This is a genomic window from Natrinema pallidum (genome assembly GCF_005890195.1).
Classification (GTDB): Archaea; Halobacteriota; Halobacteria; order Halobacteriales; family Natrialbaceae; genus Natrinema; species Natrinema pallidum.
The window spans coordinates 2017122-2070229 of sequence record NZ_CP040637.1; the positions used below are offsets into that span (position 1 = coordinate 2017122).

The window sequence follows — 53108 nt, forward strand, 5'->3', positions numbered from 1 at the left end:
ATCGATCACGTACAACGAGGCCCACGCGGGACTCCTCGGAGCCGCACACGGACTGGCGCTGGTCTGGTCACCGATCGCACGCCGGACGATCCGTCGCGAGCCCTGGTGGTTCGCCGGCCTCGTCCTGGCCGCGGTTGCCCTCGAGAAGCTCCGATGAGAAATGCCATGTCTGTCGAATCACCACGAGACGACCTGCTGTATCGCGCGAAGATCGAACTCATTTGCCTGGGGAGAACGCTGATGCCCGACGACGAAACCCTTGAACGGACGATCGGAACGCTCGCCCTGTTCGTTGTCTGGGCGGCGATCGTCCTCGGGCCGATGTTCACTAACGCGGATCCGCCGCGCTACGAGATCAGCATCGGGACGACCGCGATCGCGTTTACCATCCTCGGGAAGATGTGGGACTTCGAAGTGAAGCGGGCACTCGAGGCCGCCGTTCCGATCTCGACCGACGGTGGCCAGGCCCAGTCTCGAGACGACGATCGCGAAGACTAACCCATGACCGACGATGACCGCTGCGGCTCGACTGACACAGGCTCCGGACAGCCGTGCCAGCGCCCAGCGGGTTGGGGTACCGACCGTGACTCCGGTCCGTGCGTCGACCACGTCGACGACGATCGTGCCCTTCGGAAGTTCGACGAGGGCCGGCGCGAGAAGCTCATCGGCGCTGCAGAGACTGGCGCGTTCAAAGAGCACTGCGCCCAGTACGCCGGCATCACGGAACAAACACTCCGGAACTGGCTCAACTGGGGCGAGGAAGACCTCGAGGACGGTAAGGAGACCGACCTTGCGGAGTTCTATTTGGACTGGCAACGCGCGCGAGGTCGGGGTGTCGTCGAGCGCCTCGAGAACGTCGACGACGACTGGATCCTCGAGCGCGGGTTCGGCTACTCGAAGACCGAGAAGCGCGAGGTCGACATGGACGCCGACGTCGACGCCGATGTCGACGGGTCCCACGATGTCACCGCCGAGTTCGTGACCTACGCACCAGAGGACACGGAGGGCGACGATGGCGACGAGTAGCGAATCCCCGCAGACGGAGATCCTCACGCCGGCACCGCAGTACTCCGTCCACGAGAAGCAGCGGGAGGTCCTCGAGTCGGACGCCCGCTTCCGGATCTGCCGCTGGGGACGGCGGGCCGGGAAGAACGTCACCGGCGCGATCGACGTCATCGAGTACGGTCGCCAGCCGTGGGAATCGCAGTGGGGCCCCGACGATCCCCGGAAGGTCCTCGTCTGGTGGGTCGGCCCGACGTACGACCAGGCCAACAAGCATGGCTACGACAAGATCAAGAGCGGGATCCCGGACGCGTGGATCGCCGACTACGGTGAGTCGAAGCCGTACTTCATCGAGCTCATCAACGGCGTTCGAATCGAGTTCCGGACCTTCGACCGACCGAAGAGTCTGCAGGGTGAGGGCGTCGACCGGATCGTCCTCGACGAGGCGGACCAGATGCGCGAGGGGATCTGGTACGGTGACCTCGAGCCGATGCTGCTCGACTCGAGGGGCTGTGCGCTGTTCATCTCGAAGCCGTACCGACCGCGGTCCTGGTTCCACCGCTTCTACGACTACGGCCAGTCAGCCGACTTCCCCGAGTACGCCTCGTGGCACGCGACGTCCGCCGACAACCCGTTCCTCGCCGAGATCCCCGAGGACAAGCGCGGTACCGTCCCGCCGCACCTCTTCGAGCGCGAGTACCTCGCTGAGCTCCCGGACGACGGCGGGCAGGTGTTCCGCGAGCTCGACGACCAGCTGTTCACCGGCGACTACGACGTCGACGTCGCCCAGGAGTATGACCCGAGTGGCGAGTTCGTCGGCGAGGTCCGGCGTGATCCCGGCGCCGTGACCCGTCCGGTCGCGATCGGCGCTGACTTCGCCCGCTCTCGAGACTACCGGGTGACGATCGCTGTCGACGCTGCCGGCGAGCTGGCGTACTACCATCGTGGGCAGAACGAGTCGTGGGACGGCATCGAGGATCACATCCGCGGCGTGTACAGCGACTACGGCGGGGTTGTCCTCCCGGACGCTTCCCGGGACAACAAGATCGTCTCCGATCTCGCCGGCGCCGGCGTTCGGCTCGAGCCGGTCTCGTTCTCCCCGAAGACGAAGAAGCAACTCATCGAGACGTTGGCCACGCTCGTCGAGACGGGCGACCTCACCGTTCCCGACATCGAGGCGCTCGACCAGCTCCATCTCGAGCTTCGGCAGCTCCAGGAGGACGTCACCGACACCGGATACACCCGGTATCATGCACCCGAGAACGGGTACGACGACAGCGTCGACTCGTTCGCGCTGGCGGCGTCGAAGCTGGACGAGATCGCGGCGGCGGCGAGCCAGCGAGAGGCGCACGATCGGCGAGAAGAGGACGACACTGACCGCGGAGCCTACAGCATCTAACCATGTCAGACGATACACCCGACGACTCGATGACCAGCGACCTCGGCGGCGCCTATACCGAGATGATGAACAAGGCGACCGCGGCGAAAGCCGAGGAGAGCCAACAGCAGCAGTCCGAGAAGTTCGGGCAGGCTCGCGGCGGCGCGATCAAACCGCCGTACCCACCGAAGCAACTGGCGAAGCTCATCGAGCTGAACACGACCCACGCCAAGTGTGGGTTCTCGAAGGCTCGCAACGTCGCCGGCTTCGGCCTCGAGATCGTGCCGCACCCGGAGGTCGAGGACCCCGATGAGTCCCAGAAGGAGGACGCCAAGGAGTTCTGGTTTGAGGGCGATTCGACGTGGCAGGTCGGGCCGATGGAGTCCGAGCTCGCGACGCCAGCGGACGTCCTCGAGATGGCGTGGGCCGACTACGAGTTCATCGGCTGGCTCTCGATCGAGACGTTGACGAACATGGCCGGCGAGCCGACTGGCCTCGCGTACATCCCGGCGCCGACGATCCGGAAGCGCAAGGACGCACCCGGCTTCGTTCAGGAGGTCGACGGCGACCTGCAGTACTTCGGTTCGTTCGGTGACCGGTACGGCGACGACCGCACTTTCGTCGACGCGAACTCGGGCAACTACGGCTCGGGCGTCGACGGCGACGTCGCGAACGAGATCATCTGGAAGCGCAACCACACGCCGTTCGTCGAACACTACGGGACGCCCGACATCGTCCCGGCGATTCCGAACATCGAGGGTGACCAGGAGGCGCGGGCGTTCAACATCGAGTACTTTGACAACAGCGCCGTCCCGAAGCTGGCGATCATCGTCGAGGGCGGCACGCTCTCGGAGGAGTCGCGGAAGGACATCCGCAAGCTGTTCCACGACAAGCTCCAGGAGGAGAACCATCGGACGGCGATCCTCGAGGTGAACGAACTCCTCGAGGAGAAGGCGGGCCAGTTCGCCGATCCGAACAGTGACAGCGACCAAGTCCGGATCCGAGTCGAGCCGCTGACCGTCGGGATGGAGGAAGACGCCTCGTTCCTGGACTACCACAGCCACAACGAACACGAGATCCTCAAGGCCCACGAGGTCCCGCCGATCGAGGCGGGGACCATCGAGTCTGGCGCCTTCTCGACGGACGCCGAAGCCCAGCGGAAGTCCTACCTCGAAACGACGATCCAGCCGAAGCAGGAGGCGCTCGCCGAACTGCTCTACGAGACGATCCACGACGCCCTCGGCGTCACGGACTACACGGTCCAGTTCAGGGCCAAGGGCGTGGACACCCGGCTGACCGATGCCGAGGTCGTCCGGACGCGAGCGCAGGCGTCACAGGGGACGATGCTCGTCGACGAGGTCCGCGAGGAACTCGGCCTCGAGCCACTCGGGGGCGCGGCCGGGAACATGATGCTCGCCGAACTCGGCGGCATGGGTGGTCCGATGGGCGGCGGCGGTGTCGGGCAGGCGATCGAGGACCTCGTCGACGATCGCGTGGACGAAGTCCGCGACGATCTTCTCGAAGACGTCCGCACCGAGTCGCGGATCCAGACCACACCGGGTGACGACTGACCATGTGCCAGGCGCACCACACGGCCGGCCGCCGACTTCTGACGAAGGACCTGCCGCCGGAAGCCGAGCGGGCTGTCCGCGAGTTCTTCGGCGACTACACGGATGCGATCGATCCGATCCGCCAGGACCTCGTCGACGCGATCGAAGCCGGCGATGTCGATCCGTCGTCGATCAGCTCGATCCGAACGGAGGTGCGCCGCATCGCGGGCAACTACACCGACGATGTCCAAGTCGTCATGCAGGCCGGTACCGAACGCGGCCTCGAGGTCGGCCGACAGATCGCTGCCCGTCGTCACCAGCTGGACATCGCGTTCGACCTCGTCCCAGAGCGGACGCTCGAGGAGTTCTCGGACTGGGCCGAGACGGCGACGTCCGAAACGCTCGACACGCTGACCGAGGACACGGCCCGCTACATCCGTGCGGCGCACGAAGAGGGTCTCTCGATCGACGAGCTCACCGAGCGCGTTAACGACGAACTGTTCGACGGTCGCCTTCAAGACTGGCAGGCCCGGCGAACGGCACGGACGGCGACGGTCTCCTCGAGCAACGCCGGATCGCACACGGCCCACGAGGATGCGGACGGCGTCGTCGCCGAGGAGTGGGTTGCGTCGCTCGATGGCCGGCAACGTGACTCCCACGCCGACGCCGACGGCCAGATCGTCGCGGTCGGCAACACGTTCCTGGTCGGCGGCGCGGAGGCCCGCCACCCCGGCGACCCGAGTCTCCCACTCGAGGAACTCGTCAACTGCCGGTGCGTCGCGGTGCCAGTATTCCGCGACGAGCTCACCGATGACGAGTTCGCACAGCTCGAGTCCGGCGGCCGGCTGAACGTCTGACGCTACTTTTCATCGATGACCCAGGGAGCTCCCGACTACCCTGTGCGAGGATGACCGGGCGAGACGGACTATGACAGACTCAAACAGCGACAAAGAGCGCGGCGAGAAGCGCGGTATCCTGTCGACCAATCGAGCCCGGAAGCAGCAGGATGCCGACGCGGACGCCGCCAACGACACTGCGGAGGACTGACGCATGACGGTCCAGAAAGGCGAAACGTTCGACAAGCGCGTCGAGTTCAAGGCGCTCGACGACGACCGCCGCGTCGCCATCGGCGGCGTGATGGTCCCCGAGAAGGTCGACCTCCAGGGCGACTGGCTCGAGCCGGACCTCATCGAGCAGTTCAGCGACGGGTTCATGCAGCGGCTTCAGTCGACCGACGGCGAGGCCTCCCCCGGCGTGATGCACGCCGTATTCCCCGAGGACCACGTCTCGTTGGCCGAGAACCGAGTTCTCGAGGAGAGCCAGAAGATCGGCGGCAAGGAGTTCCCCGCCGGCTCGTGGGTCCAGGGCTGGAAGTTCGAAGACGACGAACTCTGGGGCCTTGTCCAGGACGACGTCCTCTCGGGCTATTCGATCGGCGCGACCGAAGTCGAGTGGTCCGAGTCGATGCCGCAGGACGACCTCCCCGAGAAGGTCGACGTCGCCGATAACTACCCCCAGGACGAGCCGGTCTGGCAGATCCTCGACGGCAAGGTCGGCGAGGTTTCCTCGGTCGACATCCCCGCAGTGCCGGACGCCGTCATGGTGGCGGCGAAGGCGGGCGGGACGAAGTCGATCCTCGACCAGGTCGGCGGCAAGAACGAGTTTGTTGCCGTGATGGAAGACCGCGGCGCCGGCGAGGACGAAGCCGAGCGCCTCTGGCACTACCTGCAGCGCGCCCTCGAGGAGACCGACGGGAAGGCCGCCCCACAGCCCAGCGACTCCACGCTGACGCGCTGGGGTCGTTCGATGTGGAATTCCATCACCGGCAGCGGTGACGACTCGAAGACGGCGGCCACCGACGGTGGCGCCGAGAAGGAGTCGCGAACGCTCTCGAAGGACAACCGCGATCGCCTGATGGCGGCCCACGACGCGATCGAGGACGCGCTGGAGTCGGACGTCGACTTCATGCCGAATCGGTTCTCCGACGATCCGACGGTCGACTTCGATGTCGCCGACTACAGCGGCAAGGCAGCACCGACTGACAAGGACGCCCCCGGCGGCGAGACGCCGGACGACGACACGAAAACCATGAGCGACGACACCAAGACCGAACTCGAAGAGAAGATCGACGCGCTCGAGAAGCGCATCGACGCGCTCGCAGAGGAGAAGGACGACGACCCTGACAAGGACGACACCAGCGACCTCGAGGACAAGATCGAGGATCTCGAGGACAAGATCGACACCCTCGCGGAGGCCAGCGGCAAGAGCCAGCAGCTCGAGGGCGGCGAGGAAAAGGACGACGAACCGAGCAAGGCCGACATCCTCGGCCTGTAATCTGAGGTGACACAAGAATGAGCGCAACTCCCGACGACGCACTGAAGCAGATCACGACCGGCGACCTCGGCGACGGCGGCACCCTGCCGCGCGAGATGTTCGACGAGTTCTTCACCGAGGTCCAGGACGAAGCCATGGCGCTCGACCGGGTCCGAGCGGTCCCGGTCGGACGCTCGAAGACGCGGATCCCGAAGATCGGCGTCGGCGAGCGCCTGCGGTCCGGCCAGGACGAAAACACCGACCAGACCGAGTCGGGCGTCAACACCGACTACGTCGACATCGACTGCGAGAAGGGCTCGATCTACTGGTCGCTCACCCGGGAGACCGTCGAGGAGAACCCCGAGCGCGAGAACCTCGCGGACACTATCCTCTCGATGATGGCCCAGCAGTGGGGCGTCGACACGGAGGACCTCGGCTTCAACGGCGACGAGTCCGACACCGGCTTCGTCGCCCAGAACGACGGCTGGATCCAGATCGCGACGGACCGGGGGTCACCGGTCTATCACCACGACGACGCCGGCGACGGTACCGGCACTGCCCAGCCGATCAACAACTCGCTGTTCCACGGCGCTATCCAGACGATCGACTCGAAGTACCTGCGCGCGGATCCGGTGTTCATGGTGAACACCAAGCAGCTACAGGAGTACGCGAACAACCTCATCGGGCGGGAAGACGGCCTCGGCGCGCAGGTCCTGCTCGGCGACGCGGACGTCAACCCGTTCGGCTACGACATCGTCGGAACGGCAACGGTCCCCGAAGGGCAGGCGCTGCTCACGCCGCCGTCGAACCTCATCTACGCGCTGCGCTACGATGTCCGCGTTGAGGTCCTGCAGGAGTCCGACGAGGTCTTCGACAACGACCTCTACGCGAAGTACAAGATCGTCGGCAAGGACGACTTCGAGATCGAGGACGAGAACGCGGTCGTCCGCATCGAGGGCATCGAAGAGGTCAGCGCGTAAGCGCGTGATCTCTGATGTCTGAGAACGTCACCGTGCGGCTGACCGAGGACGGTCCGGCGCGGATGCGCGGCAACGGCGAGACTTGGGAGCGTGGCGACACGCGCGAGGTCACGCCGGAACGCGCCGAGGCACTCCTCGAGACCCACGACTACATCGAGATCGTCGACGAGAACGAGACGGACAGAGAGAGTAGCGATCTCGCTGACAAGACCCACGACGAGCTGAAGGAGATCGCCGAAGGGCGAGGCATCGCCGACGAGATCGATCTCCGAAGCAAGGAGTCGATCATCGACGCCCTCGAGGGGTAACCCATGCCCAGTGATCCGGAACGCTACCTGTCGGTCGGCGACCTCGAGGACGAACTACCGTTCTCGCCGTCTGCCTTCGATGTCGACAACACCGAGACAAATGCCGACGGCAACACGGACTGGGATAACCTTCTCCAGCGGCTTCTCGACGAGGAGTCGGACCGCATCGAGCAGATGGCCAGCACGCTGTTCGTTCAGACTGAAACGAGCGCAACGCTCTATGGCGACGAGGACACCGTCGGGGACGACCTCCCGCTCCCGGATCGCCCCGTAGTCGACGTCGCGTCGATCGGCGTTGACGGCGATCCCCTCGAGGTCGGGACCGACGTTCGCGTTCGCGAGACGCACGTCGAACTCCTCGACGATGCGGCGATCTACAGCTGGCCCGACGGCCCGATCGAGGTCACGTGGACCTACGGCTACGACGCAGTTCCGGGCGACGTCCGCGACGGCCTCGTCCGACTGGTCCGGTCGCGCCTTGAGCGGATCCAGTCCGACGGCCTCGAGAGCGAGGGGCTCCCGACGGGGCAGTCGGCGAGTTACCGGCCGCCCGAGGAGATCGTCGCCGCAGTTGCAGACGATGTCGGGGGGTACAGCCCGCCGAGCTACTTCGGCGGCACAATGGTGATCTGAGATGCGCCACCGCCTCGAGACTGGTCTGACCGACCGCGTCGACATCTACCGGCGCGAGAAGGTTGACGAGAACGAGATCGGAGAGCGGATCTACGGCTGGGCTCCTGTCGCCAGCGATGTTCCTTGCCAGTTCGACGATGAGTCGACTGAGTACGTCCGCGGGGATACCGGCGAGGAGGTTCGAACACCGGCTACGGCAACGTTCGACGGCGCTATCTCCCTCGAGGAGGGTGATCGACTGGAGTTCAGCGCCGGATGGCACGAAGTGACCGGCATCGACGAGACGGTTGACCACCGGCGCGGCACCGCCGTCTCGGTAGACGCCGAACTGCAGGAGAGCGACCCGCTGGCCGACGCGGATATCGTCGGGGGATCTTAGCATGGACGTCACTTTCGAGTGGGACGGCCTCGCCCCCGACGAGTTGGTCGGAGTGTTCGACGCCCTCAACGATGAACTCCAGTCCGAACTCAAGTCGGCGGCTACCGATATCGGCGTCCGCATCCGCGGAACGGCCCAGCGCCTCGCGCCGGTTGATGAAGGGCGGCTGGAATCGTCGCTCGAGCACGTCGTCGAACAACTCGCCCAGCACCGACTTCGCGTCGTCGTCGGCACGAACGTCGAGTACGCACCCTACCAGGAGTTCGGGACCGCAGTTATGGACGCCCAACCGTATCTGCGCCCGGCCCTCGAGGAGGAGAAAGACTGGATCGTCGACCGCGTCGAGACAGCGGTTGAAACAGCAGCACAGAACGCGGGGTTTAGCGTATGACACGAAAGCGTGCGGACGACCTCCTCGTCGACATCGTTGGCTGGCTCGAGAACGACTCCACGATCCAGAACCGCCTCGGCACCGATGGCGAAGTCGTCACGTACGGGCAGGCCGAGGAGCTGCCGGCGTTGGCGATCGCCGTCACGGTGATCCCCGGTGCGTCAGACCGCGACAACCTCCGCGAGGACAAGACGATGATCGTCGAGGTCGAGATCTCGGCCTCAAACAGCTGGGTCGAGTCCAACACCACACTCGAACTCGAGCAGCTGGCCGGCGACGTCGACGACGCCCTCACGCAGCACCGCGACGGCTGGACCGCTAACGGCCAGTCCGGCGGTACAGGTAGCATCTCTCCCGACACGAACAGACCTCGCTACTCCGGAGTTCGGCGCTACGACTTCGGACGCAACGATCCTGGATCAGCACACGACTGACACATCATGAGCATAACAGAAACAAATAACACCAAAGTTACTGGGTCCATCGTCGCCGTCATCCACGTCGACGAAAGCGGGACGGACCCTGAACGCACCGTTCTGGCACTCGCCACGAAAGACGATCTCTCGACACCAATCAGCGAGGACAACGACGACTTCAACCCCGGGAGCAAGCGCACGACCCAGCGCATCCGGACGAACCACACGATCGACCTCGAGGTAACGTCCGCACTCGCGCCGGATCTCGAGACCCTCGAACTCGTCGGTATCGTCGACACCGACGGCAAGGTCACGTTCGACAAGAGCGCCCGGGAGATCAACGAGGCCGACGACCAGTATGTCGAACTGGCGTACTTCGACTACGAGCCGGACTTCTCAACGGTCGACGTCGTCGCCGACTCCGAACTGCTCAGTCGCTTCGCCGATCTCGAGCTCACCAGCCCGGAGGTCGACCCGTCGTCAACGCCGCCGCAGGTCTCGTGGACGTGGTGGGTCGAAGGTGGCTACTGGATCGACTACACTCCGGAGGCCTAATCCATGGCAGCAACAGTCTCGAACCCCACGGCATCGAACGCGGCGCTTGACGCGCTACAGTCTGAGCAGGAACAGGCCAGCGCCGAACTGCAGGCACTCGACGAAACCCGTCGGCAGCTCGAGACTGCGTCGGAGCCGGATCAAATGCTCGACACCGACGCCAAGCACGAGCCCGAGGGAAGCCTCGGCTACGAGATGACACAGACTCGTCGGATCGGCTCGATCGTGCTCACCGTCGACGGCAATTCGATCCGCGTCGGGAAGCCCTCTGGTCGCGCTGGCATGGAGATGCTGGATACGTTCGACGAGATGGAGCAGTCTGGGAAGAGTCTGCGCGACCAGGTCGAGTACGCGTGGGCGACCCTCGAGGAATGGTCACTCGACGAGGAGTACGACGTCGACCACTGGTCGAACACTGTCGGGACGATGGACGCGATCCAACTCTGTCGAAACATCGCGCTGGGGGGAAACGATCCTCGGAGGTAGCGGAGTTCGCTACCTCTGACTACGGCCAGAATCGCGGCGATCTCTACGGGCACATCGGCGTAACTGGCCCGACGGAGTTCGCGCAACTTCCCGCAGAGGACCAGGTCTTCTGGAATAACTGGTTTGCCGAGGCGTGTAAGCGCGCGAACGAACGTAACGAGTCCGTTCAGGACGTGATGGAAGGATTTTGATGCACAATGGCTGAAGCTTTCGACCTCGGAGGTATCCTTGAACTCGACAGTAGTGAGTTCGTCGCTCCAGCGGAGGATGCGGCCTCGAGTAGCGAAGACGTCGGCGACTCGGCCGACACCATGTCCGAGTCGCTGTGGGACGTCGAACCCGCTGGCGTCGCTGCTGGCGGAGCTCTCGCCGGCGTCGGGACGGCTGCCCAAGGCGTCCTCGACGACACGCAAGCAACACGCGAGAGTCTCGGACGGACGGCGACCACGATGGGGCTCACGCGCGACGAAGCCGAAGACCTCGCGACGAGCATGTCGAACGCGACGTTCCCACTCGAGGATGTCCAGGGGACGATGGACTCGCTCGCCCAGCAGGGCATCGAGAGCGAGGAGAAAATGCGCGAGGTCGCCGGCGCTGCAGACATGGTCGCTGACGCGACCGGGACGACCGCCGAAGCCGTCGCGCAAAACGCTGGCCCGGCGCTGGAAGCGATGGGCGAGGACACCGCGGACCTCGAGGAGCACATGGACACGTTCACTCATGTGGCTCGGAACACGACGATGGACGTCGAGGACTTCTCGAAGATGGTCCGGAAGACTGGCCCCGAAATCGAGGAGATGGGGCTGTCCGTCGACGACACGGCGGCGATCATGGCTGCACTCGAGGACAAAGGCATGGACAGCCGGACAGCGATGCGAGAGTTCCGGCAGGCCTCGAACGACGCCGAGGGCGACCAAGACGAACTCATGGACTCGCTCGGGCTGACGAGCGAGGAACTCGAGGCCCAACAGGAGGCGCTCGAAGACGCCGAAGGGACGACTGAAGACCACGCCGAGGCGGCCAACGAGTCGCTCAGTGCTCAGGATGACTTCCGTGCGGCACTCGAGGACGCGAAGCTCGCCGCGAGCGACTACCTCGAGCCGCTCTCGGCACTCGCGCCCGTTACACAGGCAGCCGGAATCGGTCTCATGGGCCTCTCGGCGATCAACGTCTCTGCGGTCGCGCCGTCGTTCGCAGCTGTCTCCGCTGCGGCCGCGCCGATCACTGCCGTCGTCCTCGGCCTTGCCGCCGCTGCGACGGCTGCATATGTGATCTGGGAACGCGATATCGGTGGCATTCAGGGGAAGACCGCGGCCGCGAAGGAGTTCATCGTCGACGCATTCGGGACAGTCTCCGATTTCGTCGCCTCCGCAATGGACACGGTCGACAAAATCCTAACCGAGTGGTCCCCGAAGAAGATCGTCAGCGAGGCTGTGGACGCTGCCACGGATGTCTTCTTCAATTGGCATCCGGCCGGGATCGTCTGGAGCAAGCGCGAGCAGATCATGGAGGCGCTCCCGACCGCCGAAGACATCGGCGAACGGATGGGCGATATCGGCGGCGAGATCGGCGACATGTCTGCCGACTATCTGTCCGACTCGTGGAATGCGATCATCCCGGCCGAAGTCGGCGTCGAGCCCGTCAAACTGCCAGAAAAGGAGATCGATGCGGGGCCGCTCGGCTCTACGACCGTCGGCGGCCAGACCGTCTTCGAGGGCGTGACGTTCGACCTGCCGCAGCTTGCGACTGGCGGGAAGATCACTGGAGACGGGATCTTTCGTGGCGGTGAGGAGGGTGACGAGCTCGTCCTCAACGCTGACCAAACTGCGGAGGTCGAGAAAGGAGAGCTCGATCTCGGTGGGGCGTCGTCCGATCGCGTCGAATCACTGCTCGAGCAGATCCTTACCGAACTCTCGGCCCTCGGCGGGCCACTGGAAGTCCGCAACGCCAAGATCGACGCCTCGTCCCTGACCGACGGCACGGTTGAACTGGTCGACATGGTCCTCGAGCAGCGTGGCGACGAGCTCGATCGACTTGGAGAACGGAGGACTGACGCATGACCTTCCGGCTTGAGATCGGATCGGCGTCTGATCCGCATGTCATCCCAGGTGAGCGCCTGACTGCAGTCGGGCAAGCCAGCCTCGAGCACACGGCCGTCTCGGACATCAAGGTCAGCGTCGCGCCGAAATCGGACGTCTACAAGCGGCTGTGTCTCTCACCGGTCAGACTGTACTACGAGGACCAGATTTTCTTCCGCGGCAGGCTCCGAAAAGCGCAGGACCGTGGCGGCGTCACAACCCTGCGCATCCGCGGCAAACTCGAGGAGTTGGAAGAGGACACTGCGATCGCCACGTACCAAAACCAGCCCGCGTGGGAGGCAGTCGTGGACTATCTCAACCGGACCCCCGCGAACGCGACCGTCCACGAGCCATACATCCGGACTATCAGCGATGAGAGTCTGATATACGATACTACGGAGTTTAGCTACATCGAAGATATCGTTGTCAACGACGAGACCGACCCGGTCGTCATCGGCTCCGACGATGTCCAGTTGGCCCAGACTTGTTGGTTCCGCGAAGCGGAGAACGCGGATGACCTTGTTGGAGATATCGTCGATGTCCCCGACTACAGCGAGGACTACAGTAACTTCGAGGCGGTTGAGATGACATCCGCAGACGATATCCTCGGGATCGATTTCGTCCCGGAGTACACCGTCCCTGGCGACGATCTCGATATCCGACTCCGGTTTGCATTGGACCAATTCAGCGGGACGATTGAGGCCAAAATCAACGGCACAACAGTCTATGAACTCTCCTATCCAGATGGCCAGAACGCCGACCGCGAAATCTCCTGGGGTGGGCGTCGGAACTTCACGCTCGAGGTCGACGATCTGGAGGCCGGATCGACGGCCACGTTCACTCTCGATCCCGTCGACTGGTACAATGGCTCGGTGCGGGTAGACTGCATGGCCCTATTCGACACCGGAGACCGGTACGATCATCCTGCTGCAGTCTTCGACTACACATTCTCCGATGATGTTGACACGATGTACTATACACTCCCTGGGCCGGAGCTCTACCCCTCCTCGTTCCCGGTAAAAGTCGGCCCTGACGAACGGATTTGGCACGTCTCGGACTCGACACTCGAGACCTCGATCGATGACACGTCAAACGGGCAGGCGCTCCGACTGAGCCCCAACGGGAGTGAATTTGTCAATGAGGCTAATTCGGAGGTCATTAACGCAGACTTCGACGCAGCGGAGATCTATGGAGTGAGCATCCACCCCGAGATCGTCCTCTCAAGATATTCCTCCGACCCGACGTCGACGCCGACAAATGGCGACACCGGTCAAATCTGCTCGTCCATCCGTCTCACGGTCGCGACCGATGATCTCGCACTGATCGACGGCGAGGAGGCCTTCAAGAAGAACACCTGGCTCGCAAACCTGCAGGACCTCTGCGATCGGGCGGGCTACCGTCTCGTCGTCGACCACCGGGTCGAGGACCTCACCGTCGAAGCGTTCCGGCGTGGGGATCCCGACCTCGTCCAGCCCGCAGACTGGACGACTGACGGCCAAGACTCGGTCCAGACGAGTCGGCAGACGCGAGACTACTACAACATCGCTCGAGTCCAAGGCGATGGGATCAGCACTGAACTCTACGATATCGATGATATCCAGCGGGTGGCAAACGAAGCAGGTATCAGCGAAGAAGAAGCCGAGATCCCGCGCGGATTCTCCGAACCGACTGTCTCTGACATAGACGAGTTGAGGCGACTAACGAGAGAGTATCTCCGCGACGGGGTCGCAGGTGACCAGTTCTCGGGCTCAATCGATATCGTCCCGCAATACATTCGCCCGGGATACCCCTACCAGCCCGAGGAATTCGGCGGGAGGTTGGTCAACGCCGAGACCGTCACGTTCTCTTTCGGCGCGGACGGTTCAGGATCGATCGATTTCGGCGTCCGTGACGGCCTGACACGCTATGTGCAGGACCTCCGGAGTGGTGACAACTGACCATGCAACAATCAACAGCTTGGACGATCGCCGGCGCGGTCGTCGACGGCGGCGTCGAAACGACCACGATCGAAGCGCAGCCCACGGGGTCCGTCGAGTTACGCTGTCTGTTCGAAACCGAGACCGACGAGATGCCCGCCTCAGGGCGGCAGTACTACCGCCACCTCCGTCAGTACCTCGAGTACGTCCACACCGTCCAGACTGGCGAGACCCACACTGGCGAGGTCTGGGTGCAAGAAGAGGCGAATCCGAACGACCCTGTCAGCTCACATATCGTCGACGTCGTCCCAGGGCAGGGGGTCCGCGATATCGACCCGTTCTGGGGCGTGATCGTGGGGGGATCCGACGACTCTCGAGGGTTGCCTGACTACCGCGACCTCACCCTCGAACTCGTCTGGATCGCGCCGCGATCGGCCTACGCCGATCGGGCGGCCGTGGAGGCTGCGGTCGCGACCGCCCCGATCGACATCGAATAGCTCGCTAACTAATCCGCTGTTCAGTTCACGCACTTATGACAAACAACATCGATCACACAGTCGAACCAGTCCTCGAGATCAAAGCCGGCGACGACCGCCCGTCGCTCGAGTGGCAAGCAACGCGCGGCCGACTCAACCCCGAACCCGTCGACCTCACCGATGCCTCGAGCGTCCGCATCTATCTCCAAAACCAGGAAACGGGCGACCTTCTCGTCAACGCCGAAGCGGAGATCGTCGATGCCACGAACGGAGAGTTGCGGTATGAGTTCGCCGAAGGAGATACCGTTCAAACCGGCGAAAATCATGCGGAGTTCGTCGTCAACTACACTGACGGTGATGGAGAGACGTTCCCGTCGAACGACTTCTTGGTCGTCTGGGTCGACGAGACGCTCGATCGCGAGATCGGCCCCGCGGACCTCGACGAGGCGGACGCGACGGTCGGCGTGTTGACCGCCGACGAAGTCCGCACCGATCTGCTGTCGGTGCGATCGGAGGAGGCTATCGGATTGGGAGCTCCCGTAGACGCGGCCGGTAATGACATCACTGGTACCGGAGCAATCGAGGGGCAGTCGGCAAGTATCAGTGGTCAGGTAGATGCGACATCAGCAAGTGTAGAGCAAGCAGAGATCAATCCAAACGGCCCGATGCCCGGCGTAGGCGAGGTGCAGTCGGCCATTGACGACGTGGCAGCATCGGGCAACCCCGGCATCGTTAAACTTCGCCCCGGCGTCGATTACGGCGGGGGCGGAGACTTCCCGTGGTCTGTCAAGTCCGGGGTAACGCTCGACTATAACGGTGCGTTTGTCGATAAGCAGACGGACACTGATATTGTCCACGTTGAGGGGGGTGCCACAGTTAGAGATCCAAGACATACCCTCTCGAACATCACGTTTACATCGACCGTATTCCGCTATTCAGGCAACTTCGGTAGCTACGAAATGGAGCGCCGGACCCGCGTTGAGGGTGGTTTAACCGTCGGCACAGTCGGCCAAGGGACATTGCATTATCTCACTGACGACGGTTCTGGGGTCGTGTTCGTGAGCACATCCCACCAGACGAACGGGATCGGAACCGTCTACGATCTACATCACAACGGATCGGGGTTCATCAACGGCAACCGCTTCGAGGGGAAGCACCGCCACTATGAGACAGGAATCCATCATCATGGCTCTGGTACAGGAGAGATTAATGCGAACGTCTACGGCGGAACGTTCCAACCAACACCAGACTCAAACAAATTAATGCACCAAGAGATTGGCGCGAACACCGTCATACGAGCACTAACATGGGACCCGGGAACGTATGGAACCTCAACCCCGTGGGAGATTACTGGCGGAGGCCGGACGGTGCTGTTTGATCAGGTGTCGGCATGGGATGAGACCTTTACCTCATCAACTGAGAACAGTAATAACGCCATTGTCAGGCTCGATTCTGGTGGCAGAATCAAACAAATATACGACGTTGACAACGGCCACAAGATGGATCAACGATTTGATGTTGGGTTCATGCAGTGGTTCATCGACGGTACATACACTCTATCCGTTGGAGAGGGGAGTATCGACCTCAAGGAGAGCGACCTTCGAGGGATGCCAAAATACACCGACGACGCAAATGCCCCGGCAGACTCGCTCTACTACGACACGACCGACGGACAGTTGGAATACAAAGACTCTGGCGGAACGATCCACCCGCTCGGATAGTTCTAAGTCTGTGTAGGTGTATCGACGCTTAGCAAACAACCCGTTTTGAAACAAACTCATGCCCCGATTAAGATCCTCGAGATTGTCCGAGCACCGACTGAGCGAAGTCCACGTGATCATGCGGGTCGCGGAGAGCTACAGCTCACCTGTCCAGACGACCAGCACTCGGGAAAACTCTGTGAGTCGGATGTCTATGTCGTTCATCCCGGTCGAGTTCGACTTCGAGACCGGGCGACTCGGCGATGGCCGACTCGGTGCGTACCATCTCGGCGGCGGGATCGTCCGGGGTATCGCGACGACCTCGAGCTGCAACAGTGGATTTTGAGGGGAAGACAGTAACTGAAGTGACGAAGACGGGAACAGGCCCTTCTTTCAAAACCACAGCTATCACCGATGGAGCACCTGCTAATCCTTCGAGAGTCGACATTCAGATAAAAACGACGGGCGGGACTGGCACTCTCGAGAGCAACGTCACCGTGGGGATGTTCCTCGAACTATGACGTGTTACTTCGAACCCTTAGCAGACAACAGTTCAACGGTGCGTTCTACAAGATCTGTTTGAAAATATATTTGATTAGCTGTTAATCGTCATTCAATAGAGTCTCTGAGCGGCTCTGGGGCAGCGCAGCGTGAATCCGGTGGCCTTGTATAGCCATTGCCCGATGTCGCACAGCAATAAGGGCACGTATGAAATCAAGTACTGTTGTCACTGGATCAACCGTTGAACCAGGTCGATCTTCCCATCTGATGGGGACCTCTGTGATAGATAAATTCAGTGCACCAGCAATCGCTAACATTTCAAGATCCCACGCAAAATCTTCCTCATAGAGGTGGTCTCGGATCAGGTCCCACGCTTCAGCAGTCATTGCCTTTGCACCACACTGGTAATCATAGAGTTGTGTTGGCAGTGACCGTCGAGCAAGGAAAGAAAATCCGTTTCCTAAGAACCGCCGTACTGTTGTCTGATGAGAGTTTACTGTCGCTTTTGGATGACGACGGGAACCAACCGAAACATCAGTATCCCCATCCAGAACTGGTTGGAGGACCGCACCTACAGAAGATACCGGGGTGGAGCCATCTGCATCAAGAAATAGGAGGATATCTGTATAGAGTGACTCAAATCCCGCGGTAATGGCTGCCCCTTTCCCTCGTCGATCAGAAGACGTTGCGACCGTCGCAGTCGTCTCCTCAAGGTGACGTATAACACCTTCTGACTGAGGATCATCCAGTTCGATACGGATCTCTTCTGGTTGCAGTTCCCGTTCAAGTACTTCGATATAGGAGATTAGTAACTCAACATCTGGTCGAAAGGCAGGTATTACAATTCCAACAGACATCATATAACCACCCCGATATAGGTCGAATTCTCACCGATATGCGTTAATGATTCCACAACCCCCTCAGCTAACATAGCGGCAATTTCCGTACTGGTTATATATTAAGCTACCGAAGTGAATGGCCTGTCATTGAATACCCACAATCGATCAGAAGTCCTTACAACATCAGGTCATCTATGACGGGTTATTGTTATATTTTTCACTTCAACAGTCACCTGTCCGTTTGCGATACCTCGATATTCAAGGTTTTCGTTCGGTTCCTCAAGATTAAATGAGAGTGACTGAGTTGTCCATTTGTCTGTAGGCGAGATTTGCTTGGATTTAAGCACTTCTTTCCCATTACCTGATGCTGCGTCTATTTTCAGATAACCGTCGCCTTTAACGCGTATTTCATAGGTGATTGTGTAATTGCCACCAGGTAGTTTTTGGTACGGACCATACCAGACCGTGCTTGCTTTCGATGGATCGTCTCGTACAATCATCCCATCACTGATCTGAGCCCCACGCACCTCAAAACTGGATATCGGTATGGATTGTGACGCGGAAACCTGATTTGCTTGATCTATATCGTTTCGTTCGAACAACCAAACACCGTCATTAGCGCTTACAAGTGCGTAATTGTCTGCGAGATTGAAAGATTTGAGATCAAAACTATACCAATCCCCATACGAGGTGGTGTCGATTAAGACATAATCAGGTAATTCTCCGTGAGGTGGTGTCATATAGCTATGTTCTCTCTCAGCGAGATGAGGTTGGAGATTAGACAGAGTTGATATAGATGCATCGTCGGGTACTAGTTCGATCTGCTGATTGATGGCATCTATATGTTCATCCGAATCAGGCACTTGCTCAGTCTGAACCACAAAAACCGCACCCAAGCCAGCGTGGAATACAACCATAACTGCCATTGTGAGGGCTAGATAGCGTTTTGTTGAGTGAGATAAATTCATCTTCTCCAAAGCTCTCACTAACCCAATCGCAGCAAATGGGAGAATATACAACGAATAATGTGCTCCGAATCCAGCGTATACATTTCGAGAAGTAAGCAACCAAGCATAAAGTAGATAAGGGGATAAAGAAAAAATGAAGGTTATATCCAAGAACGCAATAAACAGCATCGGTGCTAAGAACAAAATTAGGTGTTCAATTTTGAAAGCTGCCCCATCTATTAATTGTGAAATCAATACCTCTGGGTTGGTGAACTGTGATATCTGTGAGGGAGAAGCCGTCCCAAATTGTGCCTGACCGGCTTGTGAGAAATACTCCATTGCCCAGACTGTAAATCCAAAATACAAAACTCCTACGCCAGCGAGGAGAAGCAAGCGCCGGGCAGTAACTGAATCCCCATTCACGTGCCATTCTTCCAAAGCAAGCCCCAAAAGGAACGGAACAAAGAGAATTACAATGAATTCGTTCGTAAGGTAGGTGAGAATACTAAGGATTGTGAACGCTCTCCATGCCCGCTGTTTGTATGCGAAATAAAGGCTGAACAGGAGAACAGGGAGGAATACCTGTTCTTGATAATCAAAAAGCCAAGCTTCAACCAAATATCTATTTGATATAAATCCAAAAGCAATACCCAGTGCTAACCAACCCGAATCTAGTGCTTTATCGGCAACGTACCAAAGCATAGCAAAGCTAAGGGCTAAAAGCAGTGACTTGAAAATAAGAAGGTACTCTGGCCCTGAGAATACAGAGTACCACATGATTGTCACAAAATTTATTGGGGCAAAGTGACGTGCGAAATACGACTGTTGAAGGAGTGGTGAATAAAAGAATTGGTCAGTGTGAAGTGTTGTCCAAAACGCACCTACGTATTGTCCTAGATCAAGAGCACCAGTTTTGAATGAATTATGTAACGAAACTGTATAGACACTGGCACAAAGAAAGATTAGACTTGTGAGTGGCCAAACGATGTTCTTTGGTTGTGTGAGTCGACGGATAATCGAATATCTTCTCCCAGACGCCTTTTGTACGGCGTTTGAGATATTCTGAGTTGGTTTATTCATGGTGCTTTGATCTGCCACGTGAACAGGCTCTCTGCGACATAATTGAGAACCAAGCTGATTCCAATCCCGATTAGGTTCGCAATTGTCGGCCATACATCTGCGCCATTAATGATGAATTCAATATCTGTCCTTGCTGTAAGTACCCACAGAACGCTGAAAGCAACCGTAAGGCCTCCAAGTCGTACAAGATGTGACCGACCCCATCGACGAATAAACCCCCTCACTGAGACTGAGCCTTGATTTGCGAACGTAAAACGATCGTTCAGAATGAACATTAGCGATATCGATATTTCTGCTCCAATCGCTTTTGCAGGAAGTGGTCGGATCATAATTCCTATAGTCAGAAGAGCAATAAAAAACGTCTCAATGACTGCCCCGATAGCTCCAATTGAGATGAATTGCATAATCCGTTTCCCCGACAGAAGATCAGAATGGTGTTGTAACATCGTTTTGGTCAAACTGGTAACTAAGTTTGTATGCTAAGAGCGCTCTCTTATATCCTTCCTTCTAGCTAAGCTGGATTGAGAATGCGTCGACAGTTTCCTGCGACTCGACATCGTACTCGGCGAGGCGATCGGCAGCCAGGAGATGTTCGTGATGATCGTCCAAAGATACCGCCGGAATTAGCTGCGACTTCGCATATGATTTGTCGGGTAGTATAACAGGATGAAAGGAAGAACGCCGGCCAGAGGCCAGCGTCGGCATCCTCCAATTCTATCGGTGGTGGATCGGGTTGAGGTTGCGCGACAATATGGCTATTGACGATGTACAACCCCAATTGTAGCGAGAAGCCATGTCTCGAAGTCGGATTCAATCGGGCAACGACTGATCCTTGCCTCTCGCCATCTATTGCTCTGTTTTGATTTGTGATTTACTTGTTGGCCCATCCGTCGAATGATAACTAATTCTGGTTTCGGTTTGGGGAACGAGGTCATGGTCGACGAGGCGGTCGGCGGCCAACTGCCACGCCTCGAGCTCGTCGACGATCGACTCGAACGACTCCTTGCGCGTGGGCGAGAGATCTCCCGGGTAGGAGTCGCGTTCCGATGGGTCCGTTCGCTCGTGGCCTCGAGGCCAGTCGATCGTTCGGCCGCCGTCGGTGGACTGGGTGCTACTCATCGGGATCACGCCCACGTTGGGCTGCAAGATACTGACGTAACGCCGAGTTGAGCGTCTGCTCAGTCCCCATCCGGGCGACCTCCTCTGGGTCGCCCATCTCGAGCTCGCGCTGGGTCGTCAGGAAACGCGTCGTGTACTCATCGTGTGTGTATGCGCCATCACGGATGGTTACCTCAATCTCGATGGCCTCCATGTCTGGCGCTTCTGGGAGATCATCATTCATCAGGATCACGCTCCTCGCAGACGACGTCCCGCAGCTCCTCGAGGAGTTCCGGGTGGTGTTCCTCGAGGACCTCGATGTCCGTTGCCAGCTCGTCGTTGATCCGCGAGCGTACGCGTGAGATCGACTGGAGTCGCTGCGACTCCGACGGGTTGCCCTCACCCGAGATGTACTCGCGGTCCGTGTCCGTCATGATCGCACGGTACCGTCCCATTCTGGGTGTGTGGTTTTGCGCCATTGCAAATGAAACTTCTTTCTCCCGCGACTAATAGTTTGCGCCAATGCATACGTTTGCACTACTGCAAAACACTTAATATGCACCAGTGCAAAGTAATGGCTAAGCACGGGAGTTCGGCTCTCGCAGAAACTGGCCGACGGGCGTTGGAGCGCCCTCGACCGTGCTGGAAGGAAGCCAGCGTATGAGCGTACAACGCCCAACGGATGAAACCGTTTCGACCGAGGAAGCACAGATCGACGACGTCGTCCTCGAGCGCCGCTCGTGGAACTACGCGTACATCGGCGAGGACGTCGAAGGACGCCACCATCACGTGGATAGAAAGCTCGAGCGGATCGTCGTCACGAAAGCCGAAGCCGATCGCGACGACTCCGGTGCGGTGCCGGTCTTCGAACTCGGGGGACCGATACTCCACTCCGAGGGTATCGTGCTCGGATCGATGGGGGCCGGCGGCGACGCCCTTCGGAACTGGATCGCGTTCATCGACCAGGAGATCGGCGACGAGGACGACGAGAGTGGCTGGGCCGAGCGCCCCGTCTCGGCGGCCGACCACGCGCAGGATATCCTCGAGGAGATCAACCGATGATCACCGGACACGAGCCGAACGGCTGCAATCGCTGCGACGCGCCCCGGCCGCTCGACGCCCGCGGTCTCTGTGATCGCTGTGCCGATATCGTCGATCGTCGCGAGCTCCAGGCCCGCGTCGACGACGCTCGCGAACGGCAGGCCCAGCAGGATCTCGAGCACGCTCGCGAGGCCGAGGCAGTCGCCGGGCGGGAGATCCGCGCCGACGGCAGTGGTGAGCCCGTGATCGACACGCGCGAACAGATCCACACCGGCGTCTCGATCACCGCCAAACTCAAGCGCGGGAACGGCACTCGAGACCAGGACGAGATCAAGATCAAGGCCAAGGGGCGCGACGCGGCCCACGCCGCTGCGGAGATGGATCAGGTCCTCGAGCACGCCGACGAGTGGAGCGAGCAGCTGCGGGAGATCCAGCCCGCCGACGCCGGCGAGGAGGGGGATGCCTGATGGTGCGCCGGGGCTACCGGGCGAACCAAGTCGTCAGCGACGCCGTCAGTGATCGCGTCGACGAGTTCGAGAGTCCTGTTCTCGAGAACTGGATGCACACCGTCGACGACGGGGATGAACTCGTCCATCACTACGCAGAGGCGATCGCGAGCGCACAGTACGCCGCCGACGAGACCGACGAGCGGTACGGCTGGCGGGACGATCTCCACACCATAACTGACGAGGCTGTCGAGGCGCTCGAGGCTGCGTTCGAAGACCACCTCGATGTCCTGGTTGCAGAGGTGTGCGCGACCGTCGCGAACCGTGAGGGAGTCTGGATCGAGCACGCCGACGACGAAGATGTCGAGCCCGCCGTCCACGAGGCCCGCGAGTGGCTGCAGGCGCACGAAGCCGCTGCGAGGCGCGCCGACGTCTGGGACGAGGTGACCGCGTGATGGCGGCCCGTGGCGACGAGGTCGAGGTCACGCTCACGTTCGAGCGGCCGCTCACGAAAGACGACCTTCGCGAGCGCTGCAAGGCGATCGCCGACCACCTGGAGGACAACGATGAGTAACACGCTGCACTGCCCCGAGTGTGGGTCGTTCATCGGAACGTACCCGATCACGATGACGGAGCCCCCGGCACGGTTGCAGCGGAAGCTCGACCACCACAGACAGCGGTGCAGGGAGCGTGGTCTGTGATGAGCGTCCAGACTGCGGACCTCCGGGCAGCTGCCGACGCGGTCCCGTCGCATCCGATCGTCCACGACGCCCGCCTGGTCGATCGGCAAGACGTCGGCGGCGATCGCGTCCTCGAGGTCGACCTTGGGCCCACGGTCGACCGGGTCTCGCCGGGCGTCCTCCGGACTCTCGCCAAGTGCGACTGCGGCATCGCGACGGTCCAGCCGCAGGGCGAGTTCCTCGTCGCGATCGTCGAGTAGAAGCAACTCCCTTTTCGCGGTTACTCGAGTTCGGTCCAAAGGATGTCGCTATTCTACGGCGATACCGTCCATATTCTTCCAAGTCTCCTGTGCGTTCGTCTCGCCACGGAGTTCGTCGGGGCCCGCTACACACTCGAACTCTTCTTGGCCGGACCCCAGCCCCGACACGGAGGTTAGCTTGAAGTCACAGGATTTGCATTCCGCTTCGCTTCCCCCACGAGTTACCGCTTCTTTCGCCCATATCGCATCCGCACCACAGGCAGGACAACTGCCGAACATCTCGCGCCCCTCTTTCATTCGCGCGGCCTGTGCGTCCGGTGGCCAGTCTTCCGGCGGGTCATCCAGTTCGTCGACGGTACGGTTGATGATCGAGTCCGGTGCGGAGTACCCCGGGACAACCTTCTCGAATGTGCGGTAGTACCAACTAATGATCCCCATAAGAATGTCTGAGATATTGAAAGTATAAATCGCTTGGGTGCTGAACGGGATGTTCCGAAACGCCGCCCATTACGCCTTTTGTGACAGTCATCGATAGCGTTAGGTATGATTACGAATCGGTGGGTGTTCGACGACGAGTACCCGGCCACGATTCTCCACCGGAACACCGAGCTTGACGCACTCTCGCGCCTGCTCTCCCCCACGCAGCATGGTCTTGGTGCGGAAAACGCCCTGATCCACGGACCCAGCGGCGTCGGGAAGACCGCGTCAGCGCGGTGGTTGCTGGACAACCTTCGGGACGAGTACGGCCTCGAGTGGTCGCATATCGAGTGTTCCGGCAAGACACGCAACGGGGTCCTCTATGAGGCCGTGACCAAACACTCCGATGGCGGGGTCGTCCATCGGAACGATCCTCACGGCGAACTTCTGCGCGCCATCGAGGCCGCCGGCGGGCCGTACGTCGTCGTCCTGGACGAGGGCGACGTCGTACCGGACCTGGATGTCCTCGGAGATTTTCTCGGAGCCCGCGGCGTCTCGGTGATCGCAATCTCTCACTCCGACACCGAGTGGCTCAACCGTGTTGGCCCCGATCTCCGACCGGAGTTCCGCGGTGACAACGCGATCGAGTTCCGGAAGTATCACCTTGAGGGACTCGTCGATATCCTCGAGCCCCGCGTCGAAGCGGGGTTGGTCGGACGGCCGATCACCGACGGACAGCTCGAGTGGATCGCCGACGAGACTGGCGGGGTAGCCCGCTGGGCGATCAAGACGATCCTCGCGAGCGCCGAGCTGGCGCTCGAGCGCAACCACGACGCGATCCTCGAAGACGATATCGCCGACGGATTCGGACGGGCGAAACGGAAGATGCGCGAGGACAACCTCCGGAGCCTGCCCGTGACCTACCAACGGCTGTATGAACTGTTGCGGGCGATCGGGCCCGTCTCCGGCAGCGAGATGAAGCAGGCTTATCGGAATCACAAGGACGCGATCTTCGAAGGGCGTCGTCGGGAGGTTGGCTGGCGGCAAGCGCAGAACTACCTCTCGAAGATGGCTGACTACGACCTGGTCGAGAAGCCCGGGGAAACGAACGCGAAACAGTACTCCGTTGTCGACGACGGGTTAGAAGCGCCTGTCGAATTTGACCCTCGAGAGACTGCAGAACCTTAGTCAGCTGTCGCTGCTGTCGCCTTCGCTGAATTTCCCTCTGGCCCCTCCCCAATGTCCTCGTGGACCAAGTGACGAAGATACTCGCTCATGTTCATCCCGTTTTCAGCAGCGCGAACCCTGAACATCTGCTTCGTGTCGGGCGTCACACTCGTCGCAAGGCGCTCACTTCGTTCCATAGTTGCATTGTTACGCAGTTACACTTAAATATCTAGGCCCGTGGTCCACTGTTACACCGGAACAGTTAACACCGATGCAGTGTAACAGTGATACGATGGGTGGTCGACAAACATACGATGACGATGTCCGCGTTCGGATCACTTCGGAGAGGCGAAAGCGGTTAGAAGAAATCGCGCACGAACGGAGTGAGCCAGGGGACACAGTCACCCCATCCCACATCGTCCGAGAGGCGATCGACGAGTTTCTCGATGACCTTGATGATGAGCAGCCGGTAGACGCATAGCTCGCCAACCAACTGCATTGAGCCGGGTGCCACCAGCACCCGACTCGAGAAGGTCCCAAGTACGCATGATCCACGACACCGCACGCGGCCATAGTAAACCGGCGGCTACAGCGCTTACCAGCACTGGTAGTTCCTGTTTACTCGCTGACCACTGTTCCGAAACGCCGCGGGTCACTTTTAGTGTATCTTGGGACGAACAGCAGAATCAGACACTCGCGGCCACGGCCGGAGCGCGCCCCAGGTACCAACTGATCGCGCCCCGGCTGTCCGCGGGTCACGAACGAAGACCACACCGGGAGGTCGATCGCTCCCGGAACGACGTGACCATGAACACGAACGAAGACCACAGCGAAAACGCTAACGGATCGAATAGTACCAACAGCCTTCCAGGCGTCATCCGCAGCTCGCTCGAGCGCCTCGGGGACGACGGCGAGATAGACGAGGCGGCCGCACTCGTTCGGCGTCTCGAGGTCGCCCAGCGCTTCGACGACGCCGAGTCCCATGCAGAGACACTCGAGCCCCTCGAGGGCGGCCCGATGCTCGGTGCCCATCGCTATTGTATCGAAGGCGACGGCGAGGACGAGTGGCTCGCGAGCAACTACGTTGTCGAGGTCGGGTTCGACGGAGGTGACGGCCGATGAAGTGCCAGAGCTGTGGCTCGGAGCTCCCGACGCACGGCCGAGAAGCGGTCGAAGATGGCGAGGCGAGCGAAGTCGTGATGCACGTCTTCGATCCAGAGGACGAGCCGTCGTTCGTCTGTAGCCAGACGGACTACTACTGCGACCTCGAGTGCGCTGCCGAGGCGCAGAACGGCACGAACTACGAGTGGGAGGTCTCGGTCACCGCCGATGTCGAGCACACGCCACGCGTCGACGCTGACTCGGCCGACGGGGCCGAGGAAGTCGCCCGCGAACGGATCGAAGAGGAATACGGTGTCACCGCCGACACCATCCAGTACGAGACAGAGCTGTCCGACGGTCGCCACCAAGTGTGTGTCTGGACCGAACGCCGTCTCTACGAGACCGTCATCGAGCCGACCTATGCAGACGCGCACGAGGCCGGAAAAGAGGTGATTACACGCGAACACGCTGTCCAGACGAGCGATATCCACAGTGTGGACGCGCGGCGAGTCCGCGAAGTCGAGTCGCACGACGGAGGCGATCGCGCATGATCGCCGGCCAGCTGGCCCTCCTCGCCGAGGCCGCCGCCGACCCCCTCGAGAACCACCACGACCAGACCGGTCGTGCCCTCGAGGTCGAAGAGACTCAGACCTACCTCGGCGACGACCTGACGATCCAGTCGGGAATGGTCGCCGGCGAGGTCCCGCAAGAAGAGGAACGCGTCCTCCTGGACGGCCACGAGATCGAGACCGAGACCCGAAACGTCACCCGCCGCGTCGCGAGCGAGTGGGTCGCCGACGTCGACGGCGAGGGCTGGATCCTCGCCGAGCAGACCCACACGAGCGGCCTTGAACACGAGCCCGACTGGCCGTTCAACGACTTCTCGCGGTTCGCCGGCCCCGAGATCGCGCCGGTCCAACTGAAGCCGTGGGAGTTCGTCCGGAACCAGCGCGACGCCGACCGGACGTGGACCGTCGAGATGGTTACCCAGGAATCGAACCTCGACGACACGACGATCGAGTGGGGCAACGGCGCGCTCAAGTCCAAGGCCACCGACGCCGACGTCGGCGTCGCGCTGACCACGTTCTGGCGCGACACGCATGTCCGGCTGGTCATCTACTCGAGTGGCTACCTCGCGATCTGGGAGCCCGCCGAGATGGAGCCGGAGCTGCTTGGCCGGTTCATCCACGAGGAGATCGTCCCGATCGCGACGTTCGATGACGACGCCGACGTCGAAGAGGACGAGGGCGCTGAACAGACGACGCTCGAGGACAGCGGGGCGGAAGCATGAAGCGAGCCCCACACGACGGCGCGGACCTGTTCGACGAGCCGCTCGAGATCGAGCGTGCGTTCCTGCAGATCTCGGGAAGTGGTGGCGATGTCACGCTCGAGCGCAACGTCGAGTACGATCACAACCCCAGTGTCGAGTTCGACGCCCGTGCGTTCCCGGGCATGGTCGAAGCGTCGGTCGACTTCGAGCAGCACGGCTACGACGGCCGTGCGATAATCGACTGGGACTACGAGAGCCTCCGTGAGTTCATCGAAGCTGTCGCGCCGTACGTCGGTCTTCGCGTCGAGCGGATGAATCGAGGTGGTCGTGATGTCCGCTGAGGAGTTCCGCGCCACGCTCGACACCGCCCTCGGTTCGGCGATCGGCGGCGGCGCAGATCTAGATGAAGTCCGCGAGATCCTCGAGGACGCACAGGACCGCGTCGACGAGGTCCAGGCCATGCGAGGTGAGGCCTGATGTCCTCGTGCCCGACCTGCGGTAACCGCGGCTACCTCTGCCAGCGCTGCCGAATGGACGAGCTCGAGGACCGCCTCGGGCTTCCATCGGAGCACTTCGATGCCGACGCGGGGATCGTCTGCTGGGTTCAGGATCTCAACGACGAGTGGCACGCCTCGATGTACTTCGAAGGCAGCCAGCACGTCAGCGCCTGCGGCGATATCTTCGAGACGCCAGTCGCCGACGTCCGCCACGATCCCCGCCGGATCAACGAGGCGGAGACGTGCCATGGCTGCATCGCTCGCCTCGAGGCCGACGACGAGGACAATGAGACGCTGCCCGACGGCGGCGAGTTCGAACCAGCGAGCAAGCTCCTCGCAGACGGTGGCGAGGTCGACGTCTACCAGTGGGTGCTCGAGAACGTCCACGAGTACCCCGCAGGGACGGACCCTCGCTGGGGCTCTCGAGGCAACCTCGTCTACGAGGGACGGAAGCTCAACGGCGTCGAAAAGAACGACGTCCAGAAGGCGATCGCCCGCGCGGTCGACAACGAGGATCTCCTCTCGTGGCACGGGCTGCTGGCCCGTGCCGAAATCGACCGGCTCCGAGAACTCGTCCGCATCGAGCACGAGGAGCACGATATCACCCGGCAGATCCTCGTCGGGAAGTGCAACAAGCTGATCGCGAAGAAGAAACGAGAGCGGGCCGGCGAGAGCGCCGAGGCCGCGGTCAACGGCGGTGAGACTGCATGAGCGCCGGCGGCGTCCCCCGCGACACCACGCCGAAGGACCAGCTCCCGTTCATCCGCCGGAACGCCACCCTGCTCGCGGAGCTCCCCGAGCCCGGCGAGCACTGGACTGCCGAGATCATTCCGGACAAACTCGCGAACCAGTTGATCGGTCTCGAGAACAAGGAGATCGTCACGTTCGTCGACCGCGTCACCTCATCGAAGTGGAAGAAGCCGCGGAACCTCTGGAAGACCGACCCCGACGCCTACGAACAGATCCTCGACATCCTTGAGGGCGAGGACCGTGACGGGCTACTCCCGTGCGGGCACTCGGCGATCAACAACGAACGGGGCGTCGACGGGATCTCGTGCGGCGTCTGTAACGAGGTCCATGCTCGTGACGATATCGACCGCAACCGAGGTGAGGTGGCGTGAGCTACGAGCAGACCTGCGACGACTGCGGCAAGGAGTTCACCGCGGCCGGGAGCTACTGCCCGTTCTGCGGTGAGCCCGTCGACGGCGGCTCGAGCACGATCGAGCGCCGCGTGACGATCACCGAGGCCCCGGACGGCGGCCTGCTGGTCGGCGAGCGCGAGATCGTCGAAACGATCGACAGTATCTGCTCCGAGCTCGAGGCACTCCGCGACGAAGTCGAGGATCCGAGGGCCAAGGCGGCGCTGCGGGCGGCAACCGGCAGCGCGTGGCGAGCCAGCGTTCTCCACCGGGTCGCGAAGAACAGCGACATTCGGATGGCCACTGACACAGGACGCGGCTCAACGTCCGTCCGTAGTCCTGTGGGAGACGGTTTCACACGCGAGTGTGGTGGGGGAGATGTCTGAGGCGGCAACCACCAACGACATCGTCGACACGCTGCTGTCGGTCCGCGAAGGCGATCGGCTCACACTCGAGGCCGAGGGATATGAATGGGCCTCGCCGTTCGAGGTCGCTAAGGTCAACGAAGAGTTGTTCAAAGCGCCGAGCGGTGATGTCTGGAAAGCCCGCCGTGTTACGCTCGCGTCGACAGCCATGCAAGGCTCCGACCGGGAATTCGATGTCTATCCCGCTGCACCGGTCCCGGATGTCGGGCCCGGCTACGGTCGCCTCGTCAGTGTCGAGCCCGTCGACGGCGAGGGCGAAGACGAGACAGAAGCAAGCGGCACCTCCACCGAGGACACATCCACCAGTGACGTCGACTCTGAGTCAGAGGCAGAGCCCGATGTCCTCGAGGAGAACGCCGCGGACGACGCGCCTAGTCCCAGTACCGAGTACCTCGAGACGGTCAACGAGGTGCTGGATGGCGACGACGTCCAGGATGAGATCACCGTCGACGCCGTCGACGATGAAGAGGAGTCCGAGTGCGACTGCGGCAAGACCTTCGAGAGTCAGCAAGCGCTCCAGGGCCACGGCCCGAACAGCTGCGAGGCTGATGAGAGCGACGACGGGATCGATCTCCCCAACGCGGTGACCGAGGACCTCGTCGACGAACTGACCAGCGGCGGAATCGAGATCGGCGACCTCGCTGACGAGCTCGGTGTCGAACGTCGACAGGCCCGATGGATCACCCACGATCTCGGATTCTACACGCGAGTCCGTGAGGTGTGGCGCGACCGCGATCGCGCCCAGCTGACCGTGGCCGGCTGGCTCACGTACGCGGCCGTCTGCGCGCTCACCCTCGGGACGGCGTTCGTGATCGGGGTGATGCTATGAGCGCTGCCGAGTCACCGCGATACTTCGAGATCTCGATCTCGGAGCACGCCCGCAAGCGCTGGGAGACGCGGTCGCCCCAGCCGAACGCAGATCCCCGAGCGGCGTGGGGCGACGCCGTCCCGGTCCACTACCCGAATCTCAAACCGCCGGCGACAGACGCGCGCTACCACGAGGAGACGGATCTCCTGTTACTCGCCGCCGCCGACGGCACGCTGACGACCTGCATTCCGTTGAAGCATCGTTCGCGAGACGAACAGCAGTACATTCGATCACAGGTGACCGATGACTCCATATAGCACTCAGCGGTTTATCGCTGCTCAGATGTCCGCGTCGATGAAAACCTGCCGCAAGAAGGCCTCTCGCTCCCGCTGCGAGTCCGGTATATCGATGTGGACGCTGTCTGCAGCGTCTTCGACGGCCAGACCCAACTGGATGAGGTCTTGGACGCGCTCAGACCGATTGTCGCCGTACTCAAGCGGCTCCTCGATGTCCTCCGCGAGGTCGTCGGGCACTGAGACCCCGAACTTCTTCGTCATGCGTGGGGGGAGTGCACGGTGTACTATAAACCGAGGTGGTCTCGCGTGACGGTCGCGATCGTCGAGTGCCAGAGCTGTGGAGCACACAGTTCCCTCGAGGAGATTGACGCAAACGGAGACACCTGCCTCGAGTGTGGTGCGGCGATCGACCCCGACGCGCCGGTGACGGTCCCTACCTCGCTCGCCGAGGGCAACTGGGACAAGATCCACGGCGACGACTACGAGCCGATCAACGGCGTCGACTTCGATCACGACAAGATCTCGGAACCCGACCGAGACATCGAGGCGATCACGGAGACGCTGTCGACGGTCGAACAGGGGGACATCGTCGCGATAGATATCGGAGCGGCTGAGGCACACGCTGAGACGTCGCTGTACGTCCTCCAGCATGAACACGATGTGGCTGGGTTCGACCATCGGATCAACCTGGTCGAGAAGCCACGAGAGGACAGCTGGACACGACTTTATATCACTGCCCTCGGCGGCCCCGAGTTCGACCCGTGGGGAGTTGTCTCGGCACCGTATCATCTCGATCGCAAGACTGCGGACATGCGCGACTTCGCATCGAACGGGTGGGTTGTATCCGCCCGAGAGACGGGCGACGAGCCCGGAACCGTTCCCACGAACCCAGACCGCAACGGAGACGATATCCAATGACGCTCATCCACGTCGACGACGACAGGCTACTGGAAGCTCACGAACAGTGCGATAACGACTCCCTTGAGGACACGATCGACCAAGCGCTCGAGCTCTTCGCCGAGCTCGAGAACGCCGAGGAGATGATCGACGTCGACGACGATCGCGAGGAGATCGCAGCATGATCGCGACCACTGTCACAAATCGGAGGCGAGAACCCCCGGAAACCCCCCGTGCACAGTGCACCGGTAAGAGCCGATACCGCCCTCAATTAGTGCACTGTGCACAAGAGAATCGCAGTACAGCGGTGGATTTTGACGGTCTCAGAAATGGGCCTACGGCTCGATATAAGCTCACTTAGCTCGAATAATAGGCAGATTGAATATCGTCGCCTCTGATGGATGGCGCATGGGCGATTCGACGGACACTGAGAAGACTGCGGTCAAAACATACGTTCCGACCTATCAAAAGGAGGAGTGGCAATCCCATGCTGACCGCCTCGACATGAGCCAAAGCGAGTTCGTTCGGACGATGGTTCAGGCCGGCCGTCGGGGGTTCGAATCCGGCTCAACGGAACCCGATTCTGCGGCCCCAGACCCTGGGGGTAACGGCCTCGAGACACAGGTCCTCGAACTACTGTCCGCTGACACGTATTCCTGGGACGAACTCCTCGAGGCGGTCGCCGACGACATCGAGTCGCGACTGGACGAGACGCTCGAAGAACTGCAGTCGGCAAACCGGATTCGATACAGCGGACGCCACGGCGGGTACACGACCGTCGACGGTGGTGGCGATGGTGACTGAACCGCGGACCGACGCCCCGGCGGACGTGGCCGATCCGATCGAGTACTTCCTCGACGATCAGCGATACCACGGGAAAAGCGAGCGGACCCTCGAGGCCTACGAACGTGTGCTCCGGCGATTCGAGACGTTCGTCCGGGAACGCTTTGACAGTGAGGCGATCGGTGCGGCCCAGCGTCGCGAGTGTATGGCCTGGATTCACTCGCTGCGCGGCGAGTTCGAATCCAGCACGATCGCGACCTACGCCTCGTATCTCAACCGGTTTTACGATTACATGACCCGCGTCGGCGTCTTCGACGGCAACCCGATGGGGGTGGTCATGGAAGAGATGTCCGAATCGATCGATACGAATCCGACGAGACGGGACCTCTCGGTCGGCGAAATGCGATCGTTCGTCGACTCGATCGCCCATCCCCTCGAGCGGGCCGTCGTCGTTACCCTCCTGAAGACGGGGATGCGTGTCGGCGAACTGTGCAATCTCGATCTGCGTGATCTTCACCTCGAGATCCCGGCGCTCGACCTCGAGTGGACGCCCCGCGTCGGACTCGAGCGGCGGCCGTCGTCGCTGTTCGTCTCGGCCGAGCCCGCCCGCGGAACGACCGTCAACGGTGAGGAACGGACGGCCTCGAACAAGCGAAAGCGGGAGACGGTCGTTCCAGTCGACGACGAACTTCGACGCGTACTGCTCGAGTGGCTGGCGATTCGACCGGATGCGGTCTCGGGGGCACGGCCGCTCTTTCTCGATACGCGCGACTCGTGGGGCCAGCGGCTCACGCCGTCGGACGTGCGCTATTTCGTCGAGACACACGCTCGAGAGCACGGGTGGTACCGAACCGGCGGCGGTACCGAGGAGAACGTGACGCCACACTACTTCCGGCACTTCTTCACCACCCATCTGCGGGATCGCACCGGCGATCGGGGGATCGTCCAGTACCTCCGCGGCGATGTCGCCGGCGACGTGATCGACACCTACACCCACAACTGGGGAGACCGGGTTCGAGAGACGTACCTCGAGTGTATCTACGAGGTGACTCGGTAACGAGAACGGATCGTGAACCGATGACCACGTCTGCGGTGGACCTGGGTCGCCGTTCGGTCAGTTCCGCGCCAGTCGTTCGGAACGTTGCGTATTTACTACGCTACGACTCAATCGTTCCATCCCGAATACAACTCGTAAACCCCATAGTGCGATATCAATATGCCGCCGGCTTTCCTCATCGGGCTCGCTCGCGATCGTGGGTACAGCGCGTGCGACTCCGCCGCAGCGGTACTTATCGAACTGCAGGTGAACCGCTGATATCGATAGCATCGGCGATCCACTGCGGCTGCATCGAAAGGATGTCGGGCGGCAGGTCGTTCACGTCGAAGAATCCAACCTCAAGGGCTTCCTCCTCATCGGCTTCAGGTGTTCCCTCTTCGATGGTGCACCGGAAGCAGTTCGTGACGAAGTGGACTGTCTTCCCGGATGAGTACGAAAACACCTGCTGCGCCGGATGGGAATACACGCCCGCCAACTCCTCAACCTCGACGTGAAGCCCCGTTTCCTCCATGACTTCTCGTGAGATTGCCTCCCGAACCGGCTCGCACCGTTCGACCGAACCCATCGGAAGCGCCCACTGTCTCTTATCAGCGCGTTTCATCAATAGCACCTCATCCGCATCGTTACGCACGACCGCAGCGACGCCCGGACGAATCTCGTCCGGCCAAGAATACGGAGGTGATTCCCACGTTTCGATTCCCTCCGTGAACAGATCGGCAAGCGTCGAAATCGTCAGGTCTGGGACCTGTAGGTCACGAGCGGATGCAGCAGTCGGTTCCTCATCAGCAACCAAAATCCCGGTGTGTCCCGCGCGGTGAGCACCGAGAACGTCCGTGGCCGGAGTATCCCCGATCACGACAGCGCGCACATCGTCACCCAGTCCATTGAGGGCCATCTCGAACATGAGTGGTTCAGGTTTCCCGACGACCGTCGGCTCCGTTCCTGCGGCCGCTTCGACCGCTCGGACGACGGCCCCGGCACCGGGTGCAGGGCCATCTGGAGTCGGGAACGATCCATCGGGATTGGTGCCCACGAACACTGCTCCCTGATCAATATGCCTCGTCGCCCGCCGGATGTCCCGATAGGATGTCCCTTCATCCGCGCCGACAACCATCGCTTCCGGATCACTGTCCGTGACCTCAACCCCCTCTGACTGGAGTTCGGTTTCCAAACCCTCACTGCCGACGACAGCGGCCGTGGTCACACCCTGCTGGGCGAGATACTTCGCAGTCGCCCAGCCTGCCGTGACAATCTCGTCTTCCTGCGCGTTGATCCCCAACTCTCGAAGATCGCTCGCAATCGTCCGTCGCGTCGGACGTGGATCATTCGTCAGAAACCGTATCTCCTTGTCCAACTCGTAGAGACGGTTTATCGAGTCAACCGCATCAGGTAGTGGCTCATCCCCGAGGTAGACCACCCCGTCAAGGTCAAGCAGGAGCACGTCAAATCGCTTAGCAATCATACAACAGCGTATTGCGACCAGCCACTTATATTCGCGTGTAATACTCTACTAGGCTACCACGCTGGCCGTGTCGTTACGCGGCAAAGTGAGGCAGGGCGATTTTGTGATGTCCATGCCACAAATCGACCAGCGGACACCGTGTCAGCTGATGGACCCCGGTATTCGGCTCCATCTTGCTTTCGTAGGGTCGACGCGTCACGCGGAGACCCGTGGACGGCATCGAGTTGACGATATCGTCGGGTGTCGACGACCGAACGGGTCCGCTACCGGCTGACCGCGAGTTCCGTCTCGAGGTCGCCGCCGTTCAATAGCGCTCGAACGAGCGCAACCGTCTCGGTCGTCTCCGCTGCGTTCTCGAGCAATACCGTCTCGCTGGGGAACAACTGTTCGCCCAGCAAGAGTCCGTGTTCGCGTGCGGTCGAACCGGTCACCGTCAAGTAAACGCCCAGCCCCGCATCGGCGATGGCGGCTTCTTCTTCGCGGCCCTCTTCGGGGTAGCGGAAGTCGATCCCGGCCAGCGCTCGCGTGCCGAGAACCGCTTGTACGAGCCGTTCGTATCTCGGTTCGATACAGAGCGATCCCTCGTAGTACTCGAGAAAATCGCGATCGAGCGATCCAGAAGCCGGAGCGACTTCGGGCGTAGCCAACAGCGTGTGATAGACGGTATCGCCGAGGCCGGTGACGACCTGTACGTCGGTGTCGGAGGGATCGATCCGAGCGTTGATATCGGCGATCCGGCCGAGCGGCTCCGGCCTGAGTTCGACGACTTCCTCGAGGACGAGATCGGCGCTGTCGAATCCGAGCGCGAACTCGTGGGTCCGCAGGGAGCGAAACGGCTCTTCGCGACCGACGAGCTGGATCGTCGCGTCGTCGGGAGCCCCTTCGACGCCCGTCAGCGGAACCGTCACACTGTCGAAGACGATTCGGCGCGGTTTGCCGGCCCGGTCGTCCCGCACCAGCGTGTACTCGGGCTCGGTCGGATCGTCGACGGCGCTGTAGTCGGCGAGACGATGGTAGACGTCCTCCTCGTCGGGGTCTATGCTCCCCTTCGTGAGCGCCTTTTCGTGGCGAAGCGTCGACGTAATGTCGTCCGCGAGTCCAGGGACCCCGAGACGGTCAGCGAGTCGGTCGAGTACCGACTCGAGGGGTCTGCCTTTGCGCGGCACAGCGATCGGTATCGTCTCGCCCATCGACCGATGGTCTACTGCCGACGGATAAACGAGTTGTGTTTCCGGAATAGCCGCATCTCGGGCCGGAACCGTGACCGATTCAGTCCGAGAACATCGAGCCGAGTTGGTCGCGCCACTCCTGGATGTCCGTCACGTCCGCTTTCACGTCCTCGAGTTCGTCCTCGACCGACTCGACATCGTCTTCTACGTCTTCGAGGTCGTCCGCGACGTCTTCGAGTCCATCTTCGACGTCCGCGATGTCGGCCTCCACGGACTCGACGGCCCCCTCGACCGATTCGACATCCGATTCGACGGTTTCCAGGTCGCCCTCGACGGTGTCGACGGTTTCTTCGACCGTTTCGAGCCCGCTGGCTACCGTTTCGACCTCGTCGTCGACCCCATCGAGATCGGCCGCGAGGTCGTCGACGGTCGCTTCGAGGTCGTCCACGTCGTCGTCGACCGCGTTCAGATCAGCCTCGAGGTCGGCGTTCCACTCGCTGAGATCAGTGACGTCGCCGTCGAGGTCGGCGACCCGTGATTCCGTTCCGCCGAGTCGCTCGTCCACCGACGCGAGGTCGGCTTCCAGCGCCTCGAGATCGGTCTGGAACTCCTCGATAAGGTGTGCGCCCGTGCCGTTCTCCTCGAGGAACGTTTCGATCGCGTCGGTGTAGGCGGCGACTTCCTCGACGCGGGACTGGAGGTACTCGACTTTCGCGATCTCGGGCCCCGAAGGCTCGAGATCGAGTGCTGTCCGAACGGTTTCGAGATCGTCGTCGTCGACCGTCCCGTCGCGGATTTCGGCCGCGAGGCGGGTCGCGATCGAGCCGTCGATGGCGTCGGCGTTGGCCGCCGCATCGTCGGATGCGTCCGCGCGTGCCGGCTCGGTCACCGTCTCGGAAGCGTCGCTCGAGGCGTTGTCAGCCGTCGCGGAAGCGTCGTCGACCGATCCCTCGTCGGCAGCCGGCTCGTCGTCGCTCTCGACCGTATCGGTAGCTAACTCGGGTTCCGCGTCATCCGCGTCGGTAACCGACTCGGCGTCCGTGTCATCCGTATCGGGAACCGGCTCGGCCTCCGTCTCGTCCGTGTCCGACTCGGGTTCCGAATCGTCAGCCTCGAGTTCGGTCTCGAGATCGGTGTCGAGCGCCGACTCGGCGTCGGCGTCCTCGCTTGCATCGTCCGACTCGTCGGTTTCCGCGATGGATTCGACGGGGTCCGACTCGGGCTCCGACGCGATTTCGTCTTCGTCGGCGGCGGCAGCCGCCTCCTCGAGTCCGAGGTCGATTTCGGGCTCGGCGTCCTCGTCCGCCGTGGCGTCGTCACCGTCGGCCACTCCGGTCTCGCCGGGTCCGGCGTCGTCCGTCCCCGCATCGTCCGCGTCGGTGCCGAGATCGAGTTCGACCGCGGGCTCGTCGTTCGTATCGCCCGCAGTGACATCGACCCCGGCGTCGTCGTCGGATTCGGGTATCTCGTCTTCCTCGAACCCGAGGTCGATGTCGGGCGTGTCCGTTTCTTCGTCGTCACCCGCGTCGGTATCGGTCGACCCGGGGTCGGTATCGACATCGTCGAAGTCGAGGTCGAGGCCGTCGCCCCCGTCGTCGTCCTCGCTGGCGTCGGTCTCCGTATCGGCGGTTGCGGCGTCAGTCTCGTCGTCGTCCTCGAGTCCCGGCACGGTGTCGGAGTCGCCGGCGATCATGTCCTTGACGGCCTGATTGCGGTCCTCGGAGACGATACTGTCGATAACCTCATCATCGACTTCGTCGGCCTCTACCGTGTCGTCGCCGCCGGTCTCGCGTTCGACGATCGTCGGCTCGGTGAGAAACGCCGCGGCTCGACTTTCGTCGTCGATCTGGATGCCGTAGACCGTCTCGAGTCGCGCGCCTGGCTCGATCGTGGCGGTGAACTCGACGTGGTGGTCCTGATAGGCCGTCCAGTCGTCGCTGTGAAAATCGGGGTGGAACCCGACCTTGTCCATCGGGAACGACTCGGGAATATCCTCCGAGAGCTGAAACGTCACGGGATCATCGCGATTCGACTCGATTTCGAACCGAATCGCGGGGACGGGGAACTCGTCCGCCGTGAACGTCTTTCGGACGGCTATCCCGTCAGTACTGACCTCGATCACGTCATCCGTGTCGGCGGTGCTACTCATATGGACCCAACGTTACGATACCATTACTATAAATCGTGCGGACGGATTCACTCTCGATCTACGACAGATCGACGCGATCGCCGATCTCGACGATCTCGAGTCGTCGGGGATGATCGAAGCTCGCCGCGTGGTGGTGTAGCGCCGTTGGATCGGCGGTAAGCCCTTTCCACATGTCCCAGTGGCTCGGCAGGAGTCGCTCGCACTCGAGGGCGGCGGCGCACTCGATGAGTTGATTCTCGTCGTTGTACCAGCGCGTCCGCTTCGGGTCGCGGGTCCGCTTGTCCGGGATCTGCCCTACGGTGCCGAACGCGAGCGCCGCGAGATCGATCGCGTACTCGTTGCCGAGTTGCTCGAACTCGTCGGTGGGTTTCGTGTCCCCGCCGTGGAAGAACGTCCCCGCCTCGTGCTCGAACACGTAGCTCACGGGGTGGGTCGCATCGGGATCGTTCGCCTGCTCGACGTGAACGGTGAACTCGCCGATCTCGAGGGTGTCGCCCTCGGCGACTTCGGTTAGCTGGTCGCCGGCCACGTCCCACTCGTCGGTCCACGCCTCTTCGTCGCGGGCGACCGCGACGCTGTCGTCGGGTGCGTAGAACGGCGCGCCAGTGTTCGCGAGGATCGGCGCTTGGCTCGGTCCATGAACGTGGTCGGTGTGTTCGTGGGTTGCCAGCACCGCGTCGGCCGCTTCGACATCGTCCGGATCGAACGGCACGGGGATCATGCGAATCGTCCGCGGCGGATCACCCAGGCCGAGGTACGGATCGACGTAAATCGTCGTTCCTTCGCGGCCCTTGACGACGAAGCCGTTACAGCCGAGATACCAGATCGCGACGCCGTCCGGAGTCGCGTCCTCCACGTCGCGAACGAGCCAGTCGCCCCAGTCGCTTCGGATCATACGGGAGGATGCGGTGACCGATTGGGTAAGTGTTGTCGTCTCCGCCGACGCGGTGCCGACCCGCTCTAGCGCGGCCGGCGTGGCGCGATCGGACTGAGAGAGACGCAGGTGGTGGACGCGGCCGCGCGTTTCGACCACGTCGAGTGAGCTCGACCCGTATACCGCGAAAAGCGTCCGTCAGCGACCGTCGGCCGGAGCCTCGGAGACGGCATCGGCGATGCCAGCATCGGTCGGCTCCCGATCCGAACGCGTGACCACGGCTCCAAGGTCGTCGATCATCCGGCGATCGGCGACCCGGAGCAGACCGTTGTCGGTCTCCTCGAGCAGCCCCGCGTCCGTCAGGCGGGGCAGGTGTCGGTGGTGGAGCGCGACGAGCGCTCGATGATGGTCGTCGTCGGTCACCGTAGCGAGTCTTTTATCGGCCGTGACCGCCGCGAACCGGAGCGCAAGATCGTCTTTCCCGATTCCCTGGGGCGTTCGATCGCGGACGAGACGGAGAACGGTTCGGCGGCGGGTATCGGCGAGGGCGTCGAAGAGTTCGTCGCGGGCGGCGGCCGCGGACCCGCTTCGTGCTGTGTTACTCATCGACTACCAGTCGGGGACTCACGTGCAAAAGAACTCCTCCAAACCACTTTGGATGCAGTGTTTGTCCCCTCTCTGTGGGGTGAAATTCAACTAAAGGCGTTATTTCTTCGGAGAACGTCCTCTTTCGTTTCAGTCCGACTGCCGAGCACGCAATCGGTCGCTACCGTCGTTCACTGCGCCCCGACCGCATCGAAACGAATCGATCGGATCGACGAACGAGCGAGGCGCGGAACCGACCGTCTGTCGCTACCAGGTGCCGTGGAACGTATCGAACGAAAGGCTATCGAGCGGCTCGTCACCGACGGCGATCCGGTACTCGCCGGGGGTGAGCATCGGCTTGTGGAACTGCGGACCGTCGTCGGTCGTGATCCGCGGACAGCCGGTGTTGACGAACGCGTCCATATCGAAGTTCCGCAGGCGGTCGGGCGTCACCTCGTCCATCGTGATGAGGTAGGCGTTATCGTTGTCGTCGAGGATCTCCTGGGCCATCTCCCAGCGGCCCTGGCCGATCTTGGTACAGAAGATGACCCCCCACTTCTCGGCGTCCATCGCGCGGTGGATGGCTCCGTAGCGTTGTTTCATGAACTTGTCCGTATCCGCGACGGTGACGACGTTGTTGACCGGGTCGGCGATAACGACGTGTTTGTCCGGGTGTTCCATCGCCAGTCCGAGGGGGTGGAACTTCCCGCCGCCGACGTACAGCACCTGGTCCGCGGGCACGTCCGCGCTCGCGTAGTTACAGCCGAGCACCTGCCCCTCGTGGGTGAGCCGATCGTCGCCGCGACGGCTGTGGACCTCGTATCCCTGCTCCTCTAAGAACGCCTTCATCTCGTCGTAACGGTTCATGTGCTGGGCCGTGGTGACGAGACCGACGCCCTCCGTCTCCTCGGGGGGCTCGAGCGTCTCGAGGGACTCCTCCATGATCGGCGTGACCTCGACGTTCGAGAACAGCGGGACGTAAATCACCTTGTCCGTGTCTTTCATCGGCGAGTGGCCGAAGTGAACGAACACGTCGGTGCGTTTCATCAGATAGGTATCGAGATCGCAGGCACCGTAACACGGCTGGCCCGAGAGCATGAACGTCACGTCGTCGTCGGCCAGTTCGCGGAGGTCGTCCGCGACGGCCGGGCCGCGCCGCTTCAGTCCTTCGGGGAACTGGAGTCCGACCTTCGTTGCGTCCCGTTCCTCGATCGCGTCGACGATCTCCTCGAGTTCGTAGTCCCATTCTCGATCGTGCTTGAGACGCATTCCCGTGTTCCGGAGGTCCCCCTCGGTGTACTCCGACTCCTGACTCATTGGCCGCCCTAACGCCCACGGACGTATATACTGCACGCTGTGCCGAGACACGCGTGTTCACCGTGCTCGCGGTAATCGACGGCAACGCGTGCCGGGACTGGGTCGGTCGCCGACCACTGCCGTTCGGCAACCGGAAGCGGTCGCCGCCGTCCGACGGTCGAGTCGACGTATGGGCCGTTCGATCGTTCGTTTTTCGTCCCAACAGTCATAGTACTGGAGCATAAACGGAGCGTTAATGGCAGCGGAACAGGCCGCAGACGGCTATCTCTTCGACCTCTATCGTCGATACATCGGTGAACCGGAGGACCGGACCGACGTCTACGTCGGCTTCGGTCTGTTTCTCGGCGGGATCGGGCTGGCGATCGTCGCCCTCGTACTTTTCGTCTGGGCTAGCACGTTCGAAGCGCGGTCCGGGAGCTACTTCGCGTGGGTCGGTCCCGCGTACGCGCTCGCGATGATGGCGCTTCCCGTAACCATGCTCGGAATCGTCGTACTCCTTCCCTCGGAGCGCCGGATGCTGTACACCTCCGTCGCCGGCATCGCCATCACTGCCGGCGCAGTCGTCGGCTTCCTGGTCGTCTATCCACACCACTGGAACGGCTACGGCGCGAATTACACCGTTCACGTCGTCGCGGTCTACGCCCTCGGACTCGCCGGGATCACCGCCTCGACGGGCGCGGCGCTGATCGCACACTACCTCGACATGGCACAGCAAGCCGAGGCCGTCGCGACCGAAGCCGACGCGGACGACGCCGAACCCGAACTCACCGACGCGGAGGTGCAACGGGACATCGACGACGCGATGGACGGCGTCGAACTCTCGTGGGGCGGCGTCGAACAGACCGAGCACAAACGACTCTCCTTCTCGAGCGACGACCTCGACGACGTCAGTATCGACTCGGACGCCGGGACGACGACGACCCGCTCGTCGGGCGTCGATGCACAGGTCGCGGGCCTCAAGGGACTGAAGGGAGGCGAGACGAAAGAGACCACCTCGAGTTCGACGGTCGACGACCAAACGGCGAAACTGCGGGAACTGCGCGAACAACAGCGGGCGGAGGAGTTGGCCACGGCCGACGACGACGGCGGTGCCGTCGAAACCGTGGCGAAGCCCTTTTCAGGGCTCGTCGAGAGGCTGCGGGCTCTCGTAAAACGGAGTTAATGTCGTTTGGCCGGAGGAAATTCGAAATTGTACCGTAACCTATGAAAGTGGAATTAATGCACATAGATTTATAATCCGTCGGTGGCCTTGCCCACGTATGGCCAAAGGCCTGGACGTCGGTACGATGAACATCCTGTCAGCACAGCAGGATGGGAACGATACAGTTTTCGTGCAACAGCGTAACTCATTCGTCGAGATCGAGTACTCGGATATGGCCGAGCAGATGCTCTCGCGAAGCGAAGTACTCCACATTCGCAAGGACGATAAGGTCTACGTCGTCGGCGACGACGCGCTCAACTTTGCAAATATTTTCAACAAGGAGACCCGTCGCCCGATGAAACACGGGATCCTCTCGAACGACGAACAGAGCGCGATCCCGATGATGAAACTCATCATCGAGCAGGTCGTCGGCGAACCCGCCTATCCCGACGAGAAACTCTACTTCTCGTCCCCCGCCGACCCGATCGACTCCGACCTCTCGACGCTGTACCACCAGAAGACGATCGAGTCGTTCCTCGACGACATGGGATACGACTCCGAACCGATCAACGAGGGCATGTCCGTCATCTACAGCGAACTCGCGGACAACAACTTCACCGGCCTGGGGATCAGTTTCGGTGCCGGGATGACGAACGTCTGTCTCTCCTACTACGCGGTGCCCGTCATGAAGTTCTCCGTCGCCCGCGGCGGGGACTGGGTCGACGAGCAGGCCGCCCGCGCGACCGGAACGCCCGTCGACAAGGTCACCTCGATCAAGGAGGACGACTTCGAACTCGACTTCACGACCGATGTCGGGGGCGTCGAAGGGGCGCTTTCGATCTACTACGAGAACCTCCTTGACTACGTCATCGAAAACATCGTCAAAGAGGTCGACGAGGAAGACGTCGAGGAAGGGCTGGACGTCCCTGTCGTCGTCACCGGCGGGACCTCGAGCCCGAGCGGCTTCGAGGCGCTGTTCCGTGACCACCTGGCAGACGCGAACATTCCGTTCTCGATCAGCGGCGTGAGCCACGCGAACGAACCGCTGTACAGTGTCGCCCGCGGTGGTCTCGTCGCCGCACGCTCCGACGAGGACGCCGAACACCGACAGGACGACGAGGACGCGGAAGCGGCGGCCGCAAACGAATAAGTCTCGCAACCGCGGACTGCGATTCTTTCGGGACGCCACGGCGAGCGACGGACCTCGAGGTCACTCGCCGACCGACTCCTCGTAGAAGCGGTTGAACGCGTCCCGCCAGGACTCGGGCTCGTTGCCCTCCGGCTGGTGTTCGACGGGGACATCGGCGAACCCACAGTAGGGACACGCGACCGTCGACACTGCTCCGAGGGAGAGCTCTTCGACGGTACCCCCACACCGCGGACACTGCTCCATACCTGTAACTTTCCCGGACCGTCCTTAACTCTATTCGAACCTGTCGCGGCGTAGAAGCTTCCCGCCGGGCCGATTCGTCGGTCCGCGGACGGCGTCGGGTCGTCCGTTGCATTACTACTGCGAATTCAATAACCTTTTTGTATGCAGGCTATGTATGGTGCGGTAATGAGTACGACGTCGTCCCACGGTCCCACGATCGATCGCTGTCACCCCGCAGATGCCACGCCGGTCACCATCGAGGCCGCAGCGCTCGAGTCGACGGCATCGGCGTACCTCCGCGATCTCAAGGAGCGACTGACCGACGAGGGGCTGGTCCCCGCCGAACTGACCGTCGACGCGTGTTTCGACGAGGATTGCTCGCTCGCGACGCAGGCGGAGGTGGATCGCATCCGCGGCTACGTACGCGCCGGGTCCTTCCTCGGTGTCGGCACGGTGACCGTCACCGTCGATGGCGTCGCGGACCCCGAAAAGGTCCGACCCGCGTTGGCGGCCTGTGCGGAACGAGCCGACCGCGACGGGCTCGCGTTCGCTCTCGAGGGACCCATCGCCGTCGACGCGTGAGATGGCCGGTCCATCGCGACGGACGCTCGCTCGCCGTCTCGAGTCGATCGTGGACTTTTCCGACCCCGCGGCCGACCTCGAGCAGTATCTGACGCCGGCGGAGCTTGCGGCCCACATCTGTCATCTGGCCGGGTTGCACGACGACCTCGAACGGCGAGTCATCGATCTCGGAACGGGAACCGGGATGCTCGCGATCGCCGCGTCGCTGGCCGGGGCCCGCCGGGTCGCGGGGATCGACGTGGACTCGGGAGCCCTCGACCTGGCTCGACGGAACGAACGGACGGTTCTGGACGGGCACGGGGCGGGCAGCGACCGCACTCTCGAGTGGCTCCGCGGGGACGTCACTCGGCATCCGTTCTCGACGACCGACGCGACCGTGGTCTCGAACCCACCGTTCGGTGCTCAACGCGGGAATCGACACGCGGATCGGGACTTCCTCGAGACGGCCGGCGAAATCGCGACCGTGTCGTACACGATCCACAACGAGGGAAGTCAGTCGTTCGTCGAATCCTACGCCGCGGACGCCGGCGGCGAGGTGACACACGCGTTCCGAGCCGCGTTCCCGATCGCGAAGCGGTTCGCGTTTCACACCGAGGCCGAGGAGACGCTCGAGGCCGAGGTCTTCCGGATCGAGTGGGAGTAACAGCTTAGGTTCGTTCGGGACGGATTCCGGGACCGGAATTACCGCGGTCGCTGTCGGCGACGCGTCGAACGCTGATACCCACGAGATAGCTGCCCACCGCGAGCGGAAGACCGATACCGATCGCAGCGCCCGCCCCATCGGCGAACGCTTCCGATAGCGAGACGACCACCGTCATGTGTCCGACCGTGTATTCGATCCCGTACCGAGCGAGTCCGACGCCGAACGGGACGCTGGCGACGAGCGCGAACGTCGGAATAAACCCGCCGGTGATGGCAGCGCTGACAGCGCCGATGCCGACGACCAGACAGGTCGCGGCCACGACCTCGGCGTGGAGTTCGGCCCCGGTCCACGTTTCGACGACGACGTCGGCGACGCGGCCGCTACTGATCGTCGCCCCGACACCTGCTGCGACAGCGAGGGCGAGTACGACCGCGAGGACTCCGACGACCAGGGATACCGCGGGACGGCGACCGACGAGCCAGGGCGGTACGACCGAAACGAGCGAACGTCCCCGTTTGCGGAGTTGACTGCCGTCAAATGATCTATATCTAATCGTTCCGTTCACGACTAAACAGCAACTGAGAATAGCCTGCGACGGGACCGCGATTACCCGACCGCGCCGTACGTCTCTTCGCTCGCGATCGCGACTCGCGTTCCGTCGGCGGCTGCGTAGATCGACTCGTCTTCCCGGTCGAACGTGAGCCCGCCCGCCGCCGTTGTCTCGTTTGCAGCCGGCACCGTCGTCGTCGCGACCGCGCCGGTCTCGGCCGCTGTAACCTCGAGGACGAACGTCCCGTCGTCGGAGTCGATCGTCACGTTCCGATCGGCGATTCGCGCCGTGGCTCGCGACCCGTTCGATTCGTACGCGAGCTCGGTCGCGTCACCCTCTCCCAGTCGGACCTGGTAGACGGTGTCGTTGCCGACCGGGTCCCAGCCGGTGCGTTCGACGTGAACCGCTTCGCGCCAGCCGGGGCCGCCGACGTACACCGTTTCCTCGCCCGTAACGGAGAGTCGGCGGGCGCTGACCGCCTCGAGCCAGAGTTCCCGTTCGTCGCTCGAGACGATCACCCCGCTCGACTCGAGACCCGCGTCGCTCTCGAGTGCCTCGATACCGATGCCGCTGACGAGCGCGTTCTGGACGCCTTCGGCGTACTCGATCGTGTAATCCCCGATCTCGACGGCCGACTCCGAAGACGCGGAAGCCTCGTCGACGACGAGGAAATTGGCGGGGAGGGCGATCCCGGCGAGGACTGCGAGAACGACCATGACCGCCAGCACGGCGGTCCGTTTGCGGCTGCAGCCGAACAGCGAACCCGAGTCGCGGGCTCGCGTTCGGGTTCCGGCCGCGATCTCTCGAACGCGGTCGACGCGTGCGGTGACGGCCCCGTCGCCGCGATCGGTCCCGACCAGTTCGAGCACTCGATCGACCGACGGCCGCTCGCGGCCGTCCGATCCGAGTGTCGGCCGCTCCGACCGCGTGAGTAGCCCCTCGAGTCGCCGCGGGACTAGCGGTCGTTCCGACGCTGTCATCGAGAGCGTGACGACCAGTGCAAGCACCGACACGACGGCGATGCCCGGCCCCTGATAGAGGACGTACGTGTTCTCGCCGCCGAACCAGTAGATCGCCCACAGCCGTTTCGTGAACCCGAAAATAAGGATCGCGAGCCAGAGGTGCACCGGATTCGGGCGCTTCCCCCGATGCTCGAGGAGCGCGATGCCGAGAACGAAGCCCAAAAAGAGCCCCAGGGCGTGGCCCTGAATGGCGATCCCGGCCCACGACGGGGCGGTGGGCGGCTGCGGCTGGGCGGTGTAGACGCTGATCGGCTCCCTGAGCGCGTAGAAGAGTCGCAAGAGTACGCTCTGGACGCCGAGAGTGCCCACGATCGTGACGATCGGATAGTGGACGATCGCGAAGCCGGCGAAGGCGAAAACGACGCCGGAGAAGCCGATCACGGGACCGAGCGCGAACAGGCTCGTGACCAGGCCGACGGCGATGACGGCCAGCGGAAAGACCACGAACGCCCGCACTCGAGGGGCGGCATACCAGGCGTCGGCCCGACCCGGGTCGCGTTCGGTTGGATAATGTCCCCAGATGAACTCGGTGAGCGGGGCGACGACGGCCGTCCCGGCCAGGTTCCCGATGAGGTGGCCGGGGCCGGCGTGGGAAAACGCCGCCGTGACCATCCCGAGCGGATAGAAGTACGACCAGGTCCGGTAGGGGATCGTCACCGGCTCGTCGACGTTCGTGAGCCCGTCCTGTACGAAGAGATAGACACAGACCACGAACGCGATGACCACGAGCGACCCCCACGGGACGCCGTAGACGAATCGTGACTGGAGCACGTCACGCCAGCGCCGCGCCGGCCGATGGACCCGCCGCACGACGGCGATCGACCCCACCAGCGCCGCGGCGACGAGGACCGACAGCAGGGCCGCAAGCGAGAGCATGTCCCGTGGTTCGAACGGGGGCGTATAGTGATTTGCCTTCAGCGAACGCGCGAGCGGCGGCTTCGAAAGGTACAAGCAGCCGACGACCCGACTGGATGACATGGAACTGCGGGTCACCGAGAGCACCGAGAACGAACTCTCGATCGAAATCGCCGGCGAGGACCACACCTTCATGAACGTGCTCAAAGGCGCACTGCTCGAGCACGACGACGTGAGTGCAGCGACCTACGACGTCAACCCCGAACAGTCGGGTGGTCAGACCGAACCCATCCTGACCATCAAGACCGAGGCCGATGCCGATCCCCTCGAGTGTCTCGAGGACGGAGCCGTGACCGTTCGCGAGAAGGCCATGTCGTTCCGGGACGCGTTCGAGGCGGCCGTCTGAAACGCAGCCGGTAGAGAACCGATCGCACGATTCGATTTCGGCGCTCGTTTTTGTTCGAATCGAGTTCCCTCTCCGTCACCGACAGCGGCGGTTCGATCACGTCGAACCACGGGGATGCTGGCCGCCGCGCCACTCGTCAGCACGTCGCGTAAAAGGCGTAGATGTCCCCGTTCGGGGCGACGTGAACGTCGACTCCCTCCGCGTCGAACCCGGTTCGCATCGCGTCGCCGTACCGCGAGAGGGAGTCCGCGACGATCGCGTCGGCGAGGGCCGCCTCGTCGGTGTAGTCCGCGGCCGAAACACCCGTAATGATGATCGGTCCCTCCTGGGGGATCGCATCGCCACACGCGTGATCGAACCTGCTGGCGTCGACGCTCTCGGGATCGGAGTCCCCGAACTCGCGCTCGACGAGCCGACGGTTCTGGTACTCCGCGTAGGCCGCAAGACCGCTGTCGTACGTCCGACTCTCGGCTGTCTCCCGCTCCGCCTCGAGTCGGTCGTGAATCGCTCCCTCCGTGGCCTCGAGATCGAGCCCTCCCGACTCGGCCCCGTCCCCGGGCGCATCCGGCGGTGATGGTTGGCCGATCCCCGGCAACACCGACGGCGGGACGATCCCCGTCACGAACAGGGCGACGACGATGCCAATGACGACGAAGATCGGGAGGTAGGGCTTTGCGACCTCGAACCAACTCGGCGTGTCGAGGTCCCGCTCGAGTCCCTCGTAGGTCCGCTCGACCCGCTCGAGGTCCGGATTGCCACAGCGCGAACAGGGCGGGGTATTCCGGACGTGCTCGCGGCCGCAGTTCGAACAGGCCCAGACGTATTCCGGGCCGGTTTCGACGGTTCCGGACGGGATGGGGTCGCGATTACCGTCGGGTGTGCCACCGCTCCCGGCCCCCGAGTCGCGTTCCTCGTCGACGCGAACGATCGCCTTCTCGAAGCTGTTGTGGCCGCAGGCGTCACAGGGTGGATCGTCATTCGCGTGCGGTTTGCCACACCGCGCACACCGCCACTTCACTGGTAGAAAAGCACGACCGCGAGCGTATAAGGATACTGGAAGCTCGGACACCATCGGTACCGCGTAGAATAGTCGTTGGAAGCCACTGTTTCCGAGCCACACGACGGTATACAACTTCTGTGGTGTTCACGTATGGTAACACAGCCAGACAAAACTTCGTAGGGAGGCAGTCGGGAGAGCGTCCGCGAGTAGCTTGAAACGAGTATACTATTGACGGATGATCGGTCCCCGTCATAGCTCCTATTAGTGAAACGAAATTCAAATCAACAGTGAATACTGGGGTGGGGAATTGGATAGCAAACTGACTAAAACACAATGGTTATATATGGAACAATTCTATGTCAGAACGTAAAACTAAGAATCAAAAATGGATCGACGAAGTTTCTTAAAAACAGGAGTGTGTATTCCCCTTCTTAGTTTGAGTGGTTGTAGTACAATCAGGGAAAATGACGAAACCGAGACGATCCACCGACATCTTAAATCAAGTTCAGTATGGAACGGGATTTCATCGGAAGTTACACAGACGATATTTATACCAGAACTTTTGACGGATAATGAACGTGTAGAACTGCTCATAACTACTAGTCTTAACATACCTGAAAACATCGATCTACAACCCAAGGAAACGACGGTTCACTTGGTTCTGAGTGATATTGTTGATGAATGGCATGGTAGTTGGGGGGAATCCACCCAACAGACTTGCAACCTATCAGTGGAAATAAAAGGAGAAAAAACAATATCCATTAATTCAAATACTACATTCGAATCGGGTGGTTCGGTCGAAACTGATCGATACGAAAAAATAAGGAATAAAAGTTAAGTCTATTCTATATGATGTGGGTCGTATATTGTGTACGCCGCAGACCGCGTGTCGCAACCGATCCCTGGCGACGGACTCTCAAATCCGGACGGGAACGCCGTGCTCGTCGAGGTAGGCCTTCGTCTCCGCGATGGAGTACTCGTCGAAGTGGAAAATCGAGGCCGCGAGGCCGGCGTCGGCACCCGCCTCGGTGAACACGTCGTACATGTCTTCGGGACCGCCACAGCCCGAGGAGGCGATGACCGGCGTGTCGACGGTGTCACAGACCGCTTCCGTCAGCGCCAGGTCGTAGCCGTCTTTCGTCCCGTCCTTGTCGATCGAGTTGACGAAGAGCTCGCCCGCGCCGCGGGATTCGGCTTCGGCGGCCCACTCGAGGACGTCGATGCCGGTCCCCTCACGGCCCCCTTTTTTCGTGCACTCGAACCAGCAGGACTCGCCGTCGATCTCGACGTAGTGTTCGCCGTCCTCGTCGAACCGCCGTCTGGCATCGACGCTGATGACGATACACTGGTTGCCGAACGCGCGCGCGCCCTCGGTGATCAGTTCGGGCCGCTCGAGCGCGCCGGTGGTGATCGAGACCTTGTCCGCGCCGGCTCGCAACGTTTCCTTGATATCCGCGGTGGTGCGGATGCCGCCGCCCACGGTAAGCGGGATGAAGACCTCGTCGGCGACGCGCTCGACGACGTCGAGCATCGTCTCGCGGCCCTCCGCGGAGGCGGTGATGTCGAGGAAGACGAACTCGTCCGCGCCGGACTCGTTGTAGGCTTTGGCCATCTCGACCGGGTCGCCGGTGTATTGCAGGTCCTCGAAGTTGACGCCGGTGTAGACCGCCGGGTTCCCGTCCTCGTCGAGATCGACGTCGATACACGGGATGACTCGCTTGGTCAGTACCATGTGATTCGTACCCGTTCCTTCGGACCGGGGGTAGTAAAGGGGTCTGGATCGGGCGGTCGGCGAGATTCGCCCGTAGAACCCGCGACGCCGGATTCGGTTCGGGTCTGTACGGCTCCTTAGGCCTCCCGGAGGCGCGTACGGAACGCCGCGACGGCGTCCGGCAGCACTTCGAACTGCGCCCGCAGACGCGTATACTCGCTGTATTCGTCGATGAGCGAGACGACGGTCTCGGCGTCGTTGTCCGCGGCTTGTCGCACTCGATCGTCGGTCCACTCGAGCGATCGCAGCGTCTCCGCGAGGACAGATGTCCCGAGCGAGGGATCGGTGAGCGACTCTCGCGCCGACGCGGCCGCGTCGACCGCGGCCGTTCGTACCGTGCGGATCTCGTCGACCGTTTCGGGGACAGCGATCGTTCCGGCTTCGAGACCGTCGCGGACGCGCTCGAGGGCCCGATACCGCTGTTCGAACCGGACAGCCTCGTGGAGGCCGCGTCCCAACTGCTCGCTGTCGATCGCCGTTCGCAGGCCGTATTTCGCGCTCGAGACCGGGTTGATTGCCCGCCAGAGCACCTGCTCGAGGTGATCGTCGAGGTCCGCGTCGACGTCGTCGAGCCAGTCCCGAGCGTCCCGCCGGACTGGAAGGGCGGCGGTATCGACGCGCTCGGCCGACGCCTCGAGTGCGGCGTCGAAAACCGCCGTCACGTCCGCCGGCTCGGCGAGCCGATCGCGGTGGCGCTCGTCGAGATGGTCCCAGACCGCCGTCGTCGCCGCGCCGAACTCGACCGTGCCAGCACCGGTTCCGATGTCGACGACGGTGGAATCGGGACCGATGTCCCAGTGCCGATCGCCGAGGCGGGTCGTGACGCGCTCGAGGTCCGATTCGAGACGCGCGTACAACAGCGCCGAGCGGAGCAGCCGATCCTCGCTGCCCCGATACGCGACCGACTCGAGTTGGTCGCGGGCGATCGAGCGAACCTCGCGGCGTTCGTCGCGGACGGTTTCGACCAGCCGGTCGTCGTCGATCGCGGCGAACGTCGCCGTCGCCGACCGGGCGCTCTCCCTCGCGTCGCGGGTCGCGTGCAGCCCGTGGTACCGGTCGTTCCCGGTTGCCGAGTCCTCGGTCGCAGCGGCGGCTTCGGCCCGGTGCTCGCGGGCGCTGGCCCGGCCGTCGCGGATCGCCTCCCTAACGACGCCGTTGGGCACCGTCTCGGCGTCGAGCGGGTCCGGAACGCCGGCGAGCAGGGTGTCGACGCGCTCGAGGCCTTCGCCGACGGCGCTGGCCGCGGGGACGACCGGGACCGGCCACTCGATCGGCGGTGCCGGGTCGGTGACGACGGTGGCGGCGTCGGCCGCGGTGAACGTCGGTCCGGTGTCGTCGCTCCAGGGGAGCCCGTTGCAGCCGGCGACGGTCACGCCGCCGATCGCGGCGAGTCCCGCGAGGAACTGCCGTCGGTGGCGGCCACGGCGTCCGGTCATCGGCCGATCGCCTCGCTCGTCTCGGTTCGGTCGTCCGTCGCTTGGGACGTGGTCGCCGTCTCGTCGAGCGTTCCCTCGCCGGCCGCCGCTTCGTCGGTGGGACCGCTCCCCGAGCAGGACCGGTGCTGGCTACTGCGCCGTGCCGGGGGGTGGCCCCCGTAGGGGCGATGAATGCGGACGAGCGTCGCGTCCAGTACGGTCGTCTCGGCTTCGCAGGCTGTCGTCGGTGCCTTCAGTGCCAGACAATAGCTCGTGTGGATGGTCTCGTCGGTCGCACGGACGCCGAGCAGCCGTCGCCGGTAGCAGTCGTCGATCGACTGCTGGTCGACGAGGACGGATGCCGCATCGAAGTCGGTGGCCGCGACGAACGATCGGACGGCGGCCGTGTCGGCGATGTCGGCGAACCGCAGCGCCGCGGCGTCGTCGGCGTCGGTGACGACGAACGACCGGTGAAGTCGCGCGCTCCGATCGTCCGCAGCGGCTTCGGCGGCGTCAGCGTTCGGATACACGATCAGGGACGTACGTTCGGCCTGCACTGCCATCGTCTCGTACGCGTGGGACGAGTCGACGGTAGGATTATCGTCGCCGGTCCCGGTGGTCGAGCCGTTGCTCCCGGTTCCGGCACAGCCGGCGACTGCCATGGAGAAGCCACCGGTGGCAGTCAGCAACCGGCGGCGAGAGAGGGGCGCGGAGGGCATTCGGCCCGCCGATACGTAACCAATCGGTAAATACTTGCTGATTGATTTGACGCGGGCTCAGAAAAAGCGAGTGAGTGGCTGTGGTCGCTCGAGCGCTGCGGTCGTGCGCCGGCGAGAGAGATGTCTTTAAGGTCTCGACCCGGCAACACGCACGTATGTCAGACGACGCGGAGCAGTCGGCAGAACAGGACACGGGAGCGGCCGTCGGCCACGACCTCGTCGCCGACCGAACGACCGCGCCGATGAGCGAGTACTCGGCGCGAGCCGTCCTGATCGGGATACTCGTCGCACTAGTCGGCTCGGCGATCGCGTTCGGAATACCGTTGCTCGCAGTCGGCGTCTAAGCTAGAAGACGTATTCGTCGTCGTGGCCCATCATGCCGTCGTCTTCGAAGCCGGTGCCGCCGGTTGCTCCCTCCTCTTCGTCGGAGGGTCCACTGGTCTTGTAGGCCTTGATGCCCGTCGAAAGGAGGTCCTCGATCGCCTCCTCGCGGTTGACGAACTCGCCGCGTTCGACCATCTGGGCGATCTGCATCTCGAGATGTTCCGGTATGGTGATCTCTACTTTCGGCATCTGATTCGGCTTTCGGCGAGGGGGTATTTAGGTTTGACGGGGAGCCAATACCGACGAGACGGAGCCCGGTCGCGGTCGGATCGATGGCGTCTCTCGCGGTGCAACGCCGCTGCAGGGACCGCGTGGGTGAGGTCCGCGGGCCGATTCAACTGCCACCCATTACCGAGTCGATCGCGTCCCGCAGTTTCGTTCC

Annotated in this window: 69 protein-coding genes (2 of these 69 cut by a window edge); 44 read left to right on the forward strand and 25 right to left on the reverse strand. The window is 62.2% G+C overall.

The window, feature by feature from the left end; genetic code table 11:
* From FGF80_RS10035 to FGF80_RS10125, 19 genes are all read left to right on the forward strand, one after another.
* Positions 1-157: the 3' portion of a hypothetical protein gene (locus FGF80_RS10035; protein ID WP_138653729.1), read on the forward strand. Its footprint begins 74 nt before the window's first position; the window shows 157 of its 231 coding nt (coding positions 75-231); its start codon lies off the left edge, out of view; the stop codon is at positions 155-157.
* Between the two features lie 8 nt (positions 158-165).
* Positions 166-498: a hypothetical protein gene (locus FGF80_RS10040; protein ID WP_138653731.1), complete on the forward strand. Its 333-nt coding sequence runs from the start codon at positions 166-168 to the stop codon at positions 496-498.
* A 3-nt stretch (positions 499-501) separates the two neighbouring features.
* Positions 502-1026: a hypothetical protein gene (locus FGF80_RS10045; RefSeq protein ID WP_138653733.1), complete on the forward strand. Its 525-nt coding sequence runs from the start codon at positions 502-504 to the stop codon at positions 1024-1026.
* A complete protein-coding gene (locus FGF80_RS10050; RefSeq protein WP_138653735.1) occupies positions 1013-2401 on the forward strand; it encodes a phage terminase large subunit in 1389 nt (462 codons plus the stop codon). The genes FGF80_RS10045 and FGF80_RS10050 overlap by 14 nt, the downstream gene beginning before the upstream one ends.
* Positions 2402-2403: 2 nt before the next feature.
* A complete protein-coding gene (locus tag FGF80_RS10055; protein WP_138653737.1) occupies positions 2404-3951 on the forward strand; it encodes a phage portal protein in 1548 nt (515 codons plus the stop codon).
* Between the two features lie 2 nt (positions 3952-3953).
* Positions 3954-4787 (forward strand): phage minor head protein, encoded by an 834-nt coding sequence (locus FGF80_RS10060; RefSeq protein ID WP_138653739.1) that lies wholly within the window; start codon positions 3954-3956, stop codon positions 4785-4787.
* A 193-nt stretch (positions 4788-4980) separates the two neighbouring features.
* Positions 4981-6264 (forward strand): XkdF-like putative serine protease domain-containing protein, encoded by a 1284-nt coding sequence (locus FGF80_RS10065; RefSeq protein ID WP_138653741.1) that lies wholly within the window; start codon positions 4981-4983, stop codon positions 6262-6264.
* 17 nt (positions 6265-6281) lie between these two features.
* Positions 6282-7223, forward strand: a complete 942-nt coding sequence (locus FGF80_RS10070; RefSeq protein ID WP_138653743.1) for a phage major capsid protein — start codon at positions 6282-6284, stop codon at positions 7221-7223.
* 14 nt (positions 7224-7237) lie between these two features.
* Positions 7238-7531, forward strand: coding sequence for a hypothetical protein (locus FGF80_RS10075; protein WP_138653745.1), 294 nt, complete (start codon positions 7238-7240; stop codon positions 7529-7531).
* A gap of 3 nt (positions 7532-7534) precedes the next feature.
* The gene (locus FGF80_RS10080; protein ID WP_138653747.1) at positions 7535-8164 is read left to right on the forward strand and encodes a DUF1302 domain-containing protein; all 630 of its coding nucleotides are present in this window, start codon (positions 7535-7537) and stop codon (positions 8162-8164) included.
* Between the two features lies 1 nt (position 8165).
* On the forward strand, positions 8166-8543 hold the full coding sequence (locus FGF80_RS10085; RefSeq protein WP_138653749.1) for a hypothetical protein: 378 nt from the start codon (positions 8166-8168) through the stop codon (positions 8541-8543).
* A gap of 1 nt (position 8544) precedes the next feature.
* Complete coding sequence (locus FGF80_RS10090) at positions 8545-8934, forward strand: HK97-gp10 family putative phage morphogenesis protein (protein ID WP_138653751.1); 390 nt, start codon at positions 8545-8547, stop codon at positions 8932-8934.
* Entirely contained in the window at positions 8931-9368 is a 438-nt protein-coding gene (locus FGF80_RS10095; protein WP_138653753.1) for a hypothetical protein, read from the forward strand. The genes FGF80_RS10090 and FGF80_RS10095 overlap by 4 nt, the downstream gene beginning before the upstream one ends.
* Before the next feature lie 6 nt (positions 9369-9374).
* Positions 9375-9905, forward strand: coding sequence for a hypothetical protein (locus FGF80_RS10100; protein WP_138653755.1), 531 nt, complete (start codon positions 9375-9377; stop codon positions 9903-9905).
* A gap of 3 nt (positions 9906-9908) precedes the next feature.
* Positions 9909-10391: a hypothetical protein gene (locus tag FGF80_RS10105; protein ID WP_138653757.1), complete on the forward strand. Its 483-nt coding sequence runs from the start codon at positions 9909-9911 to the stop codon at positions 10389-10391.
* Between the two features lie 197 nt (positions 10392-10588).
* Positions 10589-12451, forward strand: a complete 1863-nt coding sequence (locus tag FGF80_RS10110; RefSeq protein WP_138653759.1) for a phage tail tape measure protein — start codon at positions 10589-10591, stop codon at positions 12449-12451.
* Positions 12452-12774: 323 nt separating this feature from the next.
* Entirely contained in the window at positions 12775-14406 is a 1632-nt protein-coding gene (locus FGF80_RS10115) for a hypothetical protein (RefSeq protein WP_138653761.1), read from the forward strand.
* 2 nt (positions 14407-14408) lie between these two features.
* Complete coding sequence (locus tag FGF80_RS10120; RefSeq protein WP_138653763.1) at positions 14409-14882, forward strand: hypothetical protein; 474 nt, start codon at positions 14409-14411, stop codon at positions 14880-14882.
* Positions 14883-14917: 35 nt separating this feature from the next.
* Complete coding sequence (locus tag FGF80_RS10125; RefSeq protein ID WP_138653765.1) at positions 14918-16582, forward strand: BppU family phage baseplate upper protein; 1665 nt, start codon at positions 14918-14920, stop codon at positions 16580-16582.
* Between the two features lie 581 nt (positions 16583-17163).
* Here the strand turns inward: FGF80_RS10125 and FGF80_RS10130 are convergent.
* The 6 genes from FGF80_RS10130 to FGF80_RS10155 form a co-directional block, all read right to left on the reverse strand.
* Positions 17164-17922 carry a glycosyltransferase gene (locus FGF80_RS10130; RefSeq protein WP_138653767.1) on the reverse strand — a complete coding sequence of 253 codons (759 nt, stop codon included), beginning with the start codon at positions 17920-17922 and terminating at the stop codon, positions 17164-17166.
* A 167-nt stretch (positions 17923-18089) separates the two neighbouring features.
* Positions 18090-20021, reverse strand: a complete 1932-nt coding sequence (locus FGF80_RS10135) for a DUF2079 domain-containing protein (RefSeq protein WP_138653769.1) — start codon at positions 20019-20021, stop codon at positions 18090-18092.
* Positions 19925-20374: a GtrA family protein gene (locus tag FGF80_RS19910; RefSeq protein ID WP_138653771.1), complete on the reverse strand. Its 450-nt coding sequence runs from the start codon at positions 20372-20374 to the stop codon at positions 19925-19927. The genes FGF80_RS10135 and FGF80_RS19910 overlap by 97 nt, the downstream gene beginning before the upstream one ends.
* 400 nt (positions 20375-20774) lie before the next feature.
* Positions 20775-21047, reverse strand: coding sequence for a hypothetical protein (locus FGF80_RS10145; protein WP_138653773.1), 273 nt, complete (start codon positions 21045-21047; stop codon positions 20775-20777).
* Entirely contained in the window at positions 21040-21270 is a 231-nt protein-coding gene (locus FGF80_RS10150; RefSeq protein WP_138653775.1) for a hypothetical protein, read from the reverse strand. The genes FGF80_RS10145 and FGF80_RS10150 overlap by 8 nt, the downstream gene beginning before the upstream one ends.
* Positions 21263-21481: a hypothetical protein gene (locus FGF80_RS10155; RefSeq protein WP_138653777.1), complete on the reverse strand. Its 219-nt coding sequence runs from the start codon at positions 21479-21481 to the stop codon at positions 21263-21265. Before FGF80_RS10155 ends, FGF80_RS10150 begins: the two co-directional genes overlap by 8 nt.
* Positions 21482-21686: 205 nt before the next feature.
* Between FGF80_RS10155 and FGF80_RS10160 the strand changes: the two genes are divergently transcribed.
* From FGF80_RS10160 to FGF80_RS10175, 4 genes are all read left to right on the forward strand, one after another.
* Positions 21687-22088, forward strand: a complete 402-nt coding sequence (locus tag FGF80_RS10160; protein WP_138653779.1) for a hypothetical protein — start codon at positions 21687-21689, stop codon at positions 22086-22088.
* Complete coding sequence (locus FGF80_RS10165) at positions 22085-22534, forward strand: DUF7389 domain-containing protein (RefSeq protein WP_138653781.1); 450 nt, start codon at positions 22085-22087, stop codon at positions 22532-22534. The genes FGF80_RS10160 and FGF80_RS10165 overlap by 4 nt, the downstream gene beginning before the upstream one ends.
* On the forward strand, positions 22534-22968 hold the full coding sequence (locus FGF80_RS10170) for a hypothetical protein (RefSeq protein ID WP_138653783.1): 435 nt from the start codon (positions 22534-22536) through the stop codon (positions 22966-22968). The genes FGF80_RS10165 and FGF80_RS10170 overlap by 1 nt, the downstream gene beginning before the upstream one ends.
* A gap of 245 nt (positions 22969-23213) precedes the next feature.
* Complete coding sequence (locus tag FGF80_RS10175; protein ID WP_138653785.1) at positions 23214-23453, forward strand: hypothetical protein; 240 nt, start codon at positions 23214-23216, stop codon at positions 23451-23453.
* 48 nt (positions 23454-23501) lie between these two features.
* On the opposite strand, the gene FGF80_RS10180 is transcribed toward FGF80_RS10175, so the two are convergent.
* On the reverse strand, positions 23502-23891 hold the full coding sequence (locus FGF80_RS10180; RefSeq protein WP_138653787.1) for a hypothetical protein: 390 nt from the start codon (positions 23889-23891) through the stop codon (positions 23502-23504).
* Between the two features lie 105 nt (positions 23892-23996).
* On the opposite strand from FGF80_RS10180, the gene FGF80_RS10185 reads away from it, so the two are divergent.
* A complete protein-coding gene (locus FGF80_RS10185; RefSeq protein ID WP_138653789.1) occupies positions 23997-25058 on the forward strand; it encodes a Cdc6/Cdc18 family protein in 1062 nt (353 codons plus the stop codon).
* Here FGF80_RS10185 and FGF80_RS10190 read toward each other — a convergent pair.
* A complete protein-coding gene (locus FGF80_RS10190) occupies positions 25055-25234 on the reverse strand; it encodes a hypothetical protein (RefSeq protein WP_138653791.1) in 180 nt (59 codons plus the stop codon). The two genes, FGF80_RS10185 and FGF80_RS10190, sit on opposite strands and share 4 nt — an antisense overlap.
* Positions 25235-25395: 161 nt before the next feature.
* Positions 25396-25536 (reverse strand): hypothetical protein, encoded by a 141-nt coding sequence (locus tag FGF80_RS19155; RefSeq protein WP_175417016.1) that lies wholly within the window; start codon positions 25534-25536, stop codon positions 25396-25398.
* A gap of 308 nt (positions 25537-25844) precedes the next feature.
* On the opposite strand from FGF80_RS19155, the gene FGF80_RS10195 reads away from it, so the two are divergent.
* Genes FGF80_RS10195 through FGF80_RS10235 form a run of 10 tightly spaced genes read left to right on the forward strand, consistent with a single transcriptional unit; the run spans position 25845 to position 30594 of the window.
* Positions 25845-26159 carry a hypothetical protein gene (locus FGF80_RS10195; RefSeq protein WP_138653793.1) on the forward strand — a complete coding sequence of 105 codons (315 nt, stop codon included), beginning with the start codon at positions 25845-25847 and terminating at the stop codon, positions 26157-26159.
* Positions 26156-26689 (forward strand): hypothetical protein, encoded by a 534-nt coding sequence (locus FGF80_RS10200; protein WP_138653795.1) that lies wholly within the window; start codon positions 26156-26158, stop codon positions 26687-26689. Before FGF80_RS10195 ends, FGF80_RS10200 begins: the two co-directional genes overlap by 4 nt.
* Entirely contained in the window at positions 26686-27429 is a 744-nt protein-coding gene (locus FGF80_RS10205; RefSeq protein WP_138653797.1) for a hypothetical protein, read from the forward strand. Before FGF80_RS10200 ends, FGF80_RS10205 begins: the two co-directional genes overlap by 4 nt.
* Complete coding sequence (locus FGF80_RS10210; protein WP_138653799.1) at positions 27426-27749, forward strand: hypothetical protein; 324 nt, start codon at positions 27426-27428, stop codon at positions 27747-27749. Before FGF80_RS10205 ends, FGF80_RS10210 begins: the two co-directional genes overlap by 4 nt.
* A complete protein-coding gene (locus FGF80_RS19160; RefSeq protein WP_175417017.1) occupies positions 27739-27885 on the forward strand; it encodes a hypothetical protein in 147 nt (48 codons plus the stop codon). The genes FGF80_RS10210 and FGF80_RS19160 overlap by 11 nt, the downstream gene beginning before the upstream one ends.
* On the forward strand, positions 27885-28616 hold the full coding sequence (locus tag FGF80_RS10215; protein WP_138653801.1) for a hypothetical protein: 732 nt from the start codon (positions 27885-27887) through the stop codon (positions 28614-28616). Before FGF80_RS19160 ends, FGF80_RS10215 begins: the two co-directional genes overlap by 1 nt.
* Positions 28613-29026 carry a hypothetical protein gene (locus FGF80_RS10220; RefSeq protein WP_138653802.1) on the forward strand — a complete coding sequence of 138 codons (414 nt, stop codon included), beginning with the start codon at positions 28613-28615 and terminating at the stop codon, positions 29024-29026. The genes FGF80_RS10215 and FGF80_RS10220 overlap by 4 nt, the downstream gene beginning before the upstream one ends.
* The gene (locus FGF80_RS10225) at positions 29023-29430 is read left to right on the forward strand and encodes a hypothetical protein (protein ID WP_138653804.1); all 408 of its coding nucleotides are present in this window, start codon (positions 29023-29025) and stop codon (positions 29428-29430) included. Before FGF80_RS10220 ends, FGF80_RS10225 begins: the two co-directional genes overlap by 4 nt.
* Positions 29423-30298 carry a C2H2-type zinc finger protein gene (locus FGF80_RS10230; protein WP_138653806.1) on the forward strand — a complete coding sequence of 292 codons (876 nt, stop codon included), beginning with the start codon at positions 29423-29425 and terminating at the stop codon, positions 30296-30298. The genes FGF80_RS10225 and FGF80_RS10230 overlap by 8 nt, the downstream gene beginning before the upstream one ends.
* The gene (locus tag FGF80_RS10235) at positions 30295-30594 is read left to right on the forward strand and encodes a hypothetical protein (protein WP_138653808.1); all 300 of its coding nucleotides are present in this window, start codon (positions 30295-30297) and stop codon (positions 30592-30594) included. The genes FGF80_RS10230 and FGF80_RS10235 overlap by 4 nt, the downstream gene beginning before the upstream one ends.
* A gap of 21 nt (positions 30595-30615) precedes the next feature.
* Here FGF80_RS10235 and FGF80_RS10240 read toward each other — a convergent pair whose 3' ends face one another.
* Positions 30616-30834, reverse strand: coding sequence for a hypothetical protein (locus FGF80_RS10240; RefSeq protein WP_138653810.1), 219 nt, complete (start codon positions 30832-30834; stop codon positions 30616-30618).
* Positions 30835-30879: 45 nt separating this feature from the next.
* Here FGF80_RS10240 and FGF80_RS10245 point away from each other — a divergent pair, with 45 nt between their 5' ends.
* From FGF80_RS10245 to FGF80_RS10255, 4 genes are all read left to right on the forward strand, one after another.
* Positions 30880-31491: a hypothetical protein gene (locus tag FGF80_RS10245; RefSeq protein ID WP_138653812.1), complete on the forward strand. Its 612-nt coding sequence runs from the start codon at positions 30880-30882 to the stop codon at positions 31489-31491.
* Positions 31488-31655, forward strand: a complete 168-nt coding sequence (locus FGF80_RS19165; protein WP_175417018.1) for a hypothetical protein — start codon at positions 31488-31490, stop codon at positions 31653-31655. The genes FGF80_RS10245 and FGF80_RS19165 overlap by 4 nt, the downstream gene beginning before the upstream one ends.
* A gap of 223 nt (positions 31656-31878) precedes the next feature.
* Positions 31879-32274, forward strand: coding sequence for a DUF5805 domain-containing protein (locus FGF80_RS10250; protein WP_138653814.1), 396 nt, complete (start codon positions 31879-31881; stop codon positions 32272-32274).
* Positions 32264-33310 (forward strand): tyrosine-type recombinase/integrase, encoded by a 1047-nt coding sequence (locus FGF80_RS10255; protein WP_138653816.1) that lies wholly within the window; start codon positions 32264-32266, stop codon positions 33308-33310. Before FGF80_RS10250 ends, FGF80_RS10255 begins: the two co-directional genes overlap by 11 nt.
* Before the next feature lie 232 nt (positions 33311-33542).
* Here FGF80_RS10255 and FGF80_RS10260 read toward each other — a convergent pair whose 3' ends face one another.
* The 6 genes from FGF80_RS10260 to dph2 form a co-directional block, all read right to left on the reverse strand.
* Positions 33543-34772, reverse strand: coding sequence for an HAD-IIA family hydrolase (locus FGF80_RS10260; protein ID WP_138653818.1), 1230 nt, complete (start codon positions 34770-34772; stop codon positions 33543-33545).
* 263 nt (positions 34773-35035) lie between these two features.
* Positions 35036-35962, reverse strand: a complete 927-nt coding sequence (locus tag FGF80_RS10265; protein WP_006184092.1) for a hypothetical protein — start codon at positions 35960-35962, stop codon at positions 35036-35038.
* 79 nt (positions 35963-36041) lie between these two features.
* On the reverse strand, positions 36042-38090 hold the full coding sequence (locus FGF80_RS10270) for a midas domain-containing protein (protein ID WP_138653820.1): 2049 nt from the start codon (positions 38088-38090) through the stop codon (positions 36042-36044).
* A 58-nt stretch (positions 38091-38148) separates the two neighbouring features.
* A complete protein-coding gene (locus tag FGF80_RS10275) occupies positions 38149-38985 on the reverse strand; it encodes an MBL fold metallo-hydrolase (protein WP_138653822.1) in 837 nt (278 codons plus the stop codon).
* A gap of 177 nt (positions 38986-39162) precedes the next feature.
* On the reverse strand, positions 39163-39570 hold the full coding sequence (locus FGF80_RS10280; protein ID WP_006184089.1) for a DUF7344 domain-containing protein: 408 nt from the start codon (positions 39568-39570) through the stop codon (positions 39163-39165).
* Positions 39571-39816: 246 nt separating this feature from the next.
* Positions 39817-40866, reverse strand: coding sequence for a diphthamide biosynthesis enzyme Dph2 (dph2, locus tag FGF80_RS10285; protein ID WP_006184088.1), 1050 nt, complete (start codon positions 40864-40866; stop codon positions 39817-39819).
* A gap of 235 nt (positions 40867-41101) precedes the next feature.
* Between dph2 and FGF80_RS10295 the strand changes: the two genes are divergently transcribed.
* Positions 41102-42028, forward strand: coding sequence for a DUF7139 domain-containing protein (locus FGF80_RS10295; RefSeq protein WP_006184087.1), 927 nt, complete (start codon positions 41102-41104; stop codon positions 42026-42028).
* Positions 42029-42125: 97 nt separating this feature from the next.
* On the forward strand, positions 42126-43157 hold the full coding sequence (locus tag FGF80_RS10300; protein ID WP_006184086.1) for a disk-shape morphogenesis protein volactin: 1032 nt from the start codon (positions 42126-42128) through the stop codon (positions 43155-43157).
* 60 nt (positions 43158-43217) lie between these two features.
* On the opposite strand, the gene FGF80_RS10305 is transcribed toward FGF80_RS10300, so the two are convergent.
* Positions 43218-43400, reverse strand: a complete 183-nt coding sequence (locus FGF80_RS10305) for a hypothetical protein (protein WP_138653824.1) — start codon at positions 43398-43400, stop codon at positions 43218-43220.
* A 165-nt stretch (positions 43401-43565) separates the two neighbouring features.
* On the opposite strand from FGF80_RS10305, the gene FGF80_RS10310 reads away from it, so the two are divergent.
* Together FGF80_RS10310 and FGF80_RS10315 are read left to right on the forward strand one after the other, a co-directional pair.
* The gene (locus tag FGF80_RS10310) at positions 43566-43961 is read left to right on the forward strand and encodes a hypothetical protein (protein ID WP_138653826.1); all 396 of its coding nucleotides are present in this window, start codon (positions 43566-43568) and stop codon (positions 43959-43961) included.
* 1 nt (position 43962) lies between these two features.
* Entirely contained in the window at positions 43963-44604 is a 642-nt protein-coding gene (locus tag FGF80_RS10315) for an METTL5 family protein (RefSeq protein ID WP_138653828.1), read from the forward strand.
* A 4-nt stretch (positions 44605-44608) separates the two neighbouring features.
* On the opposite strand, the gene FGF80_RS10320 is transcribed toward FGF80_RS10315, so the two are convergent.
* Together FGF80_RS10320 and FGF80_RS10325 are read right to left on the reverse strand one after the other, a co-directional pair.
* The gene (locus FGF80_RS10320) at positions 44609-45169 is read right to left on the reverse strand and encodes a hypothetical protein (protein WP_238705274.1); all 561 of its coding nucleotides are present in this window, start codon (positions 45167-45169) and stop codon (positions 44609-44611) included.
* Positions 45170-45210: 41 nt separating this feature from the next.
* Entirely contained in the window at positions 45211-47052 is a 1842-nt protein-coding gene (locus tag FGF80_RS10325) for a rhomboid family intramembrane serine protease (protein ID WP_138655513.1), read from the reverse strand.
* A gap of 100 nt (positions 47053-47152) precedes the next feature.
* On the opposite strand from FGF80_RS10325, the gene FGF80_RS10330 reads away from it, so the two are divergent.
* Positions 47153-47437 carry a DNA-directed RNA polymerase subunit L gene (locus tag FGF80_RS10330; protein ID WP_006184079.1) on the forward strand — a complete coding sequence of 95 codons (285 nt, stop codon included), beginning with the start codon at positions 47153-47155 and terminating at the stop codon, positions 47435-47437.
* A gap of 136 nt (positions 47438-47573) precedes the next feature.
* Here the strand turns inward: FGF80_RS10330 and FGF80_RS10335 are convergent, their stop codons facing one another.
* From FGF80_RS10335 to FGF80_RS10350, 4 genes are all read right to left on the reverse strand, one after another.
* Positions 47574-48455 carry a hypothetical protein gene (locus FGF80_RS10335; RefSeq protein WP_138653830.1) on the reverse strand — a complete coding sequence of 294 codons (882 nt, stop codon included), beginning with the start codon at positions 48453-48455 and terminating at the stop codon, positions 47574-47576.
* 898 nt (positions 48456-49353) lie between these two features.
* The gene (hisF, locus tag FGF80_RS10340; RefSeq protein ID WP_006184075.1) at positions 49354-50169 is read right to left on the reverse strand and encodes an imidazole glycerol phosphate synthase subunit HisF; all 816 of its coding nucleotides are present in this window, start codon (positions 50167-50169) and stop codon (positions 49354-49356) included.
* Positions 50170-50285: 116 nt separating this feature from the next.
* Positions 50286-51644 (reverse strand): hypothetical protein, encoded by a 1359-nt coding sequence (locus FGF80_RS10345; RefSeq protein WP_138653832.1) that lies wholly within the window; start codon positions 51642-51644, stop codon positions 50286-50288.
* A complete protein-coding gene (locus tag FGF80_RS10350) occupies positions 51641-52342 on the reverse strand; it encodes a hypothetical protein (protein WP_238705275.1) in 702 nt (233 codons plus the stop codon). Before FGF80_RS10350 ends, FGF80_RS10345 begins: the two co-directional genes overlap by 4 nt.
* Before the next feature lie 155 nt (positions 52343-52497).
* Between FGF80_RS10350 and FGF80_RS10355 the strand changes: the two genes are divergently transcribed.
* Complete coding sequence (locus FGF80_RS10355) at positions 52498-52686, forward strand: DUF7550 family protein (protein ID WP_006184072.1); 189 nt, start codon at positions 52498-52500, stop codon at positions 52684-52686.
* Position 52687: 1 nt separating this feature from the next.
* Here the strand turns inward: FGF80_RS10355 and FGF80_RS10360 are convergent, their stop codons facing one another.
* On the reverse strand, positions 52688-52915 hold the full coding sequence (locus tag FGF80_RS10360; RefSeq protein ID WP_006184071.1) for a ribbon-helix-helix domain-containing protein: 228 nt from the start codon (positions 52913-52915) through the stop codon (positions 52688-52690).
* Positions 52916-53060: 145 nt separating this feature from the next.
* Positions 53061-53108, reverse strand: partial view of a hypothetical protein gene (locus FGF80_RS10365; RefSeq protein WP_006184070.1) — the 3' end only. Its footprint extends 252 nt past the window's final position; the window shows 48 of its 300 coding nt (coding positions 253-300); the start codon falls outside the window, past its right edge — the gene reads right to left on this strand; it ends in the stop codon at positions 53061-53063.

What these genes read in the sequence shown, in the direction of transcription:
- FGF80_RS10090 (WP_138653751.1), top strand. Translation starts at nt 8,545, where the DNA reads ATGGACGTCACTTTCGAGTGGGACGGCCTCGCCCCCGACGAGTTGGTC.
- FGF80_RS10280 (WP_006184089.1), bottom strand. Translation starts at nt 39,570, where the DNA reads ATGAGTAACACAGCACGAAGCGGGTCCGCGGCCGCCGCCCGCGACGAA.
- FGF80_RS19165 (WP_175417018.1), top strand. Translation starts at nt 31,488, where the DNA reads ATGACGCTCATCCACGTCGACGACGACAGGCTACTGGAAGCTCACGAA.
- FGF80_RS10195 (WP_138653793.1), top strand. Translation starts at nt 25,845, where the DNA reads ATGAACACGAACGAAGACCACAGCGAAAACGCTAACGGATCGAATAGT.
- FGF80_RS10305 (WP_138653824.1), bottom strand. Translation starts at nt 43,400, where the DNA reads ATGGAGCAGTGTCCGCGGTGTGGGGGTACCGTCGAAGAGCTCTCCCTC.
- FGF80_RS10220 (WP_138653802.1), top strand. Translation starts at nt 28,613, where the DNA reads ATGAGCGCCGGCGGCGTCCCCCGCGACACCACGCCGAAGGACCAGCTC.
- FGF80_RS10160 (WP_138653779.1), top strand. Translation starts at nt 21,687, where the DNA reads ATGAGCGTACAACGCCCAACGGATGAAACCGTTTCGACCGAGGAAGCA.
- FGF80_RS19910 (WP_138653771.1), bottom strand. Translation starts at nt 20,374, where the DNA reads ATGTTACAACACCATTCTGATCTTCTGTCGGGGAAACGGATTATGCAA.
- FGF80_RS10135 (WP_138653769.1), bottom strand. Translation starts at nt 20,021, where the DNA reads ATGGCCGACAATTGCGAACCTAATCGGGATTGGAATCAGCTTGGTTCT.
- FGF80_RS10155 (WP_138653777.1), bottom strand. Translation starts at nt 21,481, where the DNA reads ATGGGACGGTACCGTGCGATCATGACGGACACGGACCGCGAGTACATC.
- FGF80_RS10085 (WP_138653749.1), top strand. Translation starts at nt 8,166, where the DNA reads ATGCGCCACCGCCTCGAGACTGGTCTGACCGACCGCGTCGACATCTAC.
- FGF80_RS10270 (WP_138653820.1), bottom strand. Translation starts at nt 38,090, where the DNA reads ATGAGTAGCACCGCCGACACGGATGACGTGATCGAGGTCAGTACTGAC.
- FGF80_RS10075 (WP_138653745.1), top strand. Translation starts at nt 7,238, where the DNA reads ATGTCTGAGAACGTCACCGTGCGGCTGACCGAGGACGGTCCGGCGCGG.
- FGF80_RS10060 (WP_138653739.1), top strand. Translation starts at nt 3,954, where the DNA reads ATGTGCCAGGCGCACCACACGGCCGGCCGCCGACTTCTGACGAAGGAC.
- FGF80_RS10165 (WP_138653781.1), top strand. Translation starts at nt 22,085, where the DNA reads ATGATCACCGGACACGAGCCGAACGGCTGCAATCGCTGCGACGCGCCC.
- FGF80_RS10325 (WP_138655513.1), bottom strand. Translation starts at nt 47,052, where the DNA reads ATGCTCTCGCTTGCGGCCCTGCTGTCGGTCCTCGTCGCCGCGGCGCTG.
- FGF80_RS10230 (WP_138653806.1), top strand. Translation starts at nt 29,423, where the DNA reads ATGTCTGAGGCGGCAACCACCAACGACATCGTCGACACGCTGCTGTCG.
- FGF80_RS10235 (WP_138653808.1), top strand. Translation starts at nt 30,295, where the DNA reads ATGAGCGCTGCCGAGTCACCGCGATACTTCGAGATCTCGATCTCGGAG.
- FGF80_RS10045 (WP_138653733.1), top strand. Translation starts at nt 502, where the DNA reads ATGACCGACGATGACCGCTGCGGCTCGACTGACACAGGCTCCGGACAG.
- FGF80_RS10040 (WP_138653731.1), top strand. Translation starts at nt 166, where the DNA reads ATGTCTGTCGAATCACCACGAGACGACCTGCTGTATCGCGCGAAGATC.
- FGF80_RS10055 (WP_138653737.1), top strand. Translation starts at nt 2,404, where the DNA reads ATGTCAGACGATACACCCGACGACTCGATGACCAGCGACCTCGGCGGC.
- FGF80_RS10240 (WP_138653810.1), bottom strand. Translation starts at nt 30,834, where the DNA reads ATGACGAAGAAGTTCGGGGTCTCAGTGCCCGACGACCTCGCGGAGGAC.
- FGF80_RS10065 (WP_138653741.1), top strand. Translation starts at nt 4,981, where the DNA reads ATGACGGTCCAGAAAGGCGAAACGTTCGACAAGCGCGTCGAGTTCAAG.
- FGF80_RS10130 (WP_138653767.1), bottom strand. Translation starts at nt 17,922, where the DNA reads ATGATGTCTGTTGGAATTGTAATACCTGCCTTTCGACCAGATGTTGAG.
- FGF80_RS10250 (WP_138653814.1), top strand. Translation starts at nt 31,879, where the DNA reads ATGGGCGATTCGACGGACACTGAGAAGACTGCGGTCAAAACATACGTT.
- FGF80_RS10125 (WP_138653765.1), top strand. Translation starts at nt 14,918, where the DNA reads ATGACAAACAACATCGATCACACAGTCGAACCAGTCCTCGAGATCAAA.
- FGF80_RS10255 (WP_138653816.1), top strand. Translation starts at nt 32,264, where the DNA reads ATGGTGACTGAACCGCGGACCGACGCCCCGGCGGACGTGGCCGATCCG.
- FGF80_RS10185 (WP_138653789.1), top strand. Translation starts at nt 23,997, where the DNA reads ATGATTACGAATCGGTGGGTGTTCGACGACGAGTACCCGGCCACGATT.
- FGF80_RS10145 (WP_138653773.1), bottom strand. Translation starts at nt 21,047, where the DNA reads ATGAGTAGCACCCAGTCCACCGACGGCGGCCGAACGATCGACTGGCCT.
- FGF80_RS10310 (WP_138653826.1), top strand. Translation starts at nt 43,566, where the DNA reads ATGAGTACGACGTCGTCCCACGGTCCCACGATCGATCGCTGTCACCCC.
- FGF80_RS10120 (WP_138653763.1), top strand. Translation starts at nt 14,409, where the DNA reads ATGCAACAATCAACAGCTTGGACGATCGCCGGCGCGGTCGTCGACGGC.
- FGF80_RS10275 (WP_138653822.1), bottom strand. Translation starts at nt 38,985, where the DNA reads ATGATCCGAAGCGACTGGGGCGACTGGCTCGTTCGCGACGTGGAGGAC.
- FGF80_RS10170 (WP_138653783.1), top strand. Translation starts at nt 22,534, where the DNA reads ATGGTGCGCCGGGGCTACCGGGCGAACCAAGTCGTCAGCGACGCCGTC.
- FGF80_RS10150 (WP_138653775.1), bottom strand. Translation starts at nt 21,270, where the DNA reads ATGAATGATGATCTCCCAGAAGCGCCAGACATGGAGGCCATCGAGATT.
- FGF80_RS10260 (WP_138653818.1), bottom strand. Translation starts at nt 34,772, where the DNA reads ATGATTGCTAAGCGATTTGACGTGCTCCTGCTTGACCTTGACGGGGTG.
- FGF80_RS10300 (WP_006184086.1), top strand. Translation starts at nt 42,126, where the DNA reads ATGGCCAAAGGCCTGGACGTCGGTACGATGAACATCCTGTCAGCACAG.
- FGF80_RS10295 (WP_006184087.1), top strand. Translation starts at nt 41,102, where the DNA reads ATGGCAGCGGAACAGGCCGCAGACGGCTATCTCTTCGACCTCTATCGT.
- FGF80_RS10265 (WP_006184092.1), bottom strand. Translation starts at nt 35,962, where the DNA reads ATGGGCGAGACGATACCGATCGCTGTGCCGCGCAAAGGCAGACCCCTC.
- FGF80_RS10190 (WP_138653791.1), bottom strand. Translation starts at nt 25,234, where the DNA reads ATGGAACGAAGTGAGCGCCTTGCGACGAGTGTGACGCCCGACACGAAG.
- FGF80_RS10050 (WP_138653735.1), top strand. Translation starts at nt 1,013, where the DNA reads ATGGCGACGAGTAGCGAATCCCCGCAGACGGAGATCCTCACGCCGGCA.
- dph2 (WP_006184088.1), bottom strand. Translation starts at nt 40,866, where the DNA reads ATGAGTCAGGAGTCGGAGTACACCGAGGGGGACCTCCGGAACACGGGA.
- FGF80_RS10080 (WP_138653747.1), top strand. Translation starts at nt 7,535, where the DNA reads ATGCCCAGTGATCCGGAACGCTACCTGTCGGTCGGCGACCTCGAGGAC.
- FGF80_RS10100 (WP_138653755.1), top strand. Translation starts at nt 9,375, where the DNA reads ATGAGCATAACAGAAACAAATAACACCAAAGTTACTGGGTCCATCGTC.
- FGF80_RS10205 (WP_138653797.1), top strand. Translation starts at nt 26,686, where the DNA reads ATGATCGCCGGCCAGCTGGCCCTCCTCGCCGAGGCCGCCGCCGACCCC.
- FGF80_RS10095 (WP_138653753.1), top strand. Translation starts at nt 8,931, where the DNA reads ATGACACGAAAGCGTGCGGACGACCTCCTCGTCGACATCGTTGGCTGG.
- FGF80_RS10215 (WP_138653801.1), top strand. Translation starts at nt 27,885, where the DNA reads ATGTCCTCGTGCCCGACCTGCGGTAACCGCGGCTACCTCTGCCAGCGC.
- FGF80_RS10200 (WP_138653795.1), top strand. Translation starts at nt 26,156, where the DNA reads ATGAAGTGCCAGAGCTGTGGCTCGGAGCTCCCGACGCACGGCCGAGAA.
- FGF80_RS10210 (WP_138653799.1), top strand. Translation starts at nt 27,426, where the DNA reads ATGAAGCGAGCCCCACACGACGGCGCGGACCTGTTCGACGAGCCGCTC.
- FGF80_RS10345 (WP_138653832.1), bottom strand. Translation starts at nt 51,644, where the DNA reads ATGACCGGACGCCGTGGCCGCCACCGACGGCAGTTCCTCGCGGGACTC.
- FGF80_RS10360 (WP_006184071.1), bottom strand. Translation starts at nt 52,915, where the DNA reads ATGCCGAAAGTAGAGATCACCATACCGGAACATCTCGAGATGCAGATC.
- FGF80_RS10110 (WP_138653759.1), top strand. Translation starts at nt 10,589, where the DNA reads ATGGCTGAAGCTTTCGACCTCGGAGGTATCCTTGAACTCGACAGTAGT.
- FGF80_RS10350 (WP_238705275.1), bottom strand. Translation starts at nt 52,342, where the DNA reads ATGCCCTCCGCGCCCCTCTCTCGCCGCCGGTTGCTGACTGCCACCGGT.
- FGF80_RS10070 (WP_138653743.1), top strand. Translation starts at nt 6,282, where the DNA reads ATGAGCGCAACTCCCGACGACGCACTGAAGCAGATCACGACCGGCGAC.
- FGF80_RS10105 (WP_138653757.1), top strand. Translation starts at nt 9,909, where the DNA reads ATGGCAGCAACAGTCTCGAACCCCACGGCATCGAACGCGGCGCTTGAC.
- FGF80_RS10315 (WP_138653828.1), top strand. Translation starts at nt 43,963, where the DNA reads ATGGCCGGTCCATCGCGACGGACGCTCGCTCGCCGTCTCGAGTCGATC.
- FGF80_RS10330 (WP_006184079.1), top strand. Translation starts at nt 47,153, where the DNA reads ATGGAACTGCGGGTCACCGAGAGCACCGAGAACGAACTCTCGATCGAA.
- FGF80_RS10175 (WP_138653785.1), top strand. Translation starts at nt 23,214, where the DNA reads ATGAGCGTCCAGACTGCGGACCTCCGGGCAGCTGCCGACGCGGTCCCG.
- FGF80_RS19155 (WP_175417016.1), bottom strand. Translation starts at nt 25,536, where the DNA reads ATGCAGTTGGTTGGCGAGCTATGCGTCTACCGGCTGCTCATCATCAAG.
- FGF80_RS10355 (WP_006184072.1), top strand. Translation starts at nt 52,498, where the DNA reads ATGTCAGACGACGCGGAGCAGTCGGCAGAACAGGACACGGGAGCGGCC.
- hisF (WP_006184075.1), bottom strand. Translation starts at nt 50,169, where the DNA reads ATGGTACTGACCAAGCGAGTCATCCCGTGTATCGACGTCGATCTCGAC.
- FGF80_RS10180 (WP_138653787.1), bottom strand. Translation starts at nt 23,891, where the DNA reads ATGGGGATCATTAGTTGGTACTACCGCACATTCGAGAAGGTTGTCCCG.
- FGF80_RS19160 (WP_175417017.1), top strand. Translation starts at nt 27,739, where the DNA reads ATGTCCGCTGAGGAGTTCCGCGCCACGCTCGACACCGCCCTCGGTTCG.